Raw genomic sequence first — 57671 nt, 5'->3', positions numbered from 1 at the left:
GCGATTTACAATGAAATCTTAAAAATAAAAAAAGATAACTTTGCGGTCTATGATGCGCGTGCTGCCGCCTACACACGTTTAGGAAAATACAAAGAAGCCTTAGCCGATTACAAAAAAGCACTCCAACATAGTACTGACCATGCCTATACAGAAAAGTACTATTTTAACTGCGCTAATATCTACTATTTGGCAGGAAATTATCAACGTGCCGTCAAAGGTTTTAGCCGAGCTATTAAAGAAAATGCCAAATTCACAACCGCCTATTTAAACTTAGGCATGTCTTATGATGGCTTGCGAAAATATCCCTTAGCCCAAAAAGCCTACGAAAAAGTAATCGCCCTTGACCCAAAAAATGTGGCAGCTCACTTGCGTTTAGGTCGTATCCACCACACTTCCAACGAGTTAGAGCCTGCACTGAAATACTATGCCAAAGTAATCCAACTTAACCCTAAGGAAAAAGAGGTATATCTCTACAAAGCAGACATCTACATACAACAAAACAACTTAGAAGCCACTCTCCCAGAGTATGATGCCTACTTAAAAATTGCACCTAATGAAGTAAAAGTTTGGATGATGAGAGCCTCTGCCAAAACGGGCTTGAGTAGATATGAGGAAGCCATCGCCGACTACAGCCAAGTCATCAAATTAGATGCAAAAAACCGTCCTGCTTTCCTCAATCGTGCTAAACTATACAAGCAACTTGGTAAATTGGAAGAAGCGATTAAGGATTACAGCAGTGCTATCAAACTCTACGCAGGCGATGTAGTGCCTTATATGGAAAGGGGGATTTTGTATCGCATGACCAGCAAACCTAACGAAGCGGTGGCAGATTTTACCAAAGCCATCAACTTAGAAAATGCTATGGCTTCTGCTTACTACCAGCGTGCTATGGCAGAAAAAACAATTGGCAACTTGCAAAATGCCCTCCAAGACTTTGACAGAGCCATTAGCTTAGACGGCAAAGTTGCTGATTTTTACAATAACAGAGGTTTTGTCAAAATTCAACTAAACAAATTTGCAGAAGCAGTTAAAGACTTTGACAAGGCAATAGAGTTAGACAAAAACTTTGCGTATGCTTACAACAATCGAGGTTTGGCTAAGTTGCGGCTGCAAAAATACACTGAAGCCTTAGCTGATTGTAAAAAATCCTTAGAGTTAGAAGGGAAAAATGCGGCGGCTTACAACAACTTAGGCTTGATTTACCAAGAAATGAAAAACAATTCCGAAGCAGAAAAAGCATTTAACAAGGCAATAGAATTAGCCCCCAATCATGCCGAGTACGCTCAGAATTTAGCCAATCTTAAACAGTCTTTGAAGGATAAGTAAGCAATATAAGTTTGCGTTATTGGGGCATAATTGTATATTTGTAGGATAAAAATTGCTAAATTTTGCTTCAGTTAAATGAAATTCTCTACGCTTACACCCAAAAAAGCCCTCAAAGCCCTCTTAAAGCAAGCCCCTTTAAGAACTGAGATAGACATTTTCAAGGCAGAACTGACGGCTCTACTAAACCGCATAGACGACCAAGAATCAGAGGAGTTTCATAAAAACCTATTTAGCGATTTCCTCAAAAAAGTTTTTTATCAAGACGACTACTTCATCAATACGAAGGGAAGACAAGACCTCGTAATTCACCATGGAGAAAGTAACAAAACTTCCGTTGGGGTAATTATAGAAGCTAAAAAACCAAGCAATAAAGCGGATTGGTTCACTGCCGAGAAACCCAACAGCAAGGCACTGCAAGAATTGGTATTATATTATCTCAGAGAGCGAATAGAAGCTAATAACATTAGCCTCAAATACTTAGTAGCTACTAATGTTTATGAGTGGTACATCATAGAAGCAAGCTATCTCGAGAAACTTTTTTACCAAAACAAAGAACTTGTAAAGCAATACGAAGAATGGAGAGATGGTAAAAAAGTAAGTAAAAATACCGACTTGTTTTACAACGAAATAGCCAAACCTTTCATAGACAGTATAGACGTGGAAATTCCTTGTGCTTATTTTGACCTCAGAAATTACGAGAAAATCCTGCGAGATAGTAGCACTGAAAACGATAGAGAACTCATAGCTTTGTTCAGGATTCTTTCGCCAACTTACCTGCTCAAAGCCACAGAAGGCAAAGACAGCAATGCCCTAAACCCCCAATTTTACAAAGAACTTCTACACATTTTAGGCGTAGAGGAAGAGAAAGAAGGCGGAAAAAACATCATCAGAAGGAAAAAAGACAAGCGAAATGCAGGTTCTTTCTTAGAGCAAGTCATAGAAATTCTGAACATCAAAGGCTTACACAAAGTTAGTAACATAAGTCTTTACGGAGAAAATAAGCAAGACCAACTTTTTAATATTGCCTTAGAACTTTGCATTACTTGGGTAAATAGAGTGCTGTTTCTCAAACTTTTAGAAGGGCAATTAGTCAGTTACCACAAAGGAGATAAAGCTTATTGCTTTCTCCATAGTGAAATGATTAGCAACTTTGATGAACTTTTCAAACTGTTTCACAGAGTTTTAGCCGTAAATATCCAAGACCGTACCGAAAGCTTCAAAACTAAATACAGCAAAGTCCCTTACCTAAATAGCTCTCTCTTTGAAATCAGCGAGTTGGAAGACCAAACCATTCAAATAGATTCCCTGAGCAATACAGAATACTTGGAACTGTTTGGAGCGACTATTCTCAAAGAGGAGCAAAAGAAAACAGACAAACTTCCTGTTTTAGTCTATTTATTTAAGTTTTTAGATGCGTATGACTTTGGTACTGAGGGAAAAACAGAAATCAGAGAAGACAATCGACCTATCATCAATGCTTCTGTCTTGGGCAAAGTCTTTGAGAAAATCAATGGCTACAAAGACGGGGCTATTTTTACTCCTGCCTTTATTACGATGTATATGTGCAGGGAGTCCATTCGCTTGGCGGTACTGCAAAAGTTCAACGAGCAGAAAAATTGGCAATGTCAAACTTATGATGAACTATACAACCAAATTGAGGATAGAAAAGAAGCAAATCAAATCATCAATAGCTTGAAAATCTGCGACCCTGCCGTAGGCTCAGGACACTTTTTGGTATCAGCTCTCAACGAAATCATCGCTATCAAAAGTGAACTCCGAATTTTAGAGGACGCACAAGGCAAAAGACTAAAAGAAACTTTTGTGCAAGTAGTTGATGATGAACTTGTGATTACAGATGAGGACGGGGACATTGTTACTTATCATTTCAACAATAAAGAAAGCCAACGCATACAAAAAACACTTTTCCACGAGAAACAAAAGCTGATAGAAAACTGCTTGTTTGGGGTGGACATTAATCCTAACTCCGTCAAGATATGTCGCTTACGTCTTTGGATAGAGCTGCTCAAAAACGCTTACTATACAGAAGAAAGTGGCTTTACCAATTTGGAAACGCTACCTAACATAGATATCAATATCAAATGTGGGAACAGTTTAATAAGTAGGTATGAGCTTGCTACCGATTTGAGCCGAGTGCTTAAAAATGCCAAATACGATATAGTGCAGTATAGAGGCTTCGTAAATAGCTACAAAAATGAAAAACAAAGAGATAGCAAAAAGAATTTAGAAAAAATCATTGCAGAAATCAAAAGTGGTTTTCGGGCAGAAATTGCCAAATACAGCAACCCACGCATACTACGCTTGCAAAGAGTAAATGCAGAACTTGTGCTAAGGGCAAGCGATGACCTATTCAACAAAGGCATAGACAAAAAAGAAGGCAATGGCGAAGGGAACGGATTAGAAAGAGAAAAGATAAAAAAATTGGAAGAGGAAAGAGACCGCCTTACGCAGTCTTTGGAGGAGAGCCAAAATAACAAAGTTTACAGAAATGCTTTTGAGTGGCGTTTTGAGTTTCCTGAAGTTTTAAATGACAATGGTGATTTTCAAGGCTTTGATGTCATCATTTCCAATCCACCTTATATTCAACACAGAGAGCTTGCGCATATTAGCCCATATTTGAAAGAAAACTACCAAGTTTACTCAGGGACTTCTGATATTAGTTCTTATTTTTTTGAAAAACTCATGGCTATTTCTACTCCCAAAGGCATCGTAAGCATAATTAACACCAATAAATTTTTTAATGCAGAATATGGAAAAAAGCTGAGGGAGTTTATTGCTAAGCACAATCTGCACGTAATCATTAACTTAGAGCAGGTCAGAGTATTTACAGAATCCTTAGTATCAAGTGCTATTCTTATTATAAATAAAGGAGTAAGTAAGGAGTATTTTCGCTACTTTAAGTTTTTCAAAGAAAAAGTAGAAGACATAGAAAACTTAGGAGAATCGGTAAAAAATGCAGTCTTACTCCCTCAAAATACATTATTAGCAGAGGCTTGGCTTTTTAATAGTGCCGACTCCGATGCTTTGATTCACAAAATAAAGTCAAAAGGGAAGCCAATTAGCGAAATACCTGATATTGTGATTTATAGGGGAATCACCACAGGTTTTGATGAGGCTTTTATTATTGGTAACGAAAGTAAAGAAGAACTAATCAATCAGGAACCTCAGGTTGCTTCTGTCATTAAACCGTTATTGAGAGGCAAAGATATTAATAGGTATGCTTTGCAATCAAGTGGTCAAAATTTGTTATTTATTCCATGGCATTTCCCCTTGGAAAAAGACAAAAGTATTAGGGGAAGTTCATCACACGCAGAAGAAGCCTTCCAAAACCAATACCCTGCTCTTTTTAAATTTATTACAAAATTTCGCACTGAGTTAGAAAATAGGAATAAAGCAGAAACAAGCATAAGATACGAGTGGTATGCTTTGCAAAGGTGTGCTAATACATATTATAACAAGTTTAGCAAAGAAAAAATAGTCTGGGGGTTGATTTCAGGAAATTGGTCTTTTGCTTTAGATAGACAAAAACACTTCTTAACAAGTGCTTCTTTCTTCTTGACTTCTTCTAAAAAAATTCCTATTAAATTCATTTTAGCCTTGTTGAATAGCCGACTTTTTCAGTATTATTTTATCAAAGTAGGTGAATACACCGCAGGAGGGGCTTATGTACTGAAAAAGACCTCAGTAGAAAAGTTTATTATCCCTTCTACTGAGGAGAAAAAGCAAAAAGCCTTAGTAAAATTGGTAGATGCGGTTTTAGCCAAAAAAGAAAAGGGGGAGGATACGCAAACAGAAGAAAACAAAATAGATGAGTTGGTATATGAAATCTTTGAACTTAGCCCAAGTGAGAGAGCGATAGTAAAGCAAACTTTGGCAGAGAATTGACGGCATTTGATTATATTTGTTTGCTAACTTATAAGTATATCAACTTTTTTGTACATTCTTTATAAAAATTTAAGGTATTAACTATGAATAAGTTGTGTGTTTTTAAAGAACGTTTAGAATTGTTGATATACTTACTTACTTAAATAAAAATCATTCATTGCTTATCCCAAATCCAAGCCTAACTTATTCACTAAGTCATTGACTTGCGGGTATTTTTGTTTGAAAAAGTATAGCTTTTCGCTGTCTGTATAAGGGCGGCGAATCAGGATTTGCAGATTTTCCAGTTGAAAATGTTGCTGTAAGTGTGCCAATAATTCGTTTTTTACTTGGTTTGCCCAGTTTTCATGCTCAGGGATATTGGTAAAGAGGGTAATGGTTTCTTTTTTTATTTCCAAAGGCATAGCGGACAGCATCTCTCTGACTTCGCTTTGCTCTATTTTCTGAGCAAACTCCTTTATCTGTTTTTTTACTTCTTCTGCATGAAGGCTAATTGCTTGCTTTTTTTGCTCAACGCTTGGGCTATCGTTGTTTTTATTGACAATTATTTTACTAACTTCTTGCTTTGCAGAGGTTTCTATTTTAGCTATAGGAGTGCTGTAAATGCTTGCTGTTGTTTTTAAAGTTTTAGAAGTTGGGGTATAATTAATCTTACTTTCGCTTACCTTATTGCTCTGCTCGCTTAGGTTATCAGTTTTTTTTTTAATGCCTCCTCCATGACTTTGGGAAGGGAAATGGCAGATTTGAGGTTTGCCAATTTCATCAAACAGAGTTCTACGTGGAATTTTTGATGCTTACTGCTTTTATAATTCAAATCACATTCATTGCCTATGCTCATAGCCGAAAGTAGAAAAGAAGCAGTAGTGGCATTGGCTTGGGCGATGTATTTTTGCTTGATGTTCTCGGCTACCTCCAGCAGGTGGACTGTGGCAGTATCCTTGCAGACCAGCAAGTTGCGAAAGTGGTCGCAAAGTCCAATGATAAAGTTATGAGCATCAAAACCCTTTCTCAATATTTCATCAAAAATGAGCAAAGCCTGCGAGAGATTTTCTTGGAGGAGAGCATCAGTAACTCTGAAGTAATAATCGTAGTCTAAAATATGCAGATTCTCAATTACTTGCTTATAAGTCAGCTGATTGCCTGCTGCAAAGGTTACGTTCAGGTCAAAGAGGGAAAGCGCATCTCTCAGCCCGCCGTCTGCTTTTTGGGCGATGATGTGCAGTGCCTCCGTATCAGCTTTGATGCCTTCTTTGATAGCAATAGTTGCCAAGTGGTCAGCTATGTCTTTTATCTGGATACGATTAAAGTCAAATATCTGACAACGAGAGAGAATCGTAGGAATGATTTTGTGTTTTTCCGTAGTTGCCAAGATAAAAATTGCATACGCAGGAGGCTCTTCTAAGGTTTTCAGAAAAGCATTGAAAGCGGCAGTAGAGAGCATGTGTACCTCGTCTATGATATATACTTTTCGCTTGCCAAACTGAGGTGGGTAGCGCACTTGGTCTATGAGGCTTCTGATGTCATCTACGGAATTGTTTGATGCTGCATCTAACTCTGTGATATTCAGCGAGGCGTTTTCATTGAAAGCCTTGCATGACTCACAGGTATTGCAAGCCTCCGCCTCAGGGGTAAGATTCAAGCAGTTGATAGTCTTGGCAAGGATACGGGCGCAAGTCGTTTTTCCTACGCCTCTGGGTCCGCAAAATAGGAACGCTTGTGCCAAGTGGTTGTTCCTGATAGCATTTTTGAGCGTAGTGGTGATGTGCGACTGTCCTACTACCGTGTCAAAAGTAGCGGGGCGGTATTTTCTTGCCGATACAACGAAATTTTCCATAAAATTCTGTCTTTAAACGTGTCAAGTTTTGCAAAACCTGACACGTTTAGCTAAAAACCTTTGCAAGATAATACGATTTTTTGAGATTGTAAGTAGGAAATTTTCAAATCACTAAATTTTTAAAAATTTAATCTATTTTATGCTAAATATTACACAAATTATTTTAGCTTTGTAAAGGGAATTATTTTAATCTCTTTAAGTACACTCTTTTCTTTAATTGAAAGCCTTTTCTAACTTGCGCCAAGGCTTTTTAGATAAAAAATAAACTGTATATCTTTGTATATCAACATTTTATTATAATTGTATTTTTATTTCATACAACTTTGACTTACTGAAACTATATCTTTTTAGTCTTATAAAAGTAATATTTATGCTAAAAAAAATACTATTTTTTGCTTTATTTATTTTGTTTCTTACATCTGCTAAGGCTACGCACATAGTAGGTGGAGAAATAGAAATGACGCATCTGGGAGGGACTATCTACCGCTTTACCTTAAACTTGTATTTTGACGAAATAAACGGCGACCCTTTGGCAATAGACGAGTTTATTTTTCCTGCTGTTTTCAGAAAGTCTGACAATGCCTACATAGGTTACATCACCCTGCCTAAAATTTCAGATACGCCTATCCCTTATGCAGACCCCAAGTGTGCAGTAGGTTCATTAAAAACAAGGCATATTGTTTACTCGGGCAATGTCAATCTTGCTGGTGCAAACCTGACTGACCCACAAGGCTATTACATCAGTTGGGAACGATGTTGCAGGAATAAAATCATAGAAAATATCATAGAACCTGAGAGCGCAGGGCAGACTTTTTACATGGAATTTCCTGCTTTGGAAAGCAACGGAAGTCCATTTTTGAACTCTACCCCTATTTTTCCCAAACCTAACAATCCGTATGCTTGTCTGAATCAGCCTTTTACATTGAGTTTTGCGGCAAGTGATGCTGACGGCGACCAACTTACTTATATGCTTCGTACCCCAGCTAATGGCAATAGTAATCCCTTTAATGTTGCTCCTTTTGGATTTTCTGCTCCCTATCCTCCCGTTCAGTGGCAGGCGGGCTACAGCGTCAATAATATGATAAAAGGTAATCCACCCATGCAAATTAATGCAAATACCGGATTAATGACTTTTACCCCCACAGAGACAGGACTTTTTGTTTTTGCAGTAGTATGTGAGGAGCGTAGGAATGGAGTAAAAATAGGCGAAGTAGTCAGAGAGTTCCAAATCATGGTCTTGGACTGCGGAGGGAATAATCCACCGCAAGCAAAGCTAAAACTTATTGACAGTGAGGAGTTTTACGATACAAGTGATGTTTTGCCCATCAGTGTAAGTGCTACTAACAAATGCACTAAGTTACAAGTAACTGATATAGATAATAATACACAAATCAAAGCAAGTATAGTTCCTATCAATTTTGCTGATGCTTCGGGTATCTTGTTGCAGAATAGTGGAACTATTACCAACGGAAGTACAGATAAGTTGCTTTTAGATGTATGTTTTGATAGGCTTGCTCCAAGATGCGAACCTTATGAAATGGATTTTGTAGTAGAAGACAATACTTGCGGCTCGCCTTTAAGAAACACTTTGAGGGTACGAGTTCTCATTCAAGGCAATGAAAATAATGCAATTATTCCGATTTTGGAGTGCATTTCTTTGAACGAAGACGGCTCTCGCACCGCTACTTTTGGCTATGAAAGTTTTAATACTACCGCAGTCCAGATTCCCAGTGGGCAAAATAATAGATTGGTAGGGGTAAGTTTTCATCAACAACCTACTACTTTCCAGACAGGAAGGTGGTACAATGTTTTTCAAGTTACTTATACGGGGACTAATGTGCCTACTTGGGAAATTGCCTCAGGAAGTTGCAATAAAAATATTAGCAGTACTACTGCACCGACTTGTGCTACCCCTTGTAGCCCTGAGAAAGAAAGGTATCTGATTCAAAGTCAAGCCCAACTTACTTTTCATGCCCCAGAAACCTTGACTATGGATTTCCAAGAAGGAAGCTACTTGGAGTTTAGTGCGAATGGTAGTGCCTATATTTATGGAAAGCTAAAAGTAAGCAGTAGCGAGGTGGCAGATGTACCTGTGAACAGTTCTTGGATTTTGCGTATGTATTTGGACAAGTCAGCAAAGGCTTTCTGCCCCGACAAAGGTGAACTTGGCGAAGCTATTTTAGCTACTTTGTTAGAAAATTGGGACTACTTAGAGTTGAACGGCTTGCAAACAAGTTTTACCCAAGTCAATGGCACAGGCACGATTAGCTTGGCTCATCGCTACGGGGAAGATGCCAAAAACTTTAGCCCAAGTAATTGCTACGGCTTTCAAATAGGCATGGAAGCCAATGGGAAGGACAATAGCTTAGGAGGTTCAGGCTTGTTTTATTTTAGTATCAATTACAGAGATAGAGATACCAAAGGGAGTTTGAATATTAGCTTAGAGCGTACCTGCTTCCCTGAATGTCAAGACTTTGCTATAAAAATAATCAGCTATGATGAGCGTACTCGTAAAGATGGGCAACCCATAGACGACACGCCTAATCGCCAAAGAAACCGACCAGAGAATGCCTTAGGCAGACCACAGGAAAATGATTTGTATAACTTTGTTTCTTTGGGTTTTGGAGGAAATATTGTCTTAGAATTGGCAAGTCCTGTATATAACCACAACAAATACGGCTTGCGTGCCGCTCACAACAATACCCTCATTGGCAAGGAGGTAAGTTTAGGGGATATTATCGTGGTGGAAACAAGTTTTGGAAGAATCAATCAGAATTGCGGAGAGAATCAAGACCAAAACTACCCTGAGCGTGCCAGATTTTATGGGACTGAATCGCTTAGCAAAACTTGGGTAGTTTTAGGAGAAGGTTGTCGAACTACTTTTGTAGATGTTGCCCCTGCGATAAGAGCAGGACATAAGTTTGTCAAATACCTGATGGTAGAGGATATTTCTGACATAGACAAGTTCATTTACAAAGATGAAGGCTACGACGTGGATGGTGTAATTATTTGTCCAGAGGCAGTCGCCGATGCCATTACAGGTAGCAATGGAAGGAGAGCCTTGTTAGATGCAAGAGTAGAGGAAAACACCTATTTTGACAGTGAGTTTTTCAATCATGCACCTAACCAAGATATGCGGTTTGAGGCTCAGATATATCCTAACCCATTCTCAGACAAACTATTGGTAAATATTTTATTGCAAGAACAAAGCAAAGTGGAAATTATGGTTTTTGATGTACTTGGAAAAATAGTCAAGCAAAGTAAAGAAGTGCTACAAGAAGGTTATAACCAACTAAAAATTGAACTTCCACATACAAACAAAGGATTGTATATAGTAAAAATTAAAGACGAGAGTGGTCAAAATCAGCTATTTAAAATGGTCAAAGATTGATTACTTCTACTTAAAACTTACCCTTGTAACTTAGATTACAAGGGTAACTTACAATAGAAAACCCTACATTTGTGTTTAGGATTTTCAAGTGTTTATCTGTTCCTTAATCGGTATGCGTTACTTTATTCTTATATCACTTTTACTCTTTACTTCCGCTTTTCATCAATTGAAAGATGCCAAAAGCTATTATGAAAGCGGAATGAAACATCTTAAAAGTAAGCAGTTTCTTCCTGCTATAGCAGATTTTACTCATGCTATCAGTATCAATGCGCGTTTCAAAGAAGCCTATCTTCAGCGGGCAAAAGCCAAACTGTTTCTTAGAGAAGAAACTGAACTTATTTCTATCAAAGATATTTATAGTGACTTGCTGAAAGCCAAAGAGTTAGGAGAGAAAGAGGCTTTTTATTTTTTGTGGAAAAAAGCACGTACAGAGTGCTATACCCGAAAAGCCCAACTTACAGGCAAAGAAGAGGTCTATTGCTTAGATTATAGCCGTGCTAACTTAAAAAGATTCCCCTCACAAATTAATCACTTGACTTCTTTGCTTTCTTTGCACCTAAATCACAATCAAATAAGTAGGATTGGGTACTTTCCTGCCTTAGAAAATCTCATTACTCTTGATGTAGATAATAACAAGTTGAGCTATCTCCCTGCCAATATTCACCAATTAAGTGCTTTGGTAGAATTAAATGCAAGTTTTAATCAGCTCAAAGCCCTGCCTCATACAATCACCCAACTGAAAAACCTCAAAGCCCTGTACCTGAGAGGCAATAAAATAGAGCGTTTACCTATTTCCATAAGTCAGTTGCAATCTTTAGAAATCTTAGATTTGTCTTTAAATTCACTAAAAAAAATACCTCAGGGTATAGAAAATCTGAAAAATTTACAAGTATTGTACCTTTTTGGAAATGAAATCCCTGAGGCAGAAATAGAACGGCTAAAAGTAAAAATGCCCTATACTGTCATCTACTAAGCTAAGTCAAAGCCAATATCTTTGCGATAGTACTTGCCCTGATAATCTATCATCTGTGCCGCTTTATAGGATTTTTCTAAGGCAAGTGCTTTATTCTCTGCCAAAGCTGTAAGTGCCACTACTCGTCCGCCAGAGGTCAAAATTTTACCTTCTTTGAGGGCAGTGCCTGCATGAAAAGCTAAGACTTCACTATTTACTTTTTCAAATCCTGTCATGACTTTTCCTTTTTCAAAGTCCTCTGGATACCCCCCCGAAACCAGCATAACCGTAGTAGCTGTTCTATCGTCTATTTCAAGTTTGGCTTCTGAGAGGCGTTTTTGAGCAGCAAGAGATAGCAGTTCTAAAAAATCAGACTTGATTCGTGGAATCACTACTTCTGTTTCAGGGTCGCCCATACGAACATTGTACTCTATGACATAAGGCTCTCCGGCTACATTCATCAAACCAATAAAGATAAAGCCCAAATAATCAATATTTTCTGCTTTTAAGCCTTGTAAAGTAGGCTTGATAATTTTCTGCTCAACTTTGTGCATAAAAACTTCGTCTGCAAAGGGAACAGGCGATACCGCTCCCATGCCTCCTGTGTTCAGCCCTGTATCTCCTTCTCCTATACGCTTGTAGTCTTTGGCAGAAGGAAGAATCTTGTACGAAGTCCCGTCAGTCAGCACAAAAACAGAAAGTTCTATTCCTTTCAAGTAGCTTTCTATCAATACCTTACTGCTCGCCGTACCAAACTTGCCTCCCTCTATCATCTCCACCAAGATTTGTTTGGCTTCTTCTCTATTTTCTGTAATAATCACCCCTTTTCCTGCTGCAAGACCGTCTGCTTTGAGTACAATAGGCAATGAGTGCGTTGCTAAATAAGCCAAACCTTCCTGCAAAGAATCCTTGTCAAAAGTACGCGCTGTGGCAGTAGGAATACCGTACTTGCGCATAAAGGCTTTGGAAAAATCTTTGCTTCCCTCGAGCATAGCCCCAGCTTTGGTAGGTCCTATAAATTGTATTTTTTTTAGATTTTCATTTGCTTGGAAAAAATCAGTAATGCCTTCTACTAAAGGAGTTTCCGTCCCTGCTAAAACCAAATCTATCTGATTATCTATGCAAAACTGACCAAGATTAGCAAAATCATTCAAAGAGATATTTACATTCTGAGCGATTTGGGCTGTCCCCGCATTCCCTGTGGCTACAAAAAGTTTTTTGCACAATAGGCTTTGAGCGATTTTCCATGCAAAAGCGTGTTCTCTGCCACCAGAACCAAGAATTAATACATTCATGATAGTAAAAAATAATTTGTTCGTGGCAAATATATGAATTTATTAGGCTCAGACAGGCTTGTTTTCAAGTTTTTATACAAACCGCTCATAATCATTACAAAGTAAGTATAGAGGTGGCTCATCTTCCTCTACTGTGGGAAATCTACCGATAGGCTCGTAGAAATAATTGTCTGTGAAATCATCATTTACCTTGCTTACTTCACCTACTAAGACCTTGCCCTGCCCTTTTTTACCCCAAAATTGGTGATAAAGTTTAGGAGGCAAGCATACCGATTCACCTGCCCGAAGCTCAATAGTGCCTCCTGCGGGTATGGTATGGCTAATGCCGTCTATATGCACTTTTACAGGAGTATCTGCTAATTTTTTGTCCTCTGTACTGTTCCAAAGCTGTACTACCAATACTCCTCCGCCACGATTAATGATATCTTCCATCTTGTACCAGTGGAAGTGAGCGGGCGTAGTTTGCTCTTCCCTGACTATCATTATCTTTTCTGCATAGCTTTTTCCTATCACTTCTTTGATGTTTCCATTGCGGAGAGTAAAAAGTATTAAGCCTTTCTTCAGAAACTCGCCACTCCCAAAGTCTGTAATGTCCCAACCTAAATGATTTTTTATGATTTCTTGGGCATACTCCTTTTTCTCTTTCCATGCTTCTACTCCCCATTTTGCCCAAGGGGGTAGCGCAAAGCAATGAAGCTCAAAAAAAGTAGGACTTTCTTTGAGTAGTTGGTTAATTTGAGAGCGTTTCATCTGATTTGTAAGGCTTGAAATGAGTGTTTAATCTAATTTTTTAGCTAACTTTTGGGCTTCCTTAGTTTCAATTTTTTTGAGGAAAAAAGCTATCGTAGGTTCTTTGCGTTTTAAAGCAACTACTTTCAGGTATTTTTCATCTAAAGTAATTTTATAAAGGCTTGCTGCACAGTAAGCACTGATTTCAGGATTGCCTAATCCACTTTCTAATGTTTTAATAACATAGGCATTAGGAAAGTTAGCAAGGGCAAGCGCAGCACGTTGGCGTGCTTTTATTTCGCCAAGATGACCATTTTCCAAGGAGGACTGAAAGGTAGGGTTGAGCAAGTCTATCAGTGGTAATACCGCCTGTTCGTTGCCCAATTCTCCCATGTACTCTGCTATGCGAATAGTTTCCTCTTCTAATTGGTCTTTTTCCAGCAACTCCACCAACAAATCCAACATTCCCGCAGGTCTGACTTGCATCAGCTCTTTTAATACGTGGTCTATCGTACATAGGTATTCTGTATGACGCGCCAAAGCAATCAACATATACAAGGAAAACTTATCTCGCTTAACAAGTTCTCTTACTATGGCTTTTTCCAATTCTCCATGCACTTCGTGATAGTAGCAAACTGTGGCTAAGAACTTAGTAGAGGTTGGGGATTTATCTTGTAGCAGGCTTCTCACTGCTTTTTCTTTTCCTTTACTATCCATTTTTTCTCCACCAAAGTTAATCAACTCATAAATCCTATAATTTTCTTTGGAATACTCCATTTCACAGAAAGAGGGTAGCCAATTATAGAATGCTCCTTGTTGGGTAGCGAGTTCTGCCTGCTCGATATTTCCCAACGCAAGCCAATAATCAGAAAGTCCGTCATAGGCAGGTGAGTAGTTGGGATTTAATTCAAGGGCATGATTAAAACTAAAAATTGCCTTGTCATAATGATGTAAGTTTAAAGCCGCATTTCCTAATCTGACCCAGTATTCCTCATGTGAGGGGTACATTTCAGTTAGTTTCGCCCAAAAAACCATAGACTTATCATAATTTTTCAGGTGGTCGTGTAGCTTACCCAAGTGAATAAGAGGCTCGTCCTCGTAAGGATGCAAGATATGTGCTTTCTCAAATGCTTCAGAAGCTAATTTGAGCATGGAAAATTTGTAATCAGCATCTTTGGCTGAATCTGCTTGGTTCAATAACTCCACCTTTCCCTTGCGAAACTTTACATTCATTCCCTTTATTCCTTGCCTAAATCTAATTTCCCCAATATTTAGATAAAAAGGATAGTCGTCTTCCGTATTTCTTAGTCCTTCTGACCAGATTTTAATAGCATCTTCTGAGTCGCCAAAGTAGTCGGTAAGGCTGCCTAACAACAAACGAGAGTCCATATCCTCTGCATTATGCACCAAGTTTTCACTCAATAGCTTTTTAGCAGTCGTTAATTCTCTATGGTTTAATAGCTCTACAATATTATCTATGGGGTGTTGGGCATAGGCAGACGAGCCAAAGCAAAACAAAAGGAAAAATATCCAAAAAAACGCCTTATTCATAAGTGGACTATCCTAAATATTAAGGTTAAAACAATGAGTAGAAAGGGAAAAGGCAAATATATATAAAACAACGGAAAATTCTGATAAATTATACACATAAAATTATAAAAAAAGAGTAATATAGTTCCTAAAAAAGCAAAATATCAGCAATTTTTAGCAATGATAGCATAAGTATAATACCAGATAGAAGCCCCTCCAAGTTTTAACGATGCGAACTCTCCTTTCCAAATCGTTCTACTACCCAGCTTTTTCCCCAATTTTCTTTTTCATCCTCTGTCCAAAGTTCAGGGAAAAAAATTATTTTTTGAAATCTTGGAGGCAGGTATTTCTGCCAATTAGTTCCCCCAGTAGCGGCAATATCTGCGGGTTCTTTATGCAAATAGCGTACCGCAGAACCAAAGTGAGCCAACTTCCAATCTATGTTTAGTAGTGCATCAAATTTGCGAAGTTCACTTTTTATGCTTTCTGACTGAGAAAATTTCCTTTTAAAAAGTCGCAAAAAATTGGTTTCTATATGTTCTTTGGCTAATCTGATAAAAGTCTCGGCGTATTTGTCCTCAAACTGTTTCAGTGTAAGCGTTTTTTTTCCTGTAGCTAATTCGGTTGCGCCATATTTCCAATAAATATGTTCATACATTTCCTCTATGGTCGTATGTGTGTCTATTTGCTTAAAAAAATTTTTTTCTACTAAATATTTGAAATCCGTAGCACAAATCTCTATCATGCGAAACTGTCCTGATTGGAAGCCACTCGCAGGGAGCAGAGACATACGAAATTTGAGAAACTGCTCCCTTTCCATGCCCTCGCCCATAATCTCAAAAGTATGCACCAGATACGCAAGGTACCGATTAATGCGTTTCAAACGGGCAGTAAAAAAATCTTCTGTCAAGTAATCATGCTTAGTTATCTGCTTAATTTCCAAAAGGATAAGTTTGAAGTATAGTTCTGTAATTTGATGATAAATAATAAAAATCTGCTCATCGGGAAAATCTGTTTTGGGATTTTGCAAGCTAAGTAGGGTGTCCAAATGAATATAGTCCCAATAAGTCAGGTAGTTGGCATAGAGCAAGCCGTCTAAGTAAGAGGATAAGTCCTGCCCCATTGCCTCGTATTTCTGTTCCAACTTTTCTACCTGAGCCAAGATATGCGAAGGAATATCATTGTTGTTCATAAAAAATATGTTTTTAAAGTTCTCTGAAAACTACTAAAAATGGTCAATCGCTATAAAGTTATATTTCCTGTCTGTGTACGATTGATTACAAAAATATGAAAAAACAAGTGGCATATAACAAACTGATACAAAGGATTTGAAAACAATATACGGTTTTTATTTAAAGCTTTTATTGCTACAGATTTTGTCAAAGCCATAACAATTTGCTTGCATATCAAATTATAATAGAAAAATTTTGATATAAGTTGTATAAATTAATTACTAATCATGTCAAATCGGTTTGATGCCTTAGTCATAGGGAGTGGCATGGGTTCGCTTACGGTGGCGTGCTTATTAGCCAAAGAGGGGAAAAAGGTGGGTATTTTAGAGCAAAATTGGTTAGCGGGAGGCTGCACAAGTTCCTATTGGCGAAAAGGCTTTGTTTTTGAGAGTGGGGCTACTACTTTGGTCGGCTTGGACAAAAATATGCCTCTGAGGTATCTGTTAGATGAAATAGGGGTTGCTTTAGAAGTAGTTGAGTTAGATTTGCCTATGAAAATAGTAATGAAAAATGGTGTAGTTATTCATCGCTATAAAGACTTAGACCAATGGATAGAGGAAGCAGAGCGAGTATTTGGCAAGAAAAACCAACGGGCTTTTTGGAAGTTTTGCTATCAAGTTAGCCAGTTTGTTTGGGAAACTTCTTTGGAGCAGACAGCCTTCCCCCCAAGCAATTTTTCTGATTTACTTTATTGTGCAAAAAATGTCAATCTCAAGCAGTTGCGATACGCAGGTTACGCCTTTTTTTCTATGGAGTGGCTGTTGAAAAAATATGATTTGTTGGACAATCAGCCTTTTGTAGATTTTGTAAACGAGCAGTTGCTCATTACTGCCCAAAACTACTTGCAGGAAGTCAATGTACTTTTCGGGGCTACAGCCCTTTGCTATACCAACTACGGCAATTACTATATCAATGGTGGGCTTATCAACTTGGTCAGTCCCTTAGTAAAGTATTTAGAAACACAAGGCTCAACGCTTTTCTTGAGGCATAAAGTAGAAAAAATCAGTTCAAAAAATAATCTTTATCACTTGACCGTCAAGCCCAAGGGCAAAGAGGTACAGGAGTTTTATGCTCCTATTCTCGTTTCAGGTATTCCTATTAATAATACTTTGGAATTATGGGAAGGCAAAGAAAAGTTCATCAAGCCTTTACAAGAAAAGCAAATGCTCTCTCCCCAACTCAACAGTGCTTTCCAAATGGGTATTGGCTTTAAAAAAACTAAAGAGTTTGACTGCATTCACTACCAAATTCACCTTGAAAAGCCTCTGCCACAGGTAGGCTCGGCGAGTATTTTTCTCAGCTTGAACCACCCCCACGACCAAAGCCGATGTGATGAGCCTAATAGCATGGTTGCCTCTATCAGCACACACGTAAAAAATCCCGCAGCAAACATGACCTTTGACAAGGCAAAAGCAGAAGAAGCTATCCTTGAAGCCTTAGAAAAGCGGGGTTTTTTAAAAAAAGAAGAGGTTATCTACGCTCATTCTTCTACCCCCACTGCTTGGGAAAAGTGGACGAACCGCAAATACGGTTTTGTAGGTGGCTACCCTCAGTATCTAAAAATCAAACCTTGGCAGATGATAGATAGCCGCTTAGATAGCAAAGGGGCATACCTCTGCGGCGATACTACTTACCCTGGTCAAGGCATACCGGGCGTGGTACTAAGCGGTATTATTGCGTATAATAAAATGAAGAGAGATAAGCAAATATAAAATTTACTCCCCTTCTCCCTCAGAAACTATTTGCACGCTCTTTATCCTGAGCTGTGGTAGCCGCGTGCCGAGTGCCTTCCAACCTCTGACTTCGGTAAGCAAGTCCACGTCGTAGATATTGCTCACTTCTTTCTTTGCCTCGTTGATAGAGGTAATTTTAATTTGAGGTTGCTCGGCTACGGTAGCCATCAATAGCTTAGACTTTTTGTGTTCGGTGATGAAAGAAAATTTCTTGCCTACGGTAGTAGTTTCTATCAAAAAGCGTTTGATATAGAAGTTTTCATTTTCTCCATCAAAATAGACAGCCGAGACAATGGCTTTGGGGTCAAACTTGTGCAGACTCACGACTTCCGCAATTTCATAGCGATTTGCCAAGTCTGCGTTCATGATTTCGTAAGTGCCATCAGTATAAAGGGCTAAAATCTTATCGTCGGATTGGAAAGAACCTAAGTAAATGCCTCTTTCTTCGGTATTTAGCCTCCCTATTTTGTTGTCGTAGTAAATATTCAATCCGCCCAAAGTAGAGCCTCCAGCCATTTTGAACTTGATATTGCGAACAGGGTACTTGGTCAAAATATTGCCTTGAGCGGAACGCCCTTTAATTGCCAAGGTCGCAAAGTCAAAGTCAAAAACCTTGATTTTTGCCTTGCAAGCTGGGGTAAGTTGGACGGTGATGGTTTCTGCTTCTCCATTGGGGTTAGCGGAAAAGTACCAAATCTTAGAATGTTTTGTTCCTCTGGTAATGTCATTTTCTCTATCTCTGGTAATCCCCCCGACTTGAAAGCGTTTTACATACGTTATGCCCGTTTCGCCGTCCAAGTAGGCGGCATTATAGACTTTTCTCTCATCATCTTTGTTGAAAACCTCAGCGTGAATGATGTCCTTGCCTACGAAAACCTTTTCGGCAATTTTCACTACTTTGAATTTACCGTCTTTTAAAAAGACAATAATATCGTCTATGTCAGAACATTCTGAAATGTACTCATCTTTTTTCAAACCGTAGCCTATAAAGCCATCAGCCCTATTGATGTAAAGTTTTTGATTGTTAGCGGCAACTTTGGTAGCGGTGATTACATCAAAAGTGCGAATTTCTGTTTTACGTTCTCTGCCTTTGCCGTATTTAGTCAGTAAGTTTTTATAATAAGAGATGGCGTATTCTATCAAATTTTCAAGGTTATACTCTACTTCTTTCAACTCATTTTCCAAATTTCTCATCAGTTCATCTGCCTTGAAAGCGTCGTATTTGGAAATGCGTTTGATTTTGATTTCAGTAAGTTTAATAATGTCATCTTGGGTAATTTCTCTGTAAAACTGTGGTTTATAAGGTTCTATGCCTTCATCTATGATTTGCAAGACCATTTCCCAAGTGGTGGCTTCTTCTATGTCCCTATAAATTCGGTTTTCTATAAAAATCTTTTCCAAAGAAGAATACAAAAGTTTTTCCATTAGCTCATGTCTGCGGATAAGTAGCTCTTTTTCAAGAAGTTTTACTGTATTGTCCGTACAAACTTTGAGCATCTCGTCCACGCTGGTAAAAAGCGGTTTTTCGTCAATAATCACGCAAGCATTAGGCGAAATGGAAACTTCGCAATCCGTAAAGGCATACAGCGCACTCATAGTAATATCAGGAGAAACGCCTGGTGCCAAAGCTACTTGGATTTCGACCTCTTTGGCAGTATTGTCAGTAACTTTTTTGATTTTGATTTTGCCCGAGTCGTTTGCTTTTACTATGGATTCCATCAAACCGTCAGTAGTTACACCAAAAGGTACATCTTTGATAACCAAAGTTTTAGAGTCCAATTCTTCTATCCTTGCCCTTACCCTTACTTTCCCGCCTTTTCGTCCTTGATTGTAGTTGGTAACATCTATCAAGCCTCCAGTAGGAAAATCGGGGAAAATTTCAAAAGGTTTGCCTCTCAAATAATCTATAGAGGCTTTGATGAGTTCTATGAAATTATGGGGTAAAATCTTGGTAGAAAGCCCAACCGCAATGCCTTCTGTTCCCTGTGCCAAGAGCAAAGGAAACTTTACAGGAAGCGTAACAGGCTCATTTTTACGCCCATCATAAGAGAGTTGCCACTCGGTAGTTTGCGGATTGAAAACCACTTCCAAAGCAAATTTGGACAAGCGAGCCTCGATATAGCGTGGAGCCGCTGCCCCGTCCCCTGTGCGAATATCGCCCCAATTCCCTTGTGTATCAATAAGTAAGTCTTTCTGCCCCAAGCCAACCATAGCATCGCCAATAGAAGCATCTCCATGCGGGTGATACTGCATAGTTTGCCCAATGATGTTAGCCACTTTATTGTATCGTCCATCGTCCATCTCCTTCATAGCGTGCAAGATGCGGCGTTGAACAGGCTTTAAACCATCATTCAAAGCAGGGACGGCACGTTCCAAAATTACGTAAGAGGCATATTCTAAAAACCAGTTTTCATACATTCCCGAAACAGGGAGTACATCATGTAAGTGGCTGTCTTCCATTGGATTAATTACTAATGACTAATTGATTAATGGCTAATGAAGGGCAAAGATAGGAAAATTTTTGTAACTTAAAAATCAATCTTTATGAAAATAGTAATTTTTTATTGATTTACAGTGATATATATTTTGCAAAATAGCAGATTCAGTAAAAAATTAGGAAAAGTTTAAGTTTTATTTAGTTTTACCACATAAACCTTAAACGAAAATTGCAAATTTGATTTCAATTTGTTAAATTTGTTAAGAAAACGTCTGCTCAAAATACAATGCTTTGAAACTGCTTATCTTTTTTTGGCTATGCTCCTTTGCTTTCCTTTCTCCTTGTTTTAGTCAAAAACAAAAAGATATTCCTATTCAATATTTTAACTTCAAGACCTATGACAAATCACAAGGGCTAAATGTGAATATGGTAAGTGCGATTGCAGAGGACAACAGAGGCATGATTTGGTTAGGAACAGATAGAGGTTTATTCAAGTTTGATGGGAGAAGTTTCACAGAAGCAAAGGGTGGAGATTCCACAATATTAGATTTGGGGGAGTACTTGTACATTACTCCTCAAGATAAAATTTTGGGATATAGCACTTGGGGGAGGCAAATTACAGTATATGATATTCCTACCAAACAATGGGCGCGTCCAGATTGGGAACTTTTCCAAGGAGAGGGCTATTTGTTGGCAGAAAAAACAGGGCAATTATTTGGGAGTTTTAACTCGTCGGTCTATGCCTTTTCTTACCAAAATCAGAAGTTTCTCGCAGATACTTTAGTGCGCTTCGCTAAGGAATTTTCTTTCCGTAAAAGCTATGAATCCTTGCTCAAAGACAAACATAATAAAAATCTTTTGTGGGGAGTGGTTTATCACTATTTGCAAGAGAAATATTACTTATTTTCATTAGACATTGTGTCAAAAAAGCATAGCCTTTATCCTATTTTGGGTACAGATAAATATTCAGTAGTAGATAATCTCTATCAAGATGAGAAGGGAGAAATTTTTTTACCAGTAGGAATTAATAATCAATTGTTTGTTAAAAAATTTGATAAAGCTAAATCTGAATTGACAGATTACTTTTCTTACCAATTTCCCGCTAATCTACAGAGAGCCTATCTACTCCATAAATCTTCACATGAACTTTGGCTTTATACGGGCAGGTTAAATGGTTTGTACGTTTTTCATACCATATCCCCAAAAATTACTCAATGGGTGGCAAGTCCTTCCCAACTTTTGCCCAATACGCTTATATTTAAAGCAATTTTCCAAGATAGCAAGGGGAATCTGTGGATAGGAATGAATACCCCTACCGCCCCATTGATGATGATTCCTCCACAACTCCAACAATTTCAATTTTATACTCTTTCTCAAAAAATAAAGGACGAAAGCACATATAACAATTTTAATTGGTGGGTGTCTGCTTTGTTAGAAATTCCCCAATCCAATCGCTTGTATGCGGGGACTTATGCAAACATGGGGCTGCATGTTTTAGATACTACTCACCGAGTAATAGAGGTAATTAGAGGACAAGTATTACCCAATGGAAAAATAAACAATGCCTTTGAAATCACCAAGATATACAAAGATAGAAGCGGCAGGATTTGGGTCAATGCCCGCAATGGTATGTACTATTTAGATACGCTAAAAAAGCAGTTGCGACCCTACGAAAAATATGCGGAAATGCAAAAACTGATTCAAGATGAGGTGTTTTATGCACTTTACGAAGATAGCGAGGGCTACTTATGGTCAGGGTCGCGCCGCCACGGAGTTTTTCGCATTTCGCCAGATAGACAAAATTTTATACATTATCCCCCTCTGCCCGATAAATATGAAACTCATTTTAGACATATCATAGAACACGATAAAAAGATATACATTGGTTCTACGATGGGTATGAGAGTTTTTGACATGAAAAGCAAAACTTTTATTTCTAAAAGTGAATTAACTTTTTTTGATAGCATAGAAATTAGAGGTATAGAAAAAGATAAAAAAAATCAACTTTGGATAGGGACAAGACTTAAAATCAAAAGTAAAAAAACTAATCCTTTGTATGTCTATCAGCCAGAAAGTAAGCAGATAAAGTCTATACCTATGGCGCATCTTAAAAAAGATTTATTAGTTGGGCATATTATCTTTGACAGAAACGATGACCTCTGGATTAGTTTTGATTTTCACCTTGCCAAATATGATACTAAAAAGGAGCAGTTTACTTTCCATGATAATACTGATTTCGTTGAAGAAAAAGCTTTCATAGATGACCCACTCTGCCTTTTAAGCAATGGAAAACTCCTTTTAGGAGAAGAATACGGCTATTATGAGTGGCAACCTAAAGAGTTTCTTAAAGATACCATTCCCCCCAACATTGTGCTTACTAAGTTCCAAATCAATAATAGAGATACCATTTTTGCCAAAGAACTGGATTTTATAAAGGAAATTACTCTGCCCTACTATCAAAACTTTATCTCTCTATCTTTTTCTGCATTGAGCTACACTAAACCTGAAAAAAACCAATATGCCTATCAGTTAGTTGGTTACGACAAAGATTGGGTACAAGTAGGAAATAATCGCACTGCTACTTATACTAATCTGCCTCATGGGGAATATACCTTTCAAGTCAAGGCAAGCAACCACGATGGATTTTGGAATGAAAAAGGAAAATCTATCAAAATCAACATCTTACCTCCCTTTTGGCTGACATGGTGGGCATATACTTTCTATGCGCTATTAGTACTTGGGCTTGCACTTTTAGCAAGAAAACTCATCATTCAGCGAGAAAGGCTCAAAGCAAGTGCCGAACTCAATGCCCTCAAATCTGCTCGCTTAGAGGAAGTCGACAAACTCAAAAACCAATTTTTCTCCAATATCTCTCATGAGTTTCGTACTCCGCTTACGCTGATTATCAGCCCCATAGAGAAACTTCTTACTAATTCCCCTCCCAGCAGGGGAGATAGGGGAGGGACAGATGAAACTTTAAAATCTGACTTTCTCCGCATCTACCGCAATGCCAAGCGTTTGTTGGAACTCATTAACCAATTACTTGATGTCGCAAAATTGGAAACAGGCACGATGGAAGTGCATACTTCTACCCAAAACATCACTATTTTTTTAGAAAGGTTAGCCGCCAATTTTCACTCTTTGGGACAGGATAAAAACGTTGATTTCGCTATTTCCATGCCCTCAACCCAATATAAAGCTGAAATTGATAGCGATAAAATCAGTAAGATAGTCAATAACCTGATTTCCAATGCTTTTAAATTTACTCCTGAAGGAGGAAAGGTAACTTTCAGTGCTGTTGTAGAAAAAACAGAAGCCCAAAAAGGTATTTTGCATTTGCGAGTGAGCGATACAGGCATTGGGATTCCAAAAGAGCAGATTGACAAAATTTTTGATAGATTTCACCAAGTGGAAAGTTCATTGTCAAGAAAATATGAAGGAAGTGGCATAGGACTGGCTTTGACCAAAGAATTAATAGAACTGCTTGGAGGGAGCATTATGGTAGAAAGCGAGCAGGAAAAAGGCTCTACTTTTTGGGTGCAATTACCTGTAAAGGAGCTGCTTATAGGGACACAAACAACGACAATGACTATTTCGCAGGAGTTGTCTGTGATGACGGCGACAGAAACAAAAAATCCCCTCTCCATCGGGGAGAGGCAAGGGGAGGGGCTAACAAGCAACAAAAAACTACCTATTTGCCTCATTGTAGAAGACCATAAAGACATGAGGGTTTACTTACAAGAATGTTTACAAGAAAAATTCCATATTTTATTAGCAGAAAACGGAAAAATAGGCTATGCAATTGCTATCAAAAAGTTACCAGATTTAATAGTTACTGACGTGATGATGCCCATAATTAATGGCTTTGAACTTTGTAAGTTTTTAAAAGAGAATGAATTAACCAATCATATCCCTATTCTCATGCTTACTGCTAAGGCAAATCCAGAAAGCAAGGTGGAGGGAATAGAACGCGGAGCAGATGCCTATTTGGTCAAGCCTTTTTATGCCAAAGAACTGATGGCTACCAGCATCAACTTGGTAAAACAACGTCGGGTTTTAAGAGAAAAATTTGGTAAGGAGTTCAAAAAACAGCCACTTAAAGTGCCAGATAAGAAAATTGCACTTAAAGATGATGTGCTTTCTGTTGATGAAAAATTTATGCTAAAGGTAAAAAATATCATAGAGGCAAATCTCTCCAATGCAGATTTTAACAATGAACAATTTGCGGAAGCGATGAACCTAAGCCCTTCCCAACTTTCAAGAAAGCTAAAAGCAACTATCAATCAACCTCCCAATGATTTTGTGCGTACTTATCGCCTGCACAGAGCTGCCGAAATGCTTACTAATAAAACTGCCAATGTTTCGGAAATTGCTTTCCAAGTTGGTTTTGAGAACCTTTCCTATTTTACTAAGTGTTTCAAGGAGCAGTTTGGGAAAGTACCAAGCGAGTTTTAAATTGTTTCCATTTTCCAATCAGCAATTTCCTTGTTTTGACAAGCAAAGCCCAACAATATCACCTCTTTGCCCTGACGAAGGTATTTTTGATGATAATTCTTTGCTTTGATTTGGCTAATCGCACTTTCTGCACTGTCATTGACCTTAAACTCTATGACGAAAATTTTGTCCTCATACTGCACAACTGCATCTACTCGCCCTTTGGAGGTGCTGACCTCTGCCTGAGCATAGTAGCCCAACAACTGAAAAGCCAAAAAGATAATCGCATGGTAAAAACTTTCCTGCTTTTCCTCAAAAATCTGGTATGGAATATTGGCAAACAGCGTGTTGAAATGCTCTACTACTTTTTCTATATCTTTTGTTTTCAATGCCCTGTGCATATACAAAATAGGTGCATTCACATGGTCTTTGTAAGCAAACTCTCGCATCAAATACTGATTCATAGAGTCTTTGACTTCAAAATTGGGATACCCCAAAGTATAAACTCTCCCTTCTCTTTCTTTGATAGTCAGATAGCCTGTTTGGAAAAGTAAAGTAGTTTCATTCAAGGCTTCAATCCTAAAATTACCTAACATTCCTTCATCTGCATCAATACTTTCTACGTTGAACATAAAACTTTCCTTCATCATTTTGACCAAAAAAGTAGGTGTTCCTGTTTCAAACCAATAGTTGCGAAAATCACCGCTGTACATAAAGTTGAGAATAGAAAAGGGATTATAAACTTTCTCTTTCCCATTCCAAGCATACCCATTGTACCACAAACGCACTTTGTCCAAGAAATCTTGATAGCTCACGCCTTGTTGTTGAGCTAATTCCTTCATTCTTTCCCCAAAATAATGTTCTAACTCAGATTGGGTATAACCTAACATAGTAGAAAAAGTAGGTTCTATGGTAATGTCATGCAAATTGTTCAGGTCAGAAAAGATAGACACCTTACTAAACTTAGAAACCCCTGTGAGGAAAAAGAACTGAATATGAGCATCTAAGCCTTTGATGACAGAATAAAACTCTTTGAGAATATCTCTGTTTTCTAAGGCTTGGGGGAGTTGCTCCTTGCCCAAGTATTCTATAATTGGTTTGTCGTACTCGTCTATGAGTATGACTACTTTCTTTTCTGCAGAGAGTTCTCTGATAATTTCTTCAAACCGATTACCAATGCCATTGGCAGTAAGCACAATACCAGACTCGTCTGCTATTTTAGAAAGTTTAATTTCAATAGACGCTCTCAATCCCAATTCTTTGAAATCTGCCTTCCCAAAGTCTAAATAAATAATCGGATACTTTCCCCAAGTAATTTTGTCCTCTATCCAAAGTCCTTGAAAGAGGTCTTTTTCCCCTGAAAAAATAGAGGATAAGGTACTCAATAACAAGGATTTCCCAAAGCGACGCGGGCGAGAAAGAAAGTAATATTTCCCCTGCATGAGTTGATAGATATACTGGGTTTTGTCAATATACACATAACCATCATTGCGTAGGTCGCTAAACGTTTGGATTCCTATGGGATACTTCAAAGGCATAAACAATGGATTTTTACAAAGATATGGAATTTTAAGGCAAAAAACGATACTACGCTCAAAAAGTGCTAATCTATGCCTCAAAAATGCTAACAAGAACACTACTTCTTACGCTATTTTTGCGAAGTGAATAAATTTACTCCTAAATGTTTCTACTATGAAAGTTTAACTTTTAAATAAAAAGATACTTTAACTCTTAAAAACTTTATATTACTATGAAAACGCTCATTCCAATTTTGTTTCTAATAGCACTTATAGCCGCAGGCATAAGTGGCTATGCACAATCCGTTTCTGACAAAGAAAAAAGCGAAATTATCGAGCAGCACCAAGCCTTGCTTAGTGAAACTATCATGGCTTGGGAAAGTATGAATGTAGAAAAAGTATTTGCTTCTTATGCCAACCACCCTGATTTCGTGGAGGTAATGATGGACAAAGCCAATAACTATGCGGCATTTAAGCAAAGGGTAACGGAAACGTTCAAAAGTTTGCAATCTTTCAAAGTATCAGATTACAAATATGAATACGTTGTAATCTCTCCAACGATTGTACTTTACAAAGGGAAAGGCACTATCACCACGACTTATAGAAACGAAAGCAGAGGTACTGTTATAGTAGATTTTATTCAAACAGGTGTAACCGTTAAATCTGGCTCTACTTGGAAAATCATACAATCGCATACCACACAAACCTTGAAATAATTACAAGACTTTTGCTTTTCATGTGATAACACATGAAAAGTTGATTTTTATTTTTTAAATGCTTCATGTAGTATCTCTTAGTACGAAGTACATGAAGCTCTAAGCATCTTAAATCAATTTATTTATCATTATGAAAAACATCATTTTTTTAGCCCTTTTTTGCTGGTTAGGCATGACTTGGGCGGTTGCACAAAACGCAGAAGACGAAAAAGCGGTCAAAGCGACCATTAGCAAAATGCAAGATTTGTGGAACAAACATGACATCAACGCCTACAATGGCTTGCACACTGAAGATGCTACGCTGGTCAATCCCGAAGGCGTATTCTGTGCCAATAAAACTGAAATCGTAAAAATGCACCTTGCAGCTAATGAAGCCTACTTTAAGTTTACTTCTTTGGTGATTGATATTCAAAAGATGCGGTTTGTTTCCCCAGAAGTGGCTTTGGTGAATGTAAAATACAATATTACCATGACAGGAGAGGCAACTATGGCTGACGGAACAAAAGCCAACAAAGGAGATAAGCACTCAGTAGCTATTCTCCATGTCTTAGTGAAGAAAAATGGGACTTGGCAAATTTCAGCGACACAAGTAACGATTATTCAAGCACCTGCGAAATAAAAACAATACATTAAACCTGTCAGGTCTCAAAGACCTGACAGGTTTTAAAAATAAAGAACCCAATGGAAAAAACTTTGATATTAGAACACGATACGCTGTCTGCTTCTACTCAGCGTATCCAAGTCATAGATGCGCTCAGGGGCTTTGCTCTCTTTGGGATAATCATTAACCACATTGCTTATAGCTATTTGGCGGGACCACCGCCACCAAGTGCGCCTAATTTTAACATTTTCAGCCCCTTAGACGAGCAAGTAAATACACTTACTTTTTGGCTTACTGGTGGAAAGTTTTTTACGATTTTCTCTTTTCTCTTTGGGTTGAGTTTCGCTATCCAACTCCATAATGCAGAAAAGAAAAATAAAGAAGGCTTTTTAGGGAAGTTTACTTGGCGTTTGGCAATTTTGTTTGGCATTGGCTTTATCCACAGCCTTTTTTACAGTGGGGATATTTTGCGGATTTATGCCTTTTTGGGTTTGTTCTTAATTCCCTGTATCAAAATGGGCAATCGAGCTTTGCTCATAGTGGCTATCCTGCTGATTCTCAATACACCACTATTTGTGGGGAGAGTAAATTCCTTTTTTGCGCCTCCACCCACTCCTGCACAAATAGAAATGGGAAAAGTGCAAGGCGAGCAGTTTATGAAAGAAGCAGAAACGCAGTACAAAATCAAGCAATCTGGCTCGCTCTCGGCATTGGTGAGTATGAACTTTGAAAGTGGTATTATTGGCACTTTTGGCTTTCAAGTTATGACGGGTCGCCTGTTTATTACTTTTGGCTTGTTTCTCTTGGGCTTGTATGTAGGGCGAAAAGGCTTTTTTATAGACAAACCCGAAAATCGCTTGCTTTTCAAAAAGACACTGTTTTGGTCGGGAGGCATCGCCTTGATTTCTACTATTTTGGCTTTGCTTTATATGCCTCCTTTTGGTGCGCCAAGTATTAGTTTCTTGGACTTCATTGGGCTTACCGCTTTTGACATTCACCAAGCAAGTTTGTCGCTTTTTTATGTGGCAGGCATCACCTTGCTTTATTGGAATTACCGCCCTAAACTCTTGCAATCTTGGGCGGCAGTAGGGCAGATGGGCTTAACGACTTACCTCATGCAATCGGTTTTGGGTGTCCTTATTTTCTTGGGCATTGGCTTTGGCATGATGGGAAAAATAGGCGTTACACTTTCTATCATCATAGGCATTGTATTTTATGTGTTCCAAACTTTTTTTGCCGTATGGTGGATGAGCAAGTTTCGCTACGGATTTTTTGAGTGGTTTTGGCGGTCATTGACGGAGATGAAAATACAGTTGCTTTTGAAAAAGGCTTAATCCCTGTTAGTAGATGAAATCCCTAATGGTGATTTATTAGAGGAAAATTCTTTTTAATCATTGAAAATCACCTTTTTATGTATTATTACGTGAAAAGTGAGAGCCTCAAATCAAAAAGAAACTTTTTCAAAACCAGCAGTTTGTAAATTGGATTATGTAATCTTTCAACCACTATGAAAATTTAGACTTATTGGGTTTCATTAAATATTCGTTCTTGTGTAGGTCCGACTTTCCAAGTCAGACACTCCCCGATTTTGGAAAATCGGTGCTACATTCAAAGAACGGTTTATTCTTTAAATGCCAATTAACGGTGGAAACTCTTGAATATCAATACAGCCTTAATAAGCAGTGCAATTACCTAAAAATTTCGTCCATGTCAATCTCAACACCCGTTGCAGGGTCTTTGATTTTGCCTGAAAGGAAAGTAGCAGTTTGTTTGTTTCCATAAATAATATGGATTGTTTTGAAAGTAGGAATGACTACCCAATAAGATTTGACCCCTGAGTTGAGATAAATAGAAATCTTATCTGTCAAGTCATCTATGCTTTGCTTGGGGGAGAGGATTTCTATGACAATAAGAGGTGGTTGTGTAAGGCGTACTTCATCAAAGAGCCAATTGTATTCCATGAGGGGAAAAATAGAAATATCAGGAATAATTTTTTCGCCTGAAAGTTCCAAACTTAGCTGAGGCAATACTGAAAATTCATCTCTATAATGCACAGAAAAATAAGTAGTGAGCCTCCCCTCTATGATAGCATGATTTTTACTTTATATGATATTTTTTTCTTCTGTTTCGGCTGTAATATCTTCTATTTCAAAATTTTCCATAAAAGTAAAACTAAATTAATTCAAATGGGAACATAGCAAAGTTAATAAAAATAACACATTTTTCACTACTCTAAACACTATATTATTATGCAACGTTTTTTTTATTACTTGATTTTTATTTTTTGCTTAATTGCCTATTCGTTTCAAGGATTTAGCCAATCCAAGATACAGGGCATCGTGCAGACTAACAGCGAAGCCCTGCCCTTTGCCAATGTACTTTTGCTGAATCAAAATGATTCGACTTTGCTCAAAGGCACAGTGAGCAATGAAGTAGGAAAGTTTGCCTTAGAAAATGTCAAACGAGGGAGTTACTTGCTTTCTATCAGAATGATAGGTTATGAAGCATTTTTTAGGCAAATTGAGTTAAAAGTAGAAAATCTGGACTTGGGCATTTTGCAGATGAGTCCGCTTTCCAAAGAGTTAAAAGCGGTTATGGTAACTGCACAGAAACCGCTTTATGAACAGCAAATCGACAGATTGGTTATCAACATAGAAAGTAGCCTGACTTTGGCTGGGGGAACTGCCTTAGAAGTCTTGGAACGCTCACCTGGGGTCATCGTGAATCAACAAAGTAATACGCTGGGACTCAATGGGAAAAATGGCGTAATTTTGATGATAAACGGCAAAATCAACCGCTTGCCTATGGAGGCGGTCATTCAGCTTTTGAAAGGAATGAATGCGGCGAACATAGAAAAGATAGAGTTGATTTCCAATCCTCCTGCCAAGTATGATGCAGAAGGCAATGCAGGTATGATTAACTTGGTTTTGAAAAAGGGAATAGAGGAAGGCATGAATGGCTCTTTTTCTCTCACAGGAGGATATAGCAGAGGCGAAAAAGCAGGCGCAGACCTCAACCTGAACTACCGCAAGGGCAAGCTGAATATTTTTGGAGCGTATTCGTTTAATAGGAATCATACGGCACAGGAAGTGAATGGAAGCAGGAAGTTGGACTATCAAGAGCAAACCATAGAAACACACACCAATAATGTTAGAGACCCAAGAATTAATCTCCACAATGCCAGCTTGGGTTTTGACTATGCAATTAGCCCTAAAACGGTCATTGGTGGCTTGATTTCGGGATATAGTTCGAAGTGGCAAATAGATGCTTTGGCAGATATTCAGTTGAGGAAAAGCAGAGAGGCAGATACGCTTATTAGCATGAGCAACTCGGAAATCAATCATTGGCAACATCTCTCTGGCAATTTGAACTTGAATCACCAAATTGATAGCACCCAAAGCATCAATTTTGATGTGGATTATTTGTATTACCATGACAATAACCCTACTGATTATCAAGCAGATTACCACAATGAACAGGGAAGCATGATAAGAACGGACTTTTTTAGGTCGAGAAAAGTTACGCCTATTCGCATGACCGTAGGCAAGATAGATTACACCAAAAATTTTGGAAAAACACGTTTGGAGATAGGCGCAAAAGCAAGCCTCTATCGCTTTACGAATGACATTAGTGTAGAAAATCTGCAAAATAATTTTTGGCGCATAGACCCAAGCCTAAGTGGAAAATACCAATTGGAGGAGGATATTTTAGCCGCTTATTCCTCTATCCAAGTGCAAATCAATGCCACAACCAAACTCAATGGAGGGCTTCGCTATGAGCATACACGTACTCAGATGGATTTGGTAGAAGTAGGGAATATTTTAGACCGCAACTATGGCAATCTTTTCCCAAGTTTATTTTTGTCCAAAGACATTAATAAAAATAATTCCTTGCAGTTTGCTTTTAGCCGCCGCATTACTCGCCCTACTTTCAGGGACTTAGCTCCTTTTATGATTTTTGCAGACCCATATAGTTTTCTTTCTGGAAATCCTGCGCTTCTTCCTACTTTGACTTATTCTTTCAAAACAGAATACAGACACAAGGATTTGATTTTTGCCTTGCAGTACAGCCATGATACCAATGTGATTGCTCCTTTTCAAAGCCACATCAATCCTGCGACCAATCGTATGCTGGGCTATGCGGTCAATCTCAAATCCCAAGATACCTATTCTCTGGTGCTTGCCTTGCCTGTGAGCATTGCTAAGTGGTGGTCTATGCAAAACAATGGAACTTTTAACCAACAATACTTGATGGTGGACTATTTGGAAAAACCTGTGGAGATAGTGCAGTTCAACTTTCAACTGAATAGCATACAAAACTTTCGCTTGTCAGAGAGTTTTTCCTTAGAGATGTCAGGTATTTACAACAGTGGAGGCTTTTGGGGAGCAAATATATTAAAGCCTTTTGGCACACTCAATTTGGGCTTGCAAAAGAAGCTAAACAAGGACAAAGGAACGCTAAGTTTTACTATTACTGATGTGTTTTGGACAAACAACTGGCATTTCCGTACTTATATCCCTGAGCAAAATTTAGATGTAAAAACAGACCTTATTTTCTCTGAGCCAAGACTTTGCCGACTGACTTATTCCCGCAACTTTGGGAATAATAAAGTTAAAAAAGCACGCAATAGAAATACAGGGGCAGAGGAGGATAGGAGAAGAATGAACTGATTGACAGTGAATTAAACCTGTGAGGTTTTGAAAACCTCACAGGTTTAAAATACAACAATCTAAAATTTTTATAGACATGGAAAGACGAGATTTTATCAAAGCTATCGAAGTCCCGTTAGGGACGTAACTATCTGTTTTGAAACAAAATGTGTCGTCCCTATGGGACTATTATAGAATATCTAAAAAAATTGAATTACTTACTCAAAACTTTAAATTATTATGCTTATGAAAAAATTAATTTTAATGCTCGCCTTAGTGTTGGCTTTATCTTCTTGCACTAAAAAAGAAGATGCAGCCCCAGAAATCGTCCTTTCAGAACTTAATGGGACTTGGAAAGGAACTGTAAATATCATTCAGAAAGGGACATGTACCTTCGAGCCTACGCAATACAATATTTCAATGTTATGGCAAGTGGACAGTAATGGTGATGTAACTATTAATGAAAAACTATTAGAAGGTGATAATCCTACAATTCATACATGGAAAGGGAAAATAGTAGAGCAAGAGATTAGGTTGGAAACTTTGCCAGAAATAGCCAATTGTAGGGGGATAGAGAGGCAAATTACTTTTTCTATGAAAGCTAAAATTACAAAACAGCAAGGCAAGTACCAAATCACAGCTTTTGTTGATTTTCCTATTTGCCCTGATATGAATTGCTTATTTGAGTTGAGATATGAGGCAAGTAAATAATTTTTATCTGAAAAAATCACTTACACAAATTTAAGTCTTAATTTTTTTATTCTAAATCTAATTCATTATCAAATACTTAATATTATGAAAAATATATTTTTATGTTTATTGGTAGTAGGAAATCTGCAAATGATTTTTGCTCAAAGCCAAGAAGAAGCGGCTATTTGTAAGGCAATAGAGGAAGAAACGCTTTATCGCTACTCACATCAATTTGATAAGTGGGCAGATTGTTGGGTTCAGAAACCCACATCTTTCTTTTGCTATACAAGTATGAATATGAGTTTTCAAGTATATGGATGGAGTGCTATTTATCAGGATATCAAGGAATATGCTTCCAAGTTTTCTGCTGATGATAGGGTAACTTTCCAAAACGAAAACTACAAGTTTAGCATTTACAAAGATGTGGCATGGGTAACTTATACTCAAAAAAGCAAAGACGGGAAGCAGTCGCTACATCAGCGAATTTTGGAAAAAGTAAATAAGCAGTGGAAAATAACCAACTTGACAGAAGTTACACTCTCCGATTATATACAAAGATAATTAGCCAAACCTGTGAGGTTTTCAAAACCTCACAGGTTTGAAATAAAACAATCTAAAATTTTTATAGACATGGAAAGACGAGATTTTATCAAAACAAGTGCAGTAGTGGCAGGTTCACTTATCCTGCCTTTGAGCGTATTCGCTGAGGAAAACAAAATCAAATTGGCAATTCTTGGCACAGGCTGGTGGGGAACAGACATTCTCTTAAATAGTGCCTTAGCTTCTGGACTATACGAAATCGTAGCCCTCTGCGATGTCAATAAGGTAGCCCTTGACCGAGCCGCCAAAGTAGTAGTTGATGCGGGTTTAAAAAAGCCACAGCTATTTTCTGCTTACCAAGAAATGTATAAAGTAAGAGGCTTGCAAGCAGTAGCAATTGCTACCCCTACGCATTGGCACGCCTTGCAGTTTATAGATGCTTGCAGAGCAGGTTTGCACGTTTTTCTCGAAAAACCTATTAGTTATGACATCAGAGAAGGACAAGCAATGCTTGCCGCCCAGCAAAAGGCAAGCAACGTAGTTGTAGTCGATTTCCCAAGAACGATGCTGGATACCAATGATAAAGTCAAAGCCTTTATCAAAAGTGGAGAAGCTGGGAAAATCCTGCAAGTACAAGCCAACATTCATAATTACGAAGGCGACCTTATAGAGAAAGCTATCCCTAAAAGCATAGATTTTGAAACTTTTTGCGGTCCCGCACCCAAGCAGAAATTCATCTGTCCCAAAGATGCTGATAATCCTATTTGGAGATACCAACACGATTTTAGCAGAGGAGTCATGGCAGATTGGGGGATTCACTATATTCACAATATCCGCAAAGTCTTGGATTTGGACTTACCTGACAGCGTATCTGCGATTGGCGGCATCACTAAAAAAACTTTACAAGACAATCCTGACCACTTAGAGGTACGCTACGACTTTGGTGGCTTGCCCGTCTATTGGTCGCACAAGGCTTGGGGCTACATTTCCCCAATTCCGACCCACAATATAGGGGTGTATTACTATGGAGAAAAGGCAACCATTTTTGCAGGTGATTACGGTTGGGAAGTTTATACTGCCAAAGGTGAAAAAATTGTGAATGGTGATGTAGTTTTTGACCCTATGGGCAACCCAAAACAAATGGAAATCGCTATGCAAGCCATGGTAGATATGTTCAAGCAATTTGCCGAAGGTATCAGGACAAAATCTAACAAAGGCATCACCAACCAATTTGAAGATGCCTTTAAAACGACTTCTACCATTATCTATGGCGACATGGCGTATTTGGCAAAAACAAACTTGCAAATAGACAAGGCAAACATGAATATCAAAAACAACAAAGAAGCGCAAGCCATGCTCAAAAGAGAATATAGGAAGCCTTATCAGCATCCGTATTCTTCTTAAAAATACGCTAATAAATTTTTTGATGCTCAACACAGAGGGGAATACAGCACATAGATTCGCAATAAAACGATACAAATTAGGAAATTTTGTCTTAAAAAAGATAAAAAAATACTTACAAATACTAAAAAGCATGACAAAATGACTTATTTTTTTTATTTGCTTTGTATGGAATAAGTTTTGTAAATTTGTAAGTAGTTACACTTTATAGATTAACACAAAACTTTAAACATCTAAGACTATGATATTTGACACTGGTTATATGCTAATTGCGGGTATCGTGATGTTGGTGAGTTGGGCAGTGAGTGCCACGCTCAAATCTAAGTTTAGAAATTACTCTATGACTCCGATTAGTTCAGGAATGAGCGGAGCAGAAGTAGCGGCGAATATGTTAGATGCTTACGGGATTCGTGGGGTTCGCATTACTTGTGTGGAAGGCACATTGACCGACCATTACAATCCCACTGACTATACGATAAACCTTAGCCCTGACGTATATTATGGAAGAAATGCTGCCGCAGCGGCAGTAGCAGCACACGAAACAGGACATGCTGTTCAGCACGCCAAAGCATATAGTTTCTTGCAGTTACGTTCTGCCATTGTACCTGCGGTGAGTTTTGTAAGCCCTTGGATAGGTTGGGTATTGATAGCTGGCTTGTTTATGTTGGAATCTGCTCCATGGGTAATGCTGATAGGTATTGCGATGTTTGCTTTGACTACTTTATTTAGTTTTGTTACGCTTCCTGTTGAGTTTGACGCAAGTCGTAGAGCGTTGGAGTGGATAAAGCAGTCCAGAGTAGTTAATAGCCAAGAATATGCGATGTCAAAAGATGCACTCTGGTGGGCGGCAATGACTTATGTAGTAGCTGCATTAGGTTCTTTGGCAACTTTGATGTATTACATTATGCTTTTTTTAGGAAGGAGAGATTAAAGTTGCTTCGCTTTAAAATAAAGTAAGGGCAATCTTTTACACCTGTTAGCTTTGTAAAACTTTTCAAGTATTAGCGTAAATAATTGAAAAATAATAGCTTACTTAAAAAATAGTAAGCTATTATTTTTTTTATTTGAATTTTTCCTTTAAAAATCTCGCTGTATGGTTATTTTCTAATCTTATCATTTCCTCAGGTGTGCCTTCAAAGCAGATATAGCCACCATTTTCACCTCCTTCGGGACCTAAGTCTATTATCCAATCGGCACACTTGATAATATCCATATTGTGTTCTATGATAATCACGCTATTACCTTGATTAACAAGGGCATTGATAGCAAAAAGAAGTTTGTGAATATCGTGAAAGTGCAAGCCTGTAGTAGGCTCGTCAAAGACAAACAAGATACCTTCATTATTTTCATTCCCTTTGCCTAAAAAAGAAGCCAATTTTACTCTTTGTGCTTCGCCACCTGAAAGCGTATTGGAAGACTGCCCTAATTTGACATAGCCTAAACCTACTTCGTCAAGTGGTCTAAGCCTGTCACGAATAGCAGGTAAGTCTTTAAAAAATTCCATACTTTCGGAAATTGTCATGTCTAAAACATCTGCAATGCTTTTGTCCTTATAGGTAATGTCCAAGACTTCTTGTTTGAATCGCTTGCCTTTGCAGTTTTCGCAAGTGAGGTAAATGTCTGCCATAAATTGCATTTCTATCTTGATTTCGCCTTCCCCTTGGCACACATCGCACCTGCCACCGTCCACATTAAAAGAAAAAAATCCTGCTTTGTAGCCTCTTTTTTGAGCAAGAGGTTGGTCTGCGTAAAGATTGCGGATATAGTCATATACTTTGATGTAAGTTACTGGATTAGAACGAGATGACTTGCCGATAGGGTTTTGGTCGACAAATTCTATTTGTTTTATTTTTTTCAAATCTCCCCCTAATCTATCCAGTTTTCCGCTTTCCTCTCCACTTCTGCCGCCAAGATGTTTCATAAGGGCAGGGTGCAATACTTTTTTCACCAAAGTAGATTTGCCCGAACCACTTACGCCTGTTACTACTGTCAGTACGCCCAAAGGGAATTTGACTTGCACATTTTTCAAATTATTTTCCCTTGCCCCTACTATCTCTATGTAGTTTTTCCATTTTCTTCTATTTTTAGGAATCTCAATTTGCTGATTTCCATTGAGATAGCGAGCAGTGAGGCTTGTTTGATTTTTTAAAATTTCTTGAAAACTTCCTTGAAAAACCAACTCGCCTCCATGTGAGCCTGCCTCGGGTCCTATGTCTATGATTTGGTCGGCTTGTCGCATCACTTCTTCCTCATGCTCCACCACTATCACCGTATTCCCCAAATCACGCAAGGTTTTAATCACTTCCACTAAATTATGCGTATCTCTTGGGTGCAAACCAATACTTGGCTCGTCAAGGATATACATAGAGCCGACTAAGGCACTTCCCAGAGAGGTGGCTAATTTAATGCGTTGAAACTCACCACCTGAAAGTGTAGAAGTCAAGCGGTTCAGTGTCAAATAACCCAAGCCTGTGAGTTCTAAATATTTTAGTCGATTTTGAATTTCGGTTAAAATTCTTTTGGCTATTTTTTCCTCATATTCAGAAAGTTGGATTTCTTCAAAAAACTTAACTACCTTGCTCACGGGGAGTAAAACCAAATCTACAATAGATTTCTCATTAATTTTCACGTATTGGGCATCTTTGCGAAGGCGAGTCCCCTTGCAGTCAGGGCAAGCCGTTCTGCCTCTGTATCTTGACAGCATCACCCTATATTTGATTTCGTGAACATGGCTTTCCAAGTATTTGAAAAAATCATTTAAGCCCAAAAAATATTCGTTGCCTGTCCAAAGTAATTCTTTTTCCTTGTCTGTCAGGTCGTTATAAGCACGATGTATAGGAAAATCAAACTTAATTCCATTTCTTAGCAAAGGTGTTAGCCACTCTTCTCGCATTTTGTCCGTTTTCCAAGGGGCAATTGCGCCTTCAAAAACGGAAAGGGTTTTATCAGGAATTACCAAGTCAGGGTCAATGCCCAAGACATTGCCAAAACCTTCGCAACGCTTGCAAGCCCCGTAGGGATTGTTGAAGGTAAACAAGTTTACACTTGGCTCCTCGAAAGTGATTCCGTCAGCCTCAAATTTATCCGAAAATGTATGCGTTTCTCCATTGGCTAAGGCAATAACGCAATTGTCCTCTCCCTCGTAAAAAGCGGTCTGGATAGAATCTGCCAAGCGGTATTGGAAATCTTCATCTTCTTTTTTTACGCTGTTGCGGTCTATTAAAATGTATGCCTCCCCCTGCCCTCCTCCTTCTGAGCGGGAAAATGCAATTTCTCTGTTCTTGGTGTTAGCTGATAATTGATTATTGTTAATTGTTAATTGCTTGAGTTCATCTTCGATAAAGATTACTTCACCTCCTCCTGCGGAGGAGAAAGAAGTTTTATATAGCCTTGTAAAACCTTTTTGGAGGAGGATATTGAGTTCTTCTTGGTAGGTGCGGTTTGCTTTTACTATCAAAGGGGCAAGCACCATGAAGCGTTCATTTTCAGGAAGATTCAGTACAAAATTGACTACATCTGTTACTGTATCTCGCCTCACTATTTTTCCTGAAATAGGCGAGTAGGTTTTCCCTATGCGAGCGAAAAGGAGTTTCATGTAGTCATAGACTTCGGTAGTCGTACCTACGGTAGAGCGCGGGTTGCGAGTGTTTACTTTCTGCTCTACTGCAATCGCAGGGGAAACGCCTCTGATGTATTCTACTTCGGGCTTTTCCATTCTTCCCAAGAACTGCCTTGCATATGCACTGAGGCTTTCTACGTACATTCTCTGCCCTTCGGCAAAAAGCGTATCAAAAGCAAGAGAGGACTTGCCAGAACCCGATAAGCCTGTGATAACCACTAACTTATTACGGGGGATAGCTACGCTTAGATTTTTTAAATTATTGACTTTTGCACCTTTGATGATGATGTATTCTTTGGGAGAAAGCAAGTCTATGTTTTCCATAAAAATTTAATCTGGAATCTGGAATTTTTTAGTTTATAATGAAGGCAGATAAAGCATTTATTTCAGATTCCTAATTTTATATTTCAGATTTTTAACTACGACAAAAGTAATATATTTTATTTTAATAAGGTTTTATCGTTTTAATAGTTCTTCAGCATGTGCTTTTAACTTTCCTAAAATGCGATAAGTTTTTACTTTGGCATTGACTTCGGTAAGTCCAAGTAGGAAGCCTATTTCTTTGAAAGAGCGGTCTTCGAAAAAACGCAATTCCAGAAACTGCACTTCCTCTGGCTCTAAATTTTCCAATAATTGGGTAACAAGCTCGTATTTATCTTTTATGTCGTGGTGCTGGATTTCCTCAAAAAGGATATTGATATGCTTTTCTTTTAGGCTGACTACACGCTGTCTATTTTGTTGCTGTTTGAAAAATTGATTGATTTCGTTGATAGTAATTTTAAAAAGCCATGCCGAAAAGGGAACGCCTTGAAAGTTGTACTTAGGCAGGCTTTTCAGGCATTTGTAAAAAACCTGCGCCGTCATATCTGCTGTAATCTCTTCGTCATCTACTCTGCGATTGATATAGATGAAGATGGCTTCATAGTATTTTTCGTAGAGTGGAGCAAAAAACTGTGGATTTTGCTGTGCTTTTTGTACAATTTCATACTCTGCTCTGATTTCCTCTTGAGTTCTGTGGTAAGATGAAGAAAATACAAAGGCAGTCGCCAAACTCGTTAGATTAGTAAAGATTTGTCGAGTTTGAAAAAAAACAGTGTCTATCTGATAATAAAAATAATGAGTGGATAGCGAAATACTTGCTTGGTACATGATACTTAGTGAATAGGAATAGTGAATACTTTAAAGCTATTAGTCTGATTCCTCTCATATTGTTATTTGCTATTGATACGTGTAAAAGTTTTTACCTCTATAATCAACAAATCTCCACTGCTTGCTGGAGTCAAAAACTCCGTCAAATCTGCCACTGCTCCCTTGAAGGTTTCTTCTTTGATAGTGTGGTTATTTCTTAGTAAAAACACTTCTATTTCAGATACTTGGAACTCCAACTTTTTAGAAAAATACTCTTGGATTTCCAAAGCAACTTCTGCCTTTACCTGCACAGTATCCAAATGCTCTTTGAGGAAAGTTTGTTTAGGGTTGTACTCAAAATCATCTAAGAATAGTTTAAACTCAGGCATAGGCAAAGTTCTAACCTCATGTTTGCTTTCAGCTATGAGCTTTTCTCCTTCGTAAGCCCTAATCACTACTTCTTTGTCTTTGGGAATGATGATAAACACACCTGCTTTAGCTCCTTTGTAAATCTCGCCTCCCTCAGCCTCAAAGCGAAGATTGTCTAAGGAAGAGCGATTTTCTATGTTGAAAACTACCTCATTTTCATAGTTCAGGTACAAAGGCATGGGTTTTTCCTTGTAGGGTAACACCAACATACTTTGAGCATGAAGTACGGAGCAGGTAAAAAGTATTGTTTTAAAAATAAAGATAATAATTAAGTTTTTCATAAGACTAACTGAAAAAAGGTCGTTTACATACATTACTGAGAAACATATTTCATAGATACACAAATACTTGGCATCAAAAACTTCTGAATTATCTGCATCATCGCCTCTTCCTTGTTAGGAGCTACGCCTATACCGTTTTCTCTTTTGAGTTCCTCAGTTTCTACCATTTCTCCTGTTTGGTGATGCTTGCCTTTCAGTAAGAAAAGTTCACCAGCGAAAGTGTGATAAAAGGTATAGCTTTCTGTAATGACTTCTGTTTTTATTTCTGTCTTTTTTGCTGTTTTTACTTCTATTTTTTTCTCAATTTTATTTTCTATGGTAATGATTTTATCTTGGTCTTTGTTAGCAAAGGTAAAATCGTGAGTGTAGGTCGCATAGCCCTTCCCTGAGGGTGCAGTAGTTGCAGTTTGATATTTCAAGTTGTCAGTTTCCTTGACCGAGCAGAAGCAATGCCCTTTGTATTTCTCATTCTCAAAGGCAATGGTTGTGTAGTGAATAATTTTCCATTGCCCATTTTTATCTTTTTTTAGAGTAAGGGCTACTGTCTCGTCCCCTGCTGACCAGATTTCTTCATTTTTTTGTTGCTGATAAGTTGCTTCATAAACAGCTACTCCCACATCACCACTCACATAAGCTCTTGGGACATTGACAATTTTATAATTCACATTCAATCCGTCTTTAAGCAAAATTCCTTTCAGGTGATTGTCAAAACCTGCAATATCGCTATCAAAAGAAGTAACTTTCCTGTTAATGTCGGTTGTAATAAGTGTTCCTAATACTTCTTTGTCCATGTATTCCAATACTTTTGCTTTGTCTTTATGTTTGCCAAAAGTGCCGTAGGTTTCACCAAAGGTCAAGATATGCTTTTTTAGTGCTTCCTCTTCTGGGGTAAACTTTTTTTGCTGAGCAAAAGTCAAAGAGGCAGTAAAAAGCAAAAAAACAATAGAAAAAGATTTAAATTTGTTCATAAAAAAACAAAATTTTAAGTTGTGTTTATCTTTGTACTTGGCTCATCCATTTTCCCCAAACAAGCCCTAAACGAGTAGAAAGAACTGCAATAGGCAGAGCAATACCCAAACCTATCATAAAGTCAACCAGCCCTGTTTCTTGCCAAGGCATAAACTTATAACGACCTTCCCAGTCGGGGTCGCTACCAAAATACCACGATTCTGTGCCAAAAAACCAATTTCTTGCATATTCCGACATCAAGAAATCTCCAAAAGGATAGTGAATCAATAAGGTAAATACAAAAGCCACTCCTATTATCAAAGAGAGTAACCATTGATTTTTGTTTTTGTACCTATCCATTAGCCAGTCTATCGCTACAGCAGGACATACCAGCAGCATAGGGAAGTCAAAGGCTTGATAGTGTGTAATGTGGTTAAGTACAGGACCTAAAAGCGGTTGAGCAGGAAACAAAGGCAAAATCCAAACCATGCTTGCCATGACAAACATATACACGATTGCCGTAGTAGTAGCTGCCCATTTGAGCTTAGAAGAGCGAGCCACAGCGATTAGAAAAACGGGAAAGATAAGACTTGCGATTTGGTAAAAGGAAATTTTGTGCATGTCGTTTCTGCCAAAAAACTCAGAAAATATAGTATAGATAGTTACTAAAACCAGTCCAGAGGCAATTACAAAAAGCATACGCAAGCGGAAATTGCGTTTTTCAATAGCTGCCTTTGCCCAGCCTATGAATTTTTCTTCTCTGTTTTGTAAGGCTAAAACACCAATCATTGCCCCAAACTGTACCATTATCATACCCAATGCCAAAATAGAATGTGGAGGTGAAAGAATCACTACATCTAAACCATACGTATTGTGCCACCAATCATCAAAAGGGGCAGAAGTAAGCATAGCAATCGCCCCCCAAATGCAAAAAAGCCCTCCCAGAGAACTATAAAATATTTTCCAAAAATGCACGCTTTGGCTTTTCTCAGCAAGACTTCCCGCAAAGCTAATTTTTAATACTTGAAAGCCAGAAAATACACCTGAAACTACCGCGCCTAAGTAAATAGCCAAGTGAGGAGGGGAAAGCAAGCCGTCTCGCCCAATGCTCATGTGCCAAGAAATATCCCAAATCAGCCCTACGATGATGCAAACAGAAGAAAAAACAACTGCGTAGATATAAAATGGAATCCCAAGCAGTAAGCTAATCGACTTAGTTTGTTCTTTTTGAAGCGGTTTCTCCAGCAGAATTGTATTTTCCATAGTTTTTTAGCGTTTAAAACGTAATCAAATTTATCAAAAATACAGAGAAAAACGAAAAAATACAGTAGTAAGCACAAAAAAACTATTTTTGTAGGTTTCCTTCTTCTAATTTTTCAGTATTTGTGCTTATCTGTTCTTCCTCTTCCTTCCCAAATTCGGTTTGTACTTCTGCCGCTTGTACGCCTATTTCGTTAAGGTAGCGGGCAAAAGTAGCTGTAAATCCATGTGTTACAAATACCTTACTTGCTTCAGTTGCTTGGATAGCTGAGAGCAAGCCCTTCCAGTCGGCATGGTCAGAAAGTACAAAACCAACATCGGCATTTCGCCTCCTGATAGTCCCCCTTATTGCTACCCAACCGCTACACATTCCCAAGCTATACGGCTCAAATCGCCTCAGCCAAGGGGTATTGATGGCACTTTGCGGAGCGATGATTAACGCTCCTTTGGCTTCGGGTTTGGTGAAATTTTCTCCCCACTTTTCTATACTTTTTATAGGAAAGCCCGCTTCTACAAAGGTTTGTTGGATTTGATAGACTGCGCCATGCCCAAAAACTTTGCCAATAGAAGTATCCAAATGCTGTATCAGTCGCTGTGCCTTGCCAAGACTGTAAGCAATCAGTACACTTTGTTTGCCATTTTCTTTATTTTTTTGCCACCAACGATTCATCTGGTCAAATACTATTTCTTGCTTGTCCCAATGATAAATAGGTAGCCCAAAGGTAGATTCAGTAATGAAAGTATGGCATCTAACAGGCTCAAAAGCGTTGCTGATACCGTCATCTTCGAGTTTGTAGTCCCCTGAAACTACCCAAACCTCGCCTTGATATTCCACTCTGATTTGGGACGAGCCAATAATGTGTCCTGCAGGGTGAAAAGAAACTTTTACACCGTTAGAATAAAGCGGTTTATTGTACGGAATAGTTTGTAGTTGAATATCCTGTCCCAAGCGAAGTCTTAAAATAGGAGCAGAATATTCATGGGCTAAGTAAAATTGGCTACCCCAACGGGCATGGTCGGAGTGAGCATGGGTGATGACTGCCCGCTTGACTGGCTTCCAAGGGTCTATGTAAAAATCCCCTTGTAGGCAGTAAATTCCTTTATCTGTGAAGGTTAGCATTGATAATTAAAATTTGGGAGAGCCTTGTGTGGATTTAATTTCATGACAAAAATATAGTAAGTTTTACATTTGCTTTCTAAATAACTGAAAAAAATCTAAAAATTATTTGTTTTTATAAACACTGTTCAGTAAATTTGCAACGTTTATAAAATCATTTCCGTTAAATGATTAAAAAGGGGTTTGAAAATAGTTTTAGTTTGTTTGAAATTACTGAAAATAACTTATTATCAAACCCAAATTAACTTTACTTTAACCATATCCACCGTAACACATGGGAGTATTAGCAAGAAAAGAAAGAGAAAAATTAGAACTACGCAACCAGATTCTTGAAGCGGCTACTGAACTTTTTTTAAAAGAAGGCTTTGATAAAACATCTATAAGAAGTATCGCAGAAAAAATAGAGTACAGCCCAGCAACCATCTATCTGTATTTCAAGGATAAAAACGAAATTTTTAGAGCTATTCACGACAAAGGCTTTGATATGTTTTTTGCTAAACTAAGCGAATCCCAAAAAATAGAAAATCCTTACATGAGGCTTAGACGCATGGGAGATTTGTACTTAGAGTTTGCTTTTGAGCATAGAGAATTTTACGATTTGATGTTTGTTATGCGCGCACCTATTGAAGCTCGGAATGAGAATGGAAATATAGATTGGGTTTGTGGTATGCGTTCTTTCAAACTATTACAAGACACTATTGTAGAGTGCATGGAGAAAGGATATATGAGAAAAATGGATTTAGATGTAGCCGCTGTTACTATTAGTTCGCTTATGCACGGCATGGCTTCGCTCTATATCAGAGAAAGACTGGTAATGTATGACCAAAATATACTGCCCTATTTGTTCAGAGATGCTATGGACAATTTGATGCAGGTTTTCAAGGCAAATCCTATGACAAGTTCTTTTACAGAAAACTAAAAGCAAAAAAATTTATATTTAAACTGAACACTGTTTATTATTTAAACATCAATAATTAAATGAGAACACAATTTATTCATCGTCAAGTTAGTATGCCCTACCCAAACCCTGCGGAACGCCGCACCGCACAAAGGAGAGGGTTTTTATCAGAAAAAATCAAACCATCATTCAAAAGTTTGATTCTTTACATTACAATTTTGCAAGTGTTATTACTTACAAAACCGTTTCAGCTACTTGCGCAAACTCCTATTCTCGAGGCTTATATCAAAGAAGGCTTGCAAAACAATCAGGCGTTGAAGCAACAGCGATTCTTATTGGAGAAAAATCTCTATGCACTGCGAGAAGCAAATACGCTTTTCATGCCTACGGTCAATTTCAATACCACCTATACCTCAGCTACGGGAGGTCGTCGCATCAATCTGCCTGTGGGGGATTTGGTAAACCCAGTGTATCAGACTTTGAACCAACTTACTCAATCTGACCGCTTTCCACAGATTTCCAATGTAAACGAGCAGTTGATGCCTCATGACTTTTACGATGCAAGGTTTAGGTTTGCTGTGCCTTTGGTCAATGCAGAAATTTATTACAACAAAAAGATAAAGCAAGAGCAACTCACTATGCAGCAAGCAGAAATCAATGTATATAAGCGTGAGTTGGTCAAAGACATCAAAACGGCTTATTTCAAATTTTTGCAGGCAAGCGAGGCAGTAAAAATTTACCAAAATGCGCTTAATCTGTTGAAAGAGAGCCAAAGAATCAATGAGTCTTTAGTAAAAAATGGCATGGCGACAAGTACGGTGCTTGCCCGTTCTCAAAGTGAAATCAGCAAGATAGAGGCACAAATCATGGAAGCACAAAACAATCAGCAAAACGCAGTAGCTTACCTTAATTTTCTCTTAAACAAGCCTTTAGAAAGCCAAATTCAAATAGATACGACTTTTAATACGATTAAAACTCAAATTCCTGAGAATATCAATGCGGAAATGGGAAATCGTGAGGAGTTGCAGAAAATCAAGGCAGGAATCAATGCCAACCAGCAAGTTTTGAACTTAAATAAGACCTTTTGGATACCAAAATTAGGGACTGCTGTGGATTTGGGTTCTCAAGGTTTTCATTGGCAGTTCAACGACCAAACTCGCTACGCACTTTTAGGGATTTCTTTGGATTGGAACTTGTTTGCAAGCGGTCGCAACAAATTGAAAATCAAGCAAGCAGAAATGGACTTGAATGCCCTCAACGCTCAATACGAACAGGTAGATAATCAGTTGCACCTACAAGTAAAAACTACGGTAAACAACTATCGTTCTGCCTTAGAAATTTACCAAAGTACACAGTTTCAAGTAGAGTCTGCACAAAAATATTTTAACGATACTTTCAAACGCTACAAACAAGGGCAAGCCTCTCAGATAGAGTACCTTGATGCAAGAAACAACCTAACTTCTGCCCAACTCCAACAGTCTATCGCACTTTACAATGTTTGGATAAAACTGGCAGAGGTGGAAAGGGTAAAGGCAGGGTATGTGCTTGTTGAATAGTTGTTTGATATGGTTTGAAATAGTTTGAATAGTTGGACAGTCAAATAGTTAAACAGTTGAGAAATATAGTTAATTATTCGTTGTTGTTTTGTATTTGATTCCAGATTCCTAATTCCAGATTTTGTATTTTTTGTAATTCCAGATTCCTAATTCCAAATTTCTCATTATAAAAACTTATGAAAAAAATACTCAGAAAATTCCAAAGACTGATTGCCAAGAACTTTTTTGTAAGTCCGCAGTCAGTAGATTTTAGCAAGTCTTTCCAAGAGGATTTGAGGCTAAGTGAGAGTGAATTTGTGGCAATGATTGCTTATACTGAAAACGCTTTTCATATTCAAATTGCTGATAATGAAATTCCTAAGCTAAGGCGTGTGCGTGATGTGGTCAAATATATTAATGCAAATGGCTAATTGTTAGTTGTGAAATTGTTTGAAAATTAATTGTTTGATGTGGTTTGAAGTTGTTTGATATAGTTAAAACACATTTGTTGGCTGTTTCTTATTTCAGATTTTTCATTTCAGATTAAAAATTAATTCCAGATTTTGTATTCCATTTATAATTAAAAATTCCCAAATATATGCTTACTAAAAAACTTTTTATTCAAATCATTGGTATGGTGGCAGTTGTATTTTTTGCTGTTGCCTGTGCCGATAACAAAGCTAAAGAAGCTGAGGTTAGTGAAGACACTGTTCCTGTGCAAGTTACCAAAGTAACCCAAGAAACTATTACTGAAAAAGTGCTTACTTCTGGCTTGCTTTCTTCAAGTACAGAGGCTCGCCTTTCTTTCAAGATAGGTGGCATTATTGATAAAATCTATGTAAAAGAAGGTCAGGCAGTTACACAAGGGCAACTTTTGGCAGTCTTGAATCAAACTGAAATCAACGCCCAAGTTACCCAAGCGGCAGAAGGACTGAACAAAGCAGAAAGAGATTTGCAACGCATCACGAATTTGTACAAAGACAGTGTAGCTACTTTGGAGCAGTTTCAAAATGTAAATACTGCCTATACTGTTGCTAAACAGAATGTTGATATTGCCAAGTTTAACCAAAACTATACAGAAATTCGTGCTGTTGCCAACGGAAAAATTCTAAAAAAATTGATGAATGTGGGCGAGTTGGCACAAGCAGGTGCGCCTGTATTTTTGATGAACGGCACTACTTCCCAAGACTGGGTAATTAAAGTAGGTTTGGCTGACAGAGATTGGGCAAAAATTAATATTGGCGACAAGGCAAAAGTACACTTTGACGCTTATCCTGACGAGGTTTTTGAAGGGACAGTAAGCCAACTTGCCCAAGCTGCCGACCCCATGAGTGGCACTTTCCAAGTAGAAATTTCAGTCAATCCCAAGAATGCTCGTTTTGCTTCTGGATTGATGGCTTCGGTGGAAATTACCCCGTCTAATGTACAGACGAAAACCATTATTCCCATAGAGGCTTTGGTGGAAAGCAACGGCAAAGAAGGAATTGTTTATACTATAGATGATAAGAAAATTGCTAAGAAAGTCAATATTACCATTGCAAGATTGATAGAGGGAAAAGTCGTTGTAACTTCTGGCTTAGAAAATGTAAATCAGGTAGTTACTGCTGGCTCTCCGTATTTAGTGGAAGGCAAGAAGGTGGTAATTAAATAAATGCAAAATCTGGAATAGAATACAGAATTTGGAATCTGGAATGAGAAATTACAAATTCCAAACTAATTAATTCTAAATCAAAAATATTCCAAATCGAATACAAAATTTGCTGTTACAACTCAAAGGTTTTTAATTACTTAAAAATAATTACAGATTGAACAATTCCAGATTAAAATTAAAAAATTATGCAAACAATCTTAGGGGCAGGGGGTACGATAGGTAGCGAACTTGCCAAAGAACTTAAAAAATATACTTCGGACATTCGCTTGGTAAGTCGTAATCCAAAAAAGGTGAATGAAACCGACCAACTTTTTCCTGCGAACTTGACTGATTCAGAACAAGTTAAAAAAGCAATCGCAGGTTCTGAAATTGTGTATGTAGTTGTAGGTTTTGAGTACAACATTAAAGTATGGCGCAGAGAATGGGTAAAATTGATGAAAACGGTTATAGAGGCTTGCCGAGCAAACAAAGCAAAATTGGTATTTTTTGATAATGTCTATATGTATGACCGCGATTTTTTGGGGAATATGACGGAGGAGACTCCGATTCGCCCTACAAGCAAAAAGGGAGAGGTGAGAGCAGAAGTGGTCAGACTCATCATGGACGCAGTAAAAGCAGGAAAGTTAGAAGCATTGATTGCGAGGGCAGCAGACTTCTACGGTCCCAAAAACGAAAAAAGTTTTCTAATGGAGGTGGTACCTAAAAACTTCAAAAAAGGCAAGGCGGCGAATTGGTTTGTGCGTTTGGACAAAATTCACTCCTTTACCTATACGCCTGATGCCGCAAAAGCAACCGCTATTTTGGGAAATACGCCAGATGCCTATAATCAAGTTTGGCATTTGCCTACTGACAGCCAGAAATTGACGGGCAAGCAGTGGATAGAGCTTTTCGCCAAAGAGATGAATGTCGCACCCAAGATTTCGGTTCTTCCTGCTTGGTTGGTTGCTGTTATTGGTTGGTTTGTTCCTTTTATGAAGGAATTGCACGAAATGCTTTATCAGTACGATAGAGATTACTTTTTCAATAGTGAAAAATTTGAAAAACGCTTTGATTTTAAGCCTACTCCGTATCAAGAGGGGGTGAGGAAAACTTTGGAATTATGAGTTTTGAGTTATGAATTATTAATTAAAATACACATAATCATAATTTTATAAAACTTATAACTTTTATCTGATATATCAATTTACCATTATCTTTTGATAGTTATTCTTTATAGAGAAAATACAAAAAACTCATAATTAATAACTCATAACTTATAACTAAAACACATGAAACTCGCTGAATTTTCTGTAAAAAATTACCAATTCACTATCATCATTTTTATTGCGGTGATGGTGCTTGGGGTCAGTTCCCTACTCAATATGCCTCGTGGTGAAGACCCTCCCTTTAACGGCACGGGTTACCCAATTATTGCCGTTTATCCCGGGGCAAGCCCTACCGACATGGAAGAACTGGTAGTAGAGCCTATTGAGGATAGAATGTATGAGTTAGAGGACATCAAGAAAATCATTACTACCATTTCTGATGGTTTGGCGGTAATTATTGTGGAGTTTAACCACGGAGTCAATGTAGATGACAAGAAAAATGAAGTAGTGCGCGAGATTACCAATCTTCGCAGTACCAAACTCCCTGCTGACCTTTTTAGCTTAGAAGTTAGGCAATTCCAAAGTTCTAATGTCAATATTTTGCAATGTGCAATCATCTCAGAAACGGCACCGTATAGTGAAATGGAGAAAAAAGCAGACGAGCTGAAGAAGCGTTTAGAAAAGATAAAAACTTTAAAAAATGTGGAAATTCATGCCTTTCCTAAGCAGGAGGTAAAAATTTCTATTGACTTGGAGAGAATGGCACAGAACAAAATGGGGTTGAATAGGGTGTTGGGGGCTATCCAAGCTGAAAATATAAATATTCCAAGTGGAAGTGTAGATATTGCTACTAAAAAATATAACGTAAAAACAGGGGAAGATTTTGCAAAATTAGACGAAATCAAGAATGTGGTTGTTCACTCCTCCGCAGGAAAAATTGTCTATTTAAAAGATATAGCAGAGGTAATGATGGGTTACGAAGATGAAACCTATATAGGTAGATTCAATGGAAAGAGGGCAGTTTTTATCACTGCAAGTTTAAAAGATAGAAAAAATATCTTGCAAACACGAGAGGCAATAGAACCTATATTAGCAAAGTTTGAAAAAGAAGTACCTGCTCACCTCAAATTTGTAAAGAGTTTTGACCAAGCAGAAGGCGTTTCTCGCCGCCTATCGGGTTTGGGCAGAGATTTTATGATTGCTATTGTCTTGGTTCTCATTACCTTAGTCCCTTTAGGTTGGAGGGCTTCTGTAGTCGTGATGATTTCTATTCCGCTTTCTTTGGCTATTGGCTTGGCATTGTTAGACTTTTTGGACTATACTATCAATCAGTTAAGCATTGTGGGTATGGTGATTGCCTTAGGCTTATTGGTAGATGATTCTATTGTGGTGGTGGAAAACATAGAACGCTTTTTACGAATGGGTTACAACCGCAAGCAAGCCGCAATAGAGGCAACTAAACAAATTGGATTAGCCATTTTGGGCTGTACTGCGGTTTTAATCTTGGCTTTCTTGCCTTTATCTTTCCTACCTGAAAGTGCAGGAGATTTTATAAGAAGCTTGCCTATGGCGGTGAGTATGACAGTATTAGCTTCTTTGTTTGTAGCTTTGACAATTATTCCCTTTCTTTCCAGCCAAATTTTGAAAGACCACGAACAAGCAGAAGGTAATTGGTTTCTACGTGCTTTCAAAAAATACATTAACGAGCCATATCGCTATATCTTGGAGTGGGGCTTTGCCCACCCTGTCTTAACTTTGCTATTAGCACTTGGACTTTTTGTAGGTAGCTTGTTCTTAATTCCAAGTATAGGATTTAGTGTTTTTCCGAAGTCAGAGAAACCCATGTTCTTGGTAAATATAGAAGCCCCACTCGGAACGAATTTGTACGAAACCAATAGAATTGCCAAGTATGCTGAGCAAGAAATTATGAAAATTAAAGAGGTAAAAAGCGTAACGACCAATGTGGGGAAAGGCAATCCAAGAATTTATTACAACGTAAACCCACAAAATGAATCAAGTAATTTTGCTCAATTATTTGTGCAGTTAGAACATCTGAAAATGACACAAATAGAAAAGATTGTAGATGATTTGCGTGCTAAATTCAAAGACTATGCGGGAGCGAATATTGAGGTAAAGCAGTTTGAGCAAGGACCTCCCGTTGATGCGCCTATCTCTATCCGCATTTTTGGAGATAACTTAGACTCTCTCAGGGCTTTGGCTTTCAAGTTAGAAGATTTGATTAAGAAAACCGAAGGAACGATTTACGTAAAGAACCCTTTGCAGATACAAAAAACTGATTTAAAAGTAGTTATCAATAAAGATAAGGCAGGAATGTTGGGCGTACCAAGTAGTGAGATAGCCAAAACGGTGCGACTTGGCATCGCAGGGCTAAATGTGGGGAATTTCAGGGCAGACGACGGGGACGAGTATAAAATTAATGTGAGTGTAGAAAAAGATAAAAATCAAATTTTGGAAGTATTTAGCAAGATATACGTAACCTCGCTGTCAGGAGCTTTGATTCCGCTAAGTAACTTAGCCACAGTAGAGTTGCAAACTTCTGCCCCTACAATTCAGCACTACAACAAAGACCGCTTCGTAGCTATCAATGCCTTTACGAAAATTGGCTACAATGCCTCTGAAATTAATGCAGTATTGGAGAAAAAATTGGACGAGATTCCCTTACCCGAAGGCTATTATTTCCAAGTAGCGGGGGAGAAAGAAAGTAGCGAAAATTCCTTTGGAGGCTTGGGTCCTGTTATCGTGCTGACCGTCTTTGGTTTATTAGCGATTTTGGTATTGGAATTTAGGACTTTCAAAAGTACCCTGATTGTGCTTTCCGTCGTGCCTTTGGGCGTAATTGGGGGATTAGTTACCTTGCTGATTACAGGAAATACGCTTTCTTTTGTGGCTACAATTGGGTTTATCGCTTTGATGGGCATAGAAATCAAAAACTCTATCTTGCTCGTGGACTATACTAACCAACTGCGAGAACAAGGAGTATCCCTTGAAACTGCGATTCGTGACGGGGCAGAAACTCGCTTCCTCCCAATTTTGCTGACTTCCATGACGGCGATTGGCGGCTTTATTCCGCTCGTATTGGAAGATGCGCCACTCTACTCTCCGCTTGCTTGGGTGCTGATAGGTGGTTTGATAAGCAGTACGTTGCTCAGTCGTATCGTTACGCCTGTATTGTATAAATTGCTACCGCCAAGGGTGAATGTGAGGGCTAATGACGGTTTGTTGCGTGAAAACACGCAACAAATAGAAGGGCATACGCAGAATGGGGTGGCGAAGGAAGAGGAAAAGGTGGGATAGCGGAACTATCATGTTAAAAACAAAAAGTTTTCATCTTGGGAGAGGTGAGGACTTTTTGTTTCTATATGTAATATAAAATTGAGATAACGTGAAAATTCCTTAACAAATACAAGTTAGTCCTGAGATACTTAGAGGCACTCCCATATTTCGTGGAACTCGTGTGCCTGTTTGCTTTTCAAAGTTACATTGCTGATACATGTGATAAGTCTTTCAAGGCATGTAATAAAATCTACCCCACCTCTCTAACCACCTCTTGCACTAAATCACTTTCAAAACCTTTGGAAATAAGGTAATTGTACAGTTTTACCTTATCAAACTTATTGTTGAGGGCTTCTTTTTTTTGAATGGCTAAGGTTTTGAGCGTTTCATAGTATTCCTCTACATTGATTTCCTGCAAACCTTTGCTTATCAAGGCTGTGGGAATATGTTTTTGTTTGAGCATATACTTGATTTTCAAGCGTCCCCATTTTTTAGTTCGAAACTTACTGCCTGCATAGATTTTGGCAAAACGTTCCTCATCTATGTATTTTTCCTTGATAAGCTGGGTTATTATTTCCTCTGCTTCCTCTTGGCTTGCTTCCCACTCGTACAACTTTTCTTTTGTCTCACTTAGGCAACGTTCTTGGTAAGCACAGAAAGAAGCGGCTTTTTGAAATAAATGCGATTTTTTTTCCATCATTAGTTAAACTTTTAGAAAGTGAAAGCCCATAGTCTAAGCCCTTCATGCCGAGTCCGAATGAGAAGGCAAAATGAAAGTTTATAATTCCTCCTACCTCAATGCTTCTATCTGCTCAAGGGTTAAGCCTGTTACCTCTCCAATGGTTTCACTGTCAAAGCCCTTTCTTAGCATATTCTTAGCTATTTCTATTTCTCTTTCTACCTTTCCTTCAATTTTCCCTTCATTAAACGAAGTTTCCAAGGAGGCAGTAAAGTCCAAATAGTTCTTTTCGCTATCTCGGTAAGATTGCAACTGCTTCTCATCAAAACGTGCAATCTCTGCGATTTGAAACAACTTTTTAAACACTTTTTCTTGCAACTTAGCTGGTATCTCCTCTATTTTTACTAAGTTTTTTAGCACATACAGCCACTTGTCAAAATGTGTTTCTATCTCCTCTAAGGTCTTGTCAAACTTCTTGATTTCTACATAGATAAAGCGAAGTTTGTCATAAAATATTTTTTGTGTTTCCTTTTCTATCAGTCTGATGTCATGCACTATCTTGCTTTTGTTTGCCTTGTCATCATCTATGAGAAAATCGGTAATGGCTATGGAATAAACCCCTTTCAATTGATAGTTCCAATCGCCTCGCTTCGCCTGTTCTTGAATGGGAAAGGTAGCGTAATAAAGACTTCTATCCTTAAAATAGTCCTGTTTTGCTCTTTGCATTTCCACAATGAACTTTTCTCCTTTTTCGTTTTCACAATATAGGTCAAAGATTGCCTTTCTATCCAAGTCAGTAGTCCCCAAATGCTCACTTTTGAGGTAGGTCAAATCAATGATTTTGCCCTTGTCTGTGAGCAGTTCGTTCAAAAAATCAATGAGCAGGTCTTTGTTTGCTTCCTCCCCAAAGATTTTCTTGAAGCCGAAATCTGTGAATGGATTGATGTATTTTTGTGCTATCATGTGCCTACTTTTATTTTAGACAAAGATAGGGAAAAATGAGGAAATATCAATGAGGAATCTGGAATGAAAAATCTGGAATGGAGTCGCAACGGCGAAGCGTATAAAATTTGATTTCCCCAATTATAACCTACTGACTATCAATAAATAAAATCTATCTCTCATGCTTCGTACCTGCACGCAAATCACAGATTGGCAGATAGAACGGCCTTAGAGTCGCTTGTGCTAAACTCTAAGGCGAACAGGGTGGGATTTCTACACTGGCAAGTACCTTCAATATAATATCTTCATCATCTTTATTTATTTTGTATGCAATCATTGTTAAGTAAGAATGCATAGTCATTGCTGCTTTGGGTTTGATAATAAAAGAAAGATATATTCTTTTGGGCAACCCCTTTTTTATAGCTAATTTTTTAATGATTGTATCATGTTCCCGAATAAGCGTATCAACAACTATATTGTAGAAATTATTGATTCTATATTGTCCATATTTTATATAGCTTTCCTCCGGCGTAAGTGGTACACTCCGATTTTCATTTAATCCTGATTCAAAATATATACCATTTCTATTGTTTAGAATATTCCCGAAAAACATATCCTCTCCGTTCCGTGCTATATAGCGAAAAGATTTTGGTGTTATTAAAGAAAATGTTGTTAAATCAATTTTATGCATATCAGGTTGCCCTTCTAAAATATGATAATATTTATTATCATCTAATATATCTATCCCTATAAAAGATTCTACTGTATGATAATAATAAGAAAATTCCTCGAGGAAATAAAATATAAAAGTGACTATTATAATGGACAATATACTTAATATTTTTGCAGTTTTCATGATAGATTGAAATTATTAAATTTAATAAAGATTAGGTGCTTAATCATTTTATGAAACACCTGAAAAATGTTTAGTTAAATTTACCAGTCTTAAAAAAGAATCCAATTCCTTCAAGAATTCCCCTACGAGGCTTTTCACTCTTTATAGGAGTTTGATATCCACTATACCCCCTTAGTACTCTATCAATTTTCCCTTGTGTGTTAAGCATCCCATTTTCATTCCAATCATCTATAGTTTGTATCTGTTGTTCACTAAAACCAGATATTCTCCAAGAGCCATACGACATTGGATTTGTACTCCATTCAGATACTTTACCATCTTCATCTTCAATATGCCCTAATCCCAGCATGTGCCCCCCTTCATGAATCATTGTGGAGATTATATCGTCAGCTGATGAACTAATATGAGCAGTCATATGTCCGTCTGCTGTATAGCCATTGAGTATTGTGTTTTCTGCTAATTTTTTCCTTTCAATTACTTTGTAAAAACGCTCAACTTCTTTCCTTTTATCTACTATCCACAAATGGTCTCCTTTTTTGACATCTTTCATGGATTTTACGCCTCGTATCTGAACATTTACACCAATACCTAACTTTTTGAAACCACCTCTCAATTTGTTTGCAAATCTTGCTTGTAAATTATTTGCTAACTCATCTGTATCATGTTCACCAGAATGGTCATAAACTGCACCCACAATATTAAAAGTCCATTTTCCATTTTCGTCTTTTGAAAACCAAATGCTATCTCCATTTACATCAATATATCTGATTGGATTATTTGCCGCATATTGATATGGTGAAAAGTTGTAATATTTCTCCGCAAACCTATCTACTTTAAAGAATCTCCCTATCTGAGCATCATAGTTTCTCGCTCCGTAGTCGTGCCAATGCAGCCCAAGTTCAGTCTGCTTCTCCTTGCTGTTGAAGGTAAACTTATTCTCTGTATTAGGACTTGGTGCAGTCCAATCCAAGCCCTTCATTCCCAAGCCGAAGGGATAGTAGTGATTCTCCTGCACTACCATAGCCGTAGGCTTGTCAGTAATCTCTATCTTCAGCTCATCAAACCAAGCATAATATGCTACATCTGGCTCTGTGCTAACTACATACGCCTCTACCTTGACTTGCTGTGTGGCGGTAAAGCCTATGCTCAGTTCCTCCCATGCGGTTTCTCCTGCATGGGTTACGGGCTGTTCTGCAACTGCAAAGTCGGATTACAAATCCTCAATAAAGAAAGTCCGCATTACAAATGCGGACTAACAGGAGGGGTAAGAAAATGGTAAAACTAAATTATTATAACCTGCTGACTATCAAGAAAATAACTTACCTCTCTTACTACGCACTCACACGCAAATCTGGAGATGAGCAGGTAGAATGTCGTAGAGAATCTGGGCGGCAATCCGCTGCATTTTAACTCTATGGCAAACGAGAGACTTATCTCTTTTCCAAAAAGCAACTCTTATCTCCAAAGTATGAAGAAAGTAAAATTTCTTCTCCATCATAAAACGCTATTAATGTTAACAAATCTTTGACTTGCAAATCTACAAAGTCGCAATACTTGCAAATTGTAAAATTACCTGTAACAATTAACTCCCCTGTGTAATCATTATAAACTTCTATAAGAAATGTGTTTTTCGCAATTTTTTTACGAACATATATCCAATCACCCCCATCTGAACCACCATACCATTTAGCCTCTTTGGGAATTTTTTCATGCCTTACAACTTTATCTGGTGAATTAGATTCACAACTAATGCACAATAAATATAAAAGGCTAAATATAAGTAGTTTAATGATACTAATTATCTTTTTTGTTTTGATTTTTCTCATTTTCTATTTCTGCAGTTTTGTTAATTTTTTCAATTGTTTTATTGTATAAATCAATAAAGAATTGCTTAATAGATTGTGCTTTTTTCTCCTTTTCACTATACTGCTCTCCTGAAAAATCTGTACCAATACCGGGATAATAATACACATCATCGTAAGTAGGGTCAAAAGAGGTAAGAACAAAATCAGTAAGAATAGGAGAACCAAGATTCCAAGTAGGCAAAAAACTTCCCTCACTTGCTACTTCACAAGCAAAAGTACCACAATTATTGGAAATAATATTGTAAGGGACTCTTTCTTTATTTTTGTTATCCCTCTTTCTTTTTTCAGCATAAGTTTTCATTTTATTAAATTTATCACTTTTAAAATAATGTCCACTAATATGCCTACCCTTGTTAGATTTTGAGATTTGTGATAAAACCTTGTTCAGTGATTCAATTGTGGGTTTGCCATCTTCCCCTATTATGACTTTAGAAGTTTGACGTTGTCTAACTTCACCCCTGTCCCCATTGTATCGCCCATATTCATAATAGGCAGTGACTCCTGTTTTGTTATCTATTAGGAGGATACCTGCATGACCTGTTAAAGGATAACCATCTGCTTGATATGAAGGAAATATAATAATAATCCCGTCTTTACCCGTTGGATCAATTGTGATTAAGGGATTGTTATTCAAGAAAGAATAAGCTGAAACATTCACATACCTATCCGCATGAGGGTCAAGCGTAGTGGTTCTTCCTATCTGATAGTCATAGCTTCTGGCACTGAAATCATAGTGGTTTAGGCTTAACTCCGTCTGCTTTTCCTTGCCATTAAACTGAAACTTATCCTCCTTACTCGCCGTCTGCACATAATCCAAACCCTTCATGCCGAGTCCAAAAGGGTAATAGTGATTTTCTTGCACTACCATAGCCGTAGGCTTGTCAGTAATCTCTATCTTCAAATCATCAAACCAAGTGTAAAACACTGTATCTGGCTCTGTGCTGATGACGTATGCCTCTACCCTGACTTGTTGGGTAGTAGTAAAGCCTATGGCTAACTCCTCCCATGCGGTTTCCCCTGCATGGGTTACGGGCTGTTCTGCAACTGCAAAGTCGGATTGCAAATCCTCAATAAAGAAAGTCCGCATTGCAAATGCGGACTAACGGGAGGTGGCTCAGCAAAACTGGGGTAAATGCCTTGTAGTATGCAACTAACATAGCAATATCTACAAATAATT

At 38.0% G+C, this 57671-nt stretch carries 44 protein-coding genes (1 of these 44 running past the window's edge); 23 read left to right on the top strand and 21 right to left on the bottom strand.

Annotated elements, in window-relative coordinates:
• A protein-coding gene (locus BM141_RS15590; RefSeq protein WP_091548320.1) for a tetratricopeptide repeat protein crosses the window boundary here: on the top strand, positions 1–1326 show its 3' portion. It extends 156 nt beyond the left edge of the window; only the last 1326 of its 1482 coding nucleotides appear in the window; its start codon lies off the left edge, out of view; it ends in the stop codon at positions 1324–1326.
• Positions 1327–1401: 75 nt separating this feature from the next.
• A complete protein-coding gene (locus BM141_RS15585) occupies positions 1402–5229 on the top strand; it encodes a DUF7149 domain-containing protein (protein WP_091548318.1) in 3828 nt (1275 codons plus the stop codon).
• 161 nt (positions 5230–5390) lie between these two features.
• Here BM141_RS15585 and BM141_RS15580 read toward each other — a convergent pair whose 3' ends face one another.
• Positions 5391–5642: a hypothetical protein gene (locus tag BM141_RS15580; RefSeq protein WP_091548316.1), complete on the bottom strand. Its 252-nt coding sequence runs from the start codon at positions 5640–5642 to the stop codon at positions 5391–5393.
• Between the two features lie 266 nt (positions 5643–5908).
• A complete protein-coding gene (locus BM141_RS15575; protein ID WP_091548314.1) occupies positions 5909–7060 on the bottom strand; it encodes a DNA polymerase III subunit gamma/tau in 1152 nt (383 codons plus the stop codon).
• A 370-nt stretch (positions 7061–7430) separates the two neighbouring features.
• Between BM141_RS15575 and BM141_RS15570 the strand changes: the two genes are divergently transcribed.
• Positions 7431–10451, top strand: a complete 3021-nt coding sequence (locus BM141_RS15570) for a T9SS type A sorting domain-containing protein (protein ID WP_091548312.1) — start codon at positions 7431–7433, stop codon at positions 10449–10451.
• Positions 10452–10650: 199 nt separating this feature from the next.
• A complete protein-coding gene (locus tag BM141_RS15565; protein ID WP_221407690.1) occupies positions 10651–11424 on the top strand; it encodes a leucine-rich repeat domain-containing protein in 774 nt (257 codons plus the stop codon).
• Here BM141_RS15565 and purD read toward each other — a convergent pair.
• The 4 genes from purD to BM141_RS15545 form a co-directional block, all read right to left on the bottom strand.
• Positions 11421–12698 carry a phosphoribosylamine--glycine ligase gene (purD, locus tag BM141_RS15560; protein WP_091548307.1) on the bottom strand — a complete coding sequence of 426 codons (1278 nt, stop codon included), beginning with the start codon at positions 12696–12698 and terminating at the stop codon, positions 11421–11423. The two genes, BM141_RS15565 and purD, sit on opposite strands and share 4 nt — an antisense overlap.
• 72 nt (positions 12699–12770) lie before the next feature.
• The gene (locus tag BM141_RS15555; RefSeq protein ID WP_091548305.1) at positions 12771–13448 is read right to left on the bottom strand and encodes a D-lyxose/D-mannose family sugar isomerase; all 678 of its coding nucleotides are present in this window, start codon (positions 13446–13448) and stop codon (positions 12771–12773) included.
• Between the two features lie 27 nt (positions 13449–13475).
• Positions 13476–14978, bottom strand: a complete 1503-nt coding sequence (locus BM141_RS15550; protein ID WP_091548303.1) for a tetratricopeptide repeat protein — start codon at positions 14976–14978, stop codon at positions 13476–13478.
• Between the two features lie 202 nt (positions 14979–15180).
• Positions 15181–16149 (bottom strand): tryptophan 2,3-dioxygenase family protein, encoded by a 969-nt coding sequence (locus BM141_RS15545; RefSeq protein WP_091548301.1) that lies wholly within the window; start codon positions 16147–16149, stop codon positions 15181–15183.
• Between the two features lie 267 nt (positions 16150–16416).
• On the opposite strand from BM141_RS15545, the gene BM141_RS15540 reads away from it, so the two are divergent.
• The gene (locus BM141_RS15540) at positions 16417–17901 is read left to right on the top strand and encodes a phytoene desaturase family protein (protein WP_091548299.1); all 1485 of its coding nucleotides are present in this window, start codon (positions 16417–16419) and stop codon (positions 17899–17901) included.
• 3 nt (positions 17902–17904) lie between these two features.
• Here the strand turns inward: BM141_RS15540 and BM141_RS15535 are convergent, their stop codons facing one another.
• Complete coding sequence (locus tag BM141_RS15535) at positions 17905–20382, bottom strand: DNA gyrase/topoisomerase IV subunit A (protein ID WP_091548296.1); 2478 nt, start codon at positions 20380–20382, stop codon at positions 17905–17907.
• Between the two features lie 268 nt (positions 20383–20650).
• Here BM141_RS15535 and BM141_RS15530 point away from each other — a divergent pair, with 268 nt between their 5' ends.
• A complete protein-coding gene (locus BM141_RS15530; RefSeq protein WP_091548294.1) occupies positions 20651–24814 on the top strand; it encodes a hybrid sensor histidine kinase/response regulator transcription factor in 4164 nt (1387 codons plus the stop codon).
• Here BM141_RS15530 and BM141_RS15525 read toward each other — a convergent pair.
• Positions 24811–26331, bottom strand: coding sequence for an ATP-binding protein (locus tag BM141_RS15525; protein ID WP_091548292.1), 1521 nt, complete (start codon positions 26329–26331; stop codon positions 24811–24813). The two genes, BM141_RS15530 and BM141_RS15525, sit on opposite strands and share 4 nt — an antisense overlap.
• Positions 26332–26543: 212 nt before the next feature.
• On the opposite strand from BM141_RS15525, the gene BM141_RS15520 reads away from it, so the two are divergent.
• The 3 genes from BM141_RS15520 (at position 26544) to BM141_RS15510 (ending at position 28961) form a co-directional block, all read left to right on the top strand.
• Positions 26544–27026, top strand: coding sequence for a nuclear transport factor 2 family protein (locus tag BM141_RS15520; RefSeq protein WP_091548290.1), 483 nt, complete (start codon positions 26544–26546; stop codon positions 27024–27026).
• 130 nt (positions 27027–27156) lie between these two features.
• Complete coding sequence (locus BM141_RS15515) at positions 27157–27645, top strand: SgcJ/EcaC family oxidoreductase (protein WP_091548288.1); 489 nt, start codon at positions 27157–27159, stop codon at positions 27643–27645.
• Positions 27646–27707: 62 nt separating this feature from the next.
• A complete protein-coding gene (locus BM141_RS15510; protein ID WP_091548285.1) occupies positions 27708–28961 on the top strand; it encodes a DUF418 domain-containing protein in 1254 nt (417 codons plus the stop codon).
• Between the two features lie 354 nt (positions 28962–29315).
• Here the strand turns inward: BM141_RS15510 and BM141_RS15505 are convergent, their stop codons facing one another.
• Positions 29316–29714: a Uma2 family endonuclease gene (locus tag BM141_RS15505; protein ID WP_091548283.1), complete on the bottom strand. Its 399-nt coding sequence runs from the start codon at positions 29712–29714 to the stop codon at positions 29316–29318.
• 162 nt (positions 29715–29876) lie between these two features.
• Between BM141_RS15505 and BM141_RS15500 the strand changes: the two genes are divergently transcribed.
• The 5 genes from BM141_RS15500 (at position 29877) to BM141_RS15480 (ending at position 35838) form a co-directional block, all read left to right on the top strand.
• Positions 29877–32297: an outer membrane beta-barrel protein gene (locus tag BM141_RS15500; RefSeq protein ID WP_091548281.1), complete on the top strand. Its 2421-nt coding sequence runs from the start codon at positions 29877–29879 to the stop codon at positions 32295–32297.
• Positions 32298–32522: 225 nt separating this feature from the next.
• Complete coding sequence (locus tag BM141_RS15495) at positions 32523–32987, top strand: immunoglobulin domain-containing protein (protein ID WP_091548279.1); 465 nt, start codon at positions 32523–32525, stop codon at positions 32985–32987.
• A gap of 84 nt (positions 32988–33071) precedes the next feature.
• Positions 33072–33527 (top strand): hypothetical protein, encoded by a 456-nt coding sequence (locus BM141_RS15490; protein WP_091548277.1) that lies wholly within the window; start codon positions 33072–33074, stop codon positions 33525–33527.
• A 69-nt stretch (positions 33528–33596) separates the two neighbouring features.
• Positions 33597–34910 (top strand): Gfo/Idh/MocA family protein, encoded by a 1314-nt coding sequence (locus BM141_RS15485; protein ID WP_091548275.1) that lies wholly within the window; start codon positions 33597–33599, stop codon positions 34908–34910.
• 238 nt (positions 34911–35148) lie between these two features.
• The gene (locus BM141_RS15480) at positions 35149–35838 is read left to right on the top strand and encodes a zinc metallopeptidase (protein WP_091548273.1); all 690 of its coding nucleotides are present in this window, start codon (positions 35149–35151) and stop codon (positions 35836–35838) included.
• A 129-nt stretch (positions 35839–35967) separates the two neighbouring features.
• Here the strand turns inward: BM141_RS15480 and uvrA are convergent, their stop codons facing one another.
• The 6 genes from uvrA to BM141_RS15450 form a co-directional block, all read right to left on the bottom strand.
• A complete protein-coding gene (uvrA, locus tag BM141_RS15475; RefSeq protein WP_091548271.1) occupies positions 35968–38850 on the bottom strand; it encodes an excinuclease ABC subunit UvrA in 2883 nt (960 codons plus the stop codon).
• A gap of 132 nt (positions 38851–38982) precedes the next feature.
• Complete coding sequence (locus BM141_RS15470) at positions 38983–39675, bottom strand: RNA polymerase sigma factor (protein ID WP_091548269.1); 693 nt, start codon at positions 39673–39675, stop codon at positions 38983–38985.
• A gap of 62 nt (positions 39676–39737) precedes the next feature.
• Positions 39738–40364, bottom strand: coding sequence for a GldM family protein (locus BM141_RS15465; RefSeq protein ID WP_177217407.1), 627 nt, complete (start codon positions 40362–40364; stop codon positions 39738–39740).
• Between the two features lie 32 nt (positions 40365–40396).
• On the bottom strand, positions 40397–41332 hold the full coding sequence (locus tag BM141_RS15460) for a hypothetical protein (RefSeq protein ID WP_091548265.1): 936 nt from the start codon (positions 41330–41332) through the stop codon (positions 40397–40399).
• Between the two features lie 25 nt (positions 41333–41357).
• Complete coding sequence (locus BM141_RS15455; RefSeq protein ID WP_091548263.1) at positions 41358–42575, bottom strand: hypothetical protein; 1218 nt, start codon at positions 42573–42575, stop codon at positions 41358–41360.
• A gap of 82 nt (positions 42576–42657) precedes the next feature.
• Complete coding sequence (locus BM141_RS15450) at positions 42658–43692, bottom strand: ligase-associated DNA damage response exonuclease (protein WP_091548261.1); 1035 nt, start codon at positions 43690–43692, stop codon at positions 42658–42660.
• A 271-nt stretch (positions 43693–43963) separates the two neighbouring features.
• On the opposite strand from BM141_RS15450, the gene BM141_RS15445 reads away from it, so the two are divergent.
• The 7 genes from BM141_RS15445 (at position 43964) to BM141_RS23795 (ending at position 52366) form a co-directional block, all read left to right on the top strand.
• Positions 43964–44608, top strand: coding sequence for a TetR/AcrR family transcriptional regulator (locus BM141_RS15445; RefSeq protein WP_091548260.1), 645 nt, complete (start codon positions 43964–43966; stop codon positions 44606–44608).
• 59 nt (positions 44609–44667) lie between these two features.
• The gene (locus BM141_RS15440; RefSeq protein WP_091548258.1) at positions 44668–46143 is read left to right on the top strand and encodes a TolC family protein; all 1476 of its coding nucleotides are present in this window, start codon (positions 44668–44670) and stop codon (positions 46141–46143) included.
• Between the two features lie 176 nt (positions 46144–46319).
• Positions 46320–46553: an acyl carrier protein gene (locus BM141_RS15435; RefSeq protein ID WP_091548256.1), complete on the top strand. Its 234-nt coding sequence runs from the start codon at positions 46320–46322 to the stop codon at positions 46551–46553.
• A gap of 167 nt (positions 46554–46720) precedes the next feature.
• Positions 46721–47773, top strand: coding sequence for an efflux RND transporter periplasmic adaptor subunit (locus tag BM141_RS15430; RefSeq protein ID WP_091548254.1), 1053 nt, complete (start codon positions 46721–46723; stop codon positions 47771–47773).
• A 185-nt stretch (positions 47774–47958) separates the two neighbouring features.
• Positions 47959–48876, top strand: a complete 918-nt coding sequence (locus tag BM141_RS15425; protein ID WP_091548252.1) for an NAD-dependent epimerase/dehydratase family protein — start codon at positions 47959–47961, stop codon at positions 48874–48876.
• Positions 48877–49041: 165 nt separating this feature from the next.
• A complete protein-coding gene (locus tag BM141_RS15420; protein WP_091548250.1) occupies positions 49042–52173 on the top strand; it encodes an efflux RND transporter permease subunit in 3132 nt (1043 codons plus the stop codon).
• 106 nt (positions 52174–52279) lie between these two features.
• Positions 52280–52366, top strand: a complete 87-nt coding sequence (locus BM141_RS23795; protein ID WP_091548346.1) for a DUF433 domain-containing protein — start codon at positions 52280–52282, stop codon at positions 52364–52366.
• Between the two features lie 36 nt (positions 52367–52402).
• Here BM141_RS23795 and BM141_RS15410 read toward each other — a convergent pair whose 3' ends face one another.
• The 4 genes from BM141_RS15410 to BM141_RS15395 form a co-directional block, all read right to left on the bottom strand.
• Positions 52403–52852 (bottom strand): regulatory protein RecX, encoded by a 450-nt coding sequence (locus tag BM141_RS15410; RefSeq protein WP_245764073.1) that lies wholly within the window; start codon positions 52850–52852, stop codon positions 52403–52405.
• Between the two features lie 90 nt (positions 52853–52942).
• On the bottom strand, positions 52943–53794 hold the full coding sequence (locus BM141_RS15405; protein WP_091548246.1) for an Rpn family recombination-promoting nuclease/putative transposase: 852 nt from the start codon (positions 53792–53794) through the stop codon (positions 52943–52945).
• Between the two features lie 229 nt (positions 53795–54023).
• A complete protein-coding gene (locus BM141_RS15400) occupies positions 54024–54629 on the bottom strand; it encodes a hypothetical protein (RefSeq protein ID WP_091548243.1) in 606 nt (201 codons plus the stop codon).
• Positions 54630–54699: 70 nt separating this feature from the next.
• Positions 54700–55608, bottom strand: a complete 909-nt coding sequence (locus tag BM141_RS15395) for an RHS repeat-associated core domain-containing protein (protein WP_221407689.1) — start codon at positions 55606–55608, stop codon at positions 54700–54702.
• A 21-nt stretch (positions 55609–55629) separates the two neighbouring features.
• Here BM141_RS15395 and BM141_RS23450 point away from each other — a divergent pair, with 21 nt between their 5' ends.
• A complete protein-coding gene (locus tag BM141_RS23450; RefSeq protein ID WP_143090946.1) occupies positions 55630–55908 on the top strand; it encodes a hypothetical protein in 279 nt (92 codons plus the stop codon).
• Positions 55902–56039, top strand: a complete 138-nt coding sequence (locus tag BM141_RS23010) for a hypothetical protein (protein ID WP_177217405.1) — start codon at positions 55902–55904, stop codon at positions 56037–56039. The genes BM141_RS23450 and BM141_RS23010 overlap by 7 nt, the downstream gene beginning before the upstream one ends.
• Positions 56040–56059: 20 nt before the next feature.
• Here the strand turns inward: BM141_RS23010 and BM141_RS15390 are convergent, their stop codons facing one another.
• Both BM141_RS15390 and BM141_RS15385 read right to left on the bottom strand, forming a co-directional pair.
• Positions 56060–56455, bottom strand: coding sequence for a hypothetical protein (locus tag BM141_RS15390; RefSeq protein ID WP_091548239.1), 396 nt, complete (start codon positions 56453–56455; stop codon positions 56060–56062).
• A complete protein-coding gene (locus tag BM141_RS15385; RefSeq protein ID WP_091548237.1) occupies positions 56424–57581 on the bottom strand; it encodes an RHS repeat domain-containing protein in 1158 nt (385 codons plus the stop codon). The genes BM141_RS15390 and BM141_RS15385 overlap by 32 nt, the downstream gene beginning before the upstream one ends.
• Between the last annotated feature and the right edge of the window lie 90 nt (positions 57582–57671).

Origin of the sequence: Thermoflexibacter ruber, from assembly GCF_900113045.1 — a bacterium.
GTDB lineage: Bacteria > Bacteroidota > Bacteroidia > Cytophagales > Thermoflexibacteraceae > Thermoflexibacter > Thermoflexibacter ruber.
The sequence above is the reverse complement of the archived record's forward strand: the minus strand, read 5'-3'. Positions and strand labels throughout refer to the sequence as shown.

What these genes read in the sequence shown, in the direction of transcription:
- BM141_RS15520 (WP_091548290.1), top strand. Translation starts at nt 26,544, where the DNA reads ATGAAAACGCTCATTCCAATTTTGTTTCTAATAGCACTTATAGCCGCA.
- BM141_RS15395 (WP_221407689.1), bottom strand. Translation starts at nt 55,608, where the DNA reads ATGAAGGGCTTGGATTGGACTGCACCAAGTCCTAATACAGAGAATAAG.
- BM141_RS15460 (WP_091548265.1), bottom strand. Translation starts at nt 41,332, where the DNA reads ATGAACAAATTTAAATCTTTTTCTATTGTTTTTTTGCTTTTTACTGCC.
- BM141_RS23010 (WP_177217405.1), top strand. Translation starts at nt 55,902, where the DNA reads ATGGTAAAACTAAATTATTATAACCTGCTGACTATCAAGAAAATAACT.
- BM141_RS15585 (WP_091548318.1), top strand. Translation starts at nt 1,402, where the DNA reads ATGAAATTCTCTACGCTTACACCCAAAAAAGCCCTCAAAGCCCTCTTA.
- BM141_RS15400 (WP_091548243.1), bottom strand. Translation starts at nt 54,629, where the DNA reads ATGAAAACTGCAAAAATATTAAGTATATTGTCCATTATAATAGTCACT.
- BM141_RS15405 (WP_091548246.1), bottom strand. Translation starts at nt 53,794, where the DNA reads ATGATAGCACAAAAATACATCAATCCATTCACAGATTTCGGCTTCAAG.
- BM141_RS15425 (WP_091548252.1), top strand. Translation starts at nt 47,959, where the DNA reads ATGCAAACAATCTTAGGGGCAGGGGGTACGATAGGTAGCGAACTTGCC.
- BM141_RS15410 (WP_245764073.1), bottom strand. Translation starts at nt 52,852, where the DNA reads ATGATGGAAAAAAAATCGCATTTATTTCAAAAAGCCGCTTCTTTCTGT.
- BM141_RS15435 (WP_091548256.1), top strand. Translation starts at nt 46,320, where the DNA reads ATGAAAAAAATACTCAGAAAATTCCAAAGACTGATTGCCAAGAACTTT.
- BM141_RS15465 (WP_177217407.1), bottom strand. Translation starts at nt 40,364, where the DNA reads ATGAAAAACTTAATTATTATCTTTATTTTTAAAACAATACTTTTTACC.
- BM141_RS15390 (WP_091548239.1), bottom strand. Translation starts at nt 56,455, where the DNA reads ATGAGAAAAATCAAAACAAAAAAGATAATTAGTATCATTAAACTACTT.
- BM141_RS15445 (WP_091548260.1), top strand. Translation starts at nt 43,964, where the DNA reads ATGGGAGTATTAGCAAGAAAAGAAAGAGAAAAATTAGAACTACGCAAC.
- BM141_RS15550 (WP_091548303.1), bottom strand. Translation starts at nt 14,978, where the DNA reads ATGAATAAGGCGTTTTTTTGGATATTTTTCCTTTTGTTTTGCTTTGGC.
- BM141_RS15570 (WP_091548312.1), top strand. Translation starts at nt 7,431, where the DNA reads ATGCTAAAAAAAATACTATTTTTTGCTTTATTTATTTTGTTTCTTACA.
- BM141_RS15455 (WP_091548263.1), bottom strand. Translation starts at nt 42,575, where the DNA reads ATGGAAAATACAATTCTGCTGGAGAAACCGCTTCAAAAAGAACAAACT.
- BM141_RS15580 (WP_091548316.1), bottom strand. Translation starts at nt 5,642, where the DNA reads ATGCTGTCCGCTATGCCTTTGGAAATAAAAAAAGAAACCATTACCCTC.
- BM141_RS15510 (WP_091548285.1), top strand. Translation starts at nt 27,708, where the DNA reads ATGGAAAAAACTTTGATATTAGAACACGATACGCTGTCTGCTTCTACT.
- BM141_RS15480 (WP_091548273.1), top strand. Translation starts at nt 35,149, where the DNA reads ATGATATTTGACACTGGTTATATGCTAATTGCGGGTATCGTGATGTTG.
- BM141_RS15430 (WP_091548254.1), top strand. Translation starts at nt 46,721, where the DNA reads ATGCTTACTAAAAAACTTTTTATTCAAATCATTGGTATGGTGGCAGTT.
- BM141_RS15545 (WP_091548301.1), bottom strand. Translation starts at nt 16,149, where the DNA reads ATGAACAACAATGATATTCCTTCGCATATCTTGGCTCAGGTAGAAAAG.
- BM141_RS15500 (WP_091548281.1), top strand. Translation starts at nt 29,877, where the DNA reads ATGCAACGTTTTTTTTATTACTTGATTTTTATTTTTTGCTTAATTGCC.
- BM141_RS15490 (WP_091548277.1), top strand. Translation starts at nt 33,072, where the DNA reads ATGAAAAATATATTTTTATGTTTATTGGTAGTAGGAAATCTGCAAATG.
- BM141_RS15485 (WP_091548275.1), top strand. Translation starts at nt 33,597, where the DNA reads ATGGAAAGACGAGATTTTATCAAAACAAGTGCAGTAGTGGCAGGTTCA.
- BM141_RS15540 (WP_091548299.1), top strand. Translation starts at nt 16,417, where the DNA reads ATGTCAAATCGGTTTGATGCCTTAGTCATAGGGAGTGGCATGGGTTCG.
- BM141_RS15470 (WP_091548269.1), bottom strand. Translation starts at nt 39,675, where the DNA reads ATGTACCAAGCAAGTATTTCGCTATCCACTCATTATTTTTATTATCAG.
- BM141_RS15515 (WP_091548288.1), top strand. Translation starts at nt 27,157, where the DNA reads ATGAAAAACATCATTTTTTTAGCCCTTTTTTGCTGGTTAGGCATGACT.
- BM141_RS15420 (WP_091548250.1), top strand. Translation starts at nt 49,042, where the DNA reads ATGAAACTCGCTGAATTTTCTGTAAAAAATTACCAATTCACTATCATC.
- BM141_RS15495 (WP_091548279.1), top strand. Translation starts at nt 32,523, where the DNA reads ATGAAAAAATTAATTTTAATGCTCGCCTTAGTGTTGGCTTTATCTTCT.
- BM141_RS15575 (WP_091548314.1), bottom strand. Translation starts at nt 7,060, where the DNA reads ATGGAAAATTTCGTTGTATCGGCAAGAAAATACCGCCCCGCTACTTTT.
- BM141_RS15525 (WP_091548292.1), bottom strand. Translation starts at nt 26,331, where the DNA reads ATGCCTTTGAAGTATCCCATAGGAATCCAAACGTTTAGCGACCTACGC.
- BM141_RS15440 (WP_091548258.1), top strand. Translation starts at nt 44,668, where the DNA reads ATGAGAACACAATTTATTCATCGTCAAGTTAGTATGCCCTACCCAAAC.
- BM141_RS15565 (WP_221407690.1), top strand. Translation starts at nt 10,651, where the DNA reads ATGAAACATCTTAAAAGTAAGCAGTTTCTTCCTGCTATAGCAGATTTT.
- BM141_RS15535 (WP_091548296.1), bottom strand. Translation starts at nt 20,382, where the DNA reads ATGGAAGACAGCCACTTACATGATGTACTCCCTGTTTCGGGAATGTAT.
- BM141_RS15450 (WP_091548261.1), bottom strand. Translation starts at nt 43,692, where the DNA reads ATGCTAACCTTCACAGATAAAGGAATTTACTGCCTACAAGGGGATTTT.
- BM141_RS15385 (WP_091548237.1), bottom strand. Translation starts at nt 57,581, where the DNA reads ATGCGGACTTTCTTTATTGAGGATTTGCAATCCGACTTTGCAGTTGCA.
- BM141_RS15555 (WP_091548305.1), bottom strand. Translation starts at nt 13,448, where the DNA reads ATGAAACGCTCTCAAATTAACCAACTACTCAAAGAAAGTCCTACTTTT.
- purD (WP_091548307.1), bottom strand. Translation starts at nt 12,698, where the DNA reads ATGAATGTATTAATTCTTGGTTCTGGTGGCAGAGAACACGCTTTTGCA.
- uvrA (WP_091548271.1), bottom strand. Translation starts at nt 38,850, where the DNA reads ATGGAAAACATAGACTTGCTTTCTCCCAAAGAATACATCATCATCAAA.